Source organism: Marinobacter sp. V34, assembly GCF_055524115.1.
Window position 1 is genome coordinate 1 of sequence record NZ_JBUPZY010000009.1, and the last position, 57,671, is coordinate 57,671.

Consider the following 57,671-nt stretch of genomic DNA (forward strand, 5'->3'; position numbering starts at 1 on the left):
CAATCAGGCTGCCGCCATCACTGGTGTTGCCCGACTCGTCGGTCTGGCGTGCAAGCACATCCCCTTCGGCGTACTCGCCCGTCGGAAGTTCAAAGCCGTTACCCGTACCGTCGGTCCAGGTCGCCCCGCCGTCAGTGGAGTACGACCAGGTGGCATCAGGTTCCAGGCCGCTGACCGCGACCGTGCCGTCGATGGTCACGCCGTCACCGTCTGCGCCGGTGTCGTTTGCAAGCGCCAGCGTCGGCGCATCCGGGGCAACCGTGTCCACGGTCAGGTCGAACGTCATACTGACGGGTGATTCGTCCCCAGCCCCATCCGTCGCTGTGGCCGTGAAACTGTGGCCACCTTCACCCAGGGCAGGCGTTTCAAAGCTCCAGTCGCCCTCGGCATCCGTCACTGTCGTACCAATCGCGTTACCATCCAGGAACACCGTCACCGTACTGCCTGCTTCGGCAGTACCGGTCAATATCGGTGTGGTTTCATCGGTACTCGATCCGCTCAGCAGACTACCCGTCACATCACCGGTATCGTCAGTGACTGAATAAATCGTCGGGATATGCGGAGCAATGGCACTGGCCGGCGCAGATTCGTTACCCGCCCCGTCAGTAACGATGACCTCAACACTTTCGCCTTTGGTCAACGGTTCATCCAGACTGATACTGTATTGACCGTCATCGCCAACGGTGGCACTGCCGAGTTCGTTACCATTACCATCGCTGACAGTGACGACGCTGCCGGGTTCGGCGGTACCGCTAATTTCGTCGCCGGCGTCATTGAAACTGACGCTCGGGCTATCCGGAACGGTCATATCAGGCGCGGTCACTGTGGTTTGGTCATACACGTTGCCGGCCTGATCGATGGCAGTAACCACGATCACTTCGCCGTTGGTTAGAGGCTCGTTCAAGGCGACGCTGTACCTACCGTCCTCACCGACGGCAGCTCTGCCCAACTCGACTCCGTTGACATAAGCGACTGTCACCGTGCTGCCCGGTTCCGCGATACCTCTAACCCGATCACCAGTCTCGCTTACATTGGCCTGGGATACCTCAGGAGCGCCATCGTCTACGGGGTCGCCCGATGAAGAGCCACCAGATGATGATCCAGCAGCCACTGCGCCAGCCACCGCAGCAGCTCCGCCAATTCCTGCTAGCAACCACCAACCAAATCCATCCCCGGCACCTGCACCGGCAACTTCATCAACGTTAATCTCGGCAAAGGAAAACTCAGACCAGGGCGAATCGTACTGCCCCCACCAAAAAATACCGCTGGAGTCTTCGAGAACCAGTTCGTTCCGCTGGTCTTCATCCGGAGCAAAAAAGCCTTCAATAACAATAGATTCCCCTGACGTCAGGGTGACTAGAAGGTCATCTGCCTGGGCGTCAATGGACGCAATTTTTTCAGGGCCAACCGAAAGCGTTATTACACTGTTAGTCGGGTTGTCCAAAGCATCGAGCTTCACTTCTGAGCTCTGACCCGTTCCCTTACTGGTCACCATCACTGTTGTCAGATCAAGCATATCCACCCCCCACTAACAAACCCGAAAAAGCACAATTAACCGCTTCGTTGCACCTACATGTTCCTCACGCTATTCATAAGGCTCTGCCGTCGACTCGCCGCTCGAAAACTTCAATATCAACGCGACGATTCGGTTGAAGACAACTTTTCAGCTTTTCCACTTGATCGGTCTGGCAGGTCACGACAGGCTCTGCCTCGCCGCGCCCCTCAGCTATCATTGAGCCGATACTCAGGCCGGATTGCGCCAACTGACGGCGCACCGCCTCAGCCCTGAGTTCAGATAGATCCAAATTGGAGTCGAAAGAGCCGATCCGGTCCGTGTGTCCGATCAACGTGACCATCGGGTTCTGGTATGAGGCCTGCAGGTTTTCGGCTACTTCTCGCAAACGCTCCTTGCCCTGAGAGGTCAATTCCGACTCACCGAAACTAAAGAGAATATCTGCAGACAGCGTTACAACCTGAACCTTAGGTTCCGGTTCGGGCTCCGCCTCTGCCGGTGGAGGGACAATCAATGTCTGAGCCAGGTTCTCACAAGTGTGCCGGCGCCAATGGGTTGACGAGACCTTGTCGTTCGGCCCGAAAACAATTTTGTACTGGCAGACCAGTTGACTGGCACCGTCTGCAATGGGGAAGTTGACGTTATAGTTCCAGTGGGAACGATCGCCATGGGAGGCTCGGCTGAATGGTTGTCCTAACAACGCCTCTACTTTACTGTCAGGCATTCCAGAGGAGATATTCCAGAGATTCAGGACACTGTAGTCACGCCCGATACGTAGCGACTTCGCCCCTAGCTCGGTGGGCTGGACGTTTTCGTCGGGGAAAGGTAATTCCGTGGAATTCACTGACAACGAGAATATCGCCACAATGCTCACGATTAATCTCGAAACAGGCATAAATCTAGTGGGGCTCATCCGTGCCTCCTTGCCGCCCAGCTTCCTTAAGAAGCATAAACATCAGCTCATCGATCCATGGCGCTTCATTGATCTGCATGACATACGCCGTGAAACGGAGCAAACAACATTACAAAATTAAAAACGATTCACTAGAATCAAGCTAGCAGGTAAACACGATTTCTACCAAATCAGGGTTTACGTCAAACCAGGCTTGCATGGTTCAGTTCAGTCTATTACCCGCTCGGCAGAGCCTGTCTCTAATTTCCCGGAAAAATACTCGCGAGCCCCTGTATCAAGTCCTCCGCCGGCCTATTAATATAGCGCCACTTTATACGTCTGAAAGATACTAAGGCCCTCTAAACATGGATTTTCAGGTCCCCAACACCCTCGCCGAGCAGATTGCCAACTACCTGGCTGAACGCATCATGACCGGGCAGATAAAACCGGGTGAGCGTTTGCAGGAAGCGACCACAGCAAACGAGCTGAAGGTTAGCCGGGCCTCGGTGAAAGAGGCCCTGTATACCCTTGAGCGTTGGCACCTGATCGAGATCACCCCACGCAAGGGCGCTTCCGTCACCAAACTGGACGCAGACCATGCGTCGGAGCTGTACGACGTGTACATGCACCTGCTGATTATGCTGGCACGGCGTTTGTGTGAGCGTTGGCGGGAAGAGGACAAAACCGCGTTATTGTCGGCGGTTGGGCATGTCACTGAACAGATGCAGCACAAAGATGCCAATATCACAGGCATTGTGGAAGCAAGCTTTGAAGTGATGGATGTTTGCTGTCAGGTCGTGGGCAACCCCTACCTCACTGAGGCGCTGACCAACTTCAAACCCGCTGTCAGCCGTGCCTATTATCTAAGCGCGGATCGTTACCGGCAGGACCTGGACCGCACGGGACTATTCTTCACCAACCTGACGAAAGCTATCTTGACGAGGGATGCCGATAAATCCGAGGCCCTTGTGGCAGAGTTCGGCGCCCACCAGAAGGAACTGATCCAGCAGGCGCTGGCCTGATTGAGTCTGTGACTCAACTCACAGACACCTTTCCTTATCCGCCCTATCGTAACAGTTTGTAACAATAACAATCGGGGCCACCATGACACGTCGAAATGCCCGCAAGCGCCTGAGACCATTTAAACCTGCCCTGCGCAGGTTCTTTACCCTGAGCCTGACCGCCAGCCTGTCGTTACCAGTAATGGCCGACTTCCGTCCGCTGGACGACAGTACCCTGGGCAACGTCACCGGCCAGACCGGCGTGACCATCGAGATGGAAACCAAGATTGAGATGGACCGCCTGAGCTGGACCGATGAAGGCTCGCTGAACGTCAATGGTATCCGCCTGTCCGGTCAGAACGACACCGTGCTGGACAACCTCAAGCTGACGCTGGACATTGCCGGCCAGGATGAGGTTCTTGAACACGGTTTCTCTGAGATCGCACGCCGAGCCGACGCCGGCCTTCTGGACACGTCGAATCCGGATGTAGCAGATGCCCTCGCCCGCTATGCCGTCGGTGGCAGCTACGGCAAACAGTTCGACAGCGGTGACCTGGTGATTCACCTTGGTGCCACAGATTACGGCGACCCAACCAGCCTGGACGATTACCTGCAAGCCGTGGATTTCGAACTGGCCGTAGACAGTGTTGAAGCCACCGGTTCCGGCGGCACTGCCAGCCTGTTCTCCAATGTTATGTTGCAGGGTTATATCGGCCCCACCGATCTGGTGATTCGCAATCAAGGCAGTAACACCCGCACGCTGGCCAATGGCAACGTAGTGTCTGGCTCGGAACTGCAACTGGATACCCATTTCGAAATCACCGATGGTAGCCTGAACTGGGACGCCGCCGACGTGATCCTGCTGTTCAACTTTGCCGCCGTTGGCATTGAAGGGCTGCAGATCCACAACCGCCGGGGCGATGACACCCTGGGCCACTTTGGGATGGCGAGTGCTACCGCGAAACTCTCCCGGGGCACCAGTGCCGCCTCAGGCAAGGAAGGCCTTTCCATTCACGAAGTGGACTTCCGGGCCGACATCGATATGCCGGTGTTCAAAGTCGGTGGCACCAGTATCGGTTCCGTACAGTTCACGGATTTTGCCATTAAAAACACCACCATGATGGTGTATGGCCACTAGTAAGACACTGGACAAGCCCCCCGCCACCAACAGTAAACTGCCCGTCTCTTAACGGCGGGCAGTCCATGACCAACATCCCGGATCAAGATTATCAGCAGCGCGCGTCCTGGCGCAGGCTCACGGTTTTCAGCCTGATCTTTATTGCCATGACAGCGGCCGGGCTTTACGCGGTGTACGACCAGTTTGCCGGGCGCAGCGTAACCTTCGATGATCGACTGGTCTCGCCTCAGGCGCTTATTTCCATCATTGCCCTGTTGGCGGTCTACTATGCGGCCGACGGGCTACGGCTGCACTTCACCCTTCGGGCGCTGGGGCACCGTTTGCCCTTCCCGGCGATTTTCCGGCTGGTGTTCATTAACCTGTTCTTCTCCAACGTGACCCCCATGGCCACCGGGGGTGGCTTTGCACAGATCTGGTATCTCCAGCGGCACGGTGTACCCGTGGGCCGCGCCACGGCGGCCACCACCATCCGCACTGTGATCGCTGTAATCTTTATCTTTTCCCTCACCCCGGTGTTCCTGCTCACGCTCAGCGCTTTGGACAATCAACCCCTGGTCGGTGAACTGGGGCCGGTACTCGCCGTACTGATCCTCCTTTACCTTGGGTTCTTCATGGTGGTGCTGTTCCGCACCCGGTGGCTGATTGCACCATTGGGCCGGCTTTTGAGCTCACTGCACCGGTTTCATCTAATCGGTGACCGCAGGCATCAGCGCTGGCAGTTCAAAGCCAAGCGGGAGATGCTGCGTTTTTCTCACAGTTTCGGCGACTACCTCAGGGGCCCCAAACAGTTCGTCGCGCTATCAGTACTGTTTACCTTTGTGTTCCTGCTCAGCCTGTTCAGTTTTCCGGCGTTGCTGATCTCGGCGCTGGATTACGAGGTAGACTACCTGGTAAGCACGGGTCTGCTGGTGGTCACCACCTTTGTGATGTACTTTTCACCCACACCCGGTGCGTCTGGCATTTCGGAAGGAGTGTTCGGCAGTTTCTTCCGGGACATACTCACGGCCAACCACCTGGTACTGGTGACCATCAGCTGGCGATTCATCACCATCTACCTCGGCATGCTGGCAGGCCTGGTGATACTTCAGCGGGAACTGGTGAGAAACAGGAAGCAATCCCCATGACACGCCGCCACCCGTTAAAAGTGCTGTTCTACATCAGCCTGACGATTGTTGTGCTGCTGATTGGGTACAAGGCCTACCTGAACCTGTTCGAGCCGGATTTCGAGGCCCTACATACGGAACAGGTCGCCCGCATTCACGACATGCTCTCTGATGACGGTGGTTTCAGTTTTGCGGTTGTGGGCAATATCAACAATTCCGTGGGCGTGTTCGAGGAACGAATGATCCCGGCCCTCAATCAGTCCGGCGTGGATTTTATGGTGTCCGCCGGCAATGCGGTGAGTGGCGGCGGTGAAGACAAATACCGGGCCATCCAGGGCTCACTGACTCACCTGGACATTCCCTACCTGCTGACCTTTGGTGAAAACGAGTACGAGAACTTCGGCAGCTACCGGTTTTACGACCACTTCGGCCCTCACTTCTTCAGCATCAAGGCAGGCGGCGCCCGGCTGATCTTCCTCGACAGCACCAGCAAGACGCCCTGGCGGTGGCAGATTCGCTGGTTGAACGACTTGCTCAGCCAGGAACCCAACCGCCTGCGGTTCCTGTTTATAGGGCACCCATTGTTGCACCCGGACCAGGAGGCGCCGTTCGAGCAGGACGACGATTTCCTGCACCCCCCTGAATTCCGCACCGCCCTGCTGGACGCCATCGACCGGCACGATGTGGACATGGTGTTTTCAGCGAACCTGTCGCTGTATGCGGATCAGGTGCAAGGCGACACGCGCTTCATCACCACCGGCGGAGCCGGCGGCCTGGTGCTTAACAACGACACCAGCTTCTACCACTATGTGCGGGTGGATGTGAGCGACGATGGCCAGATCAGCCATTCCCTGGAGCGACTTGAAGCCAGGCAGCACCCCGTGCTGAGCACCCTGGAATCCCTGTGGTTCTTTATCTACTCGCTGTTCTATGTGGGCTACATCAACTTCATTCTGCTGGTGGCAGTTTTCGTACTGATCAGCACCAAGCTTTACACCGCTATTTTCGTGGCGAAAGACTACTATCCGGACTACGACCTGGACCCCCAGCCCTGGCTGTCGAAACCCTTGCGGGTGGCCATGTTCACCAACAACTACCTGCCGTTTATTGGCGGCGTGCCCATCTCCATCGCACGCCTGCGCAAAGGCCTGGAAACCTTGGGGGACTTCACCCTCATCGTTTGCCCACGCTATCGCGACCAGCCGCGCGAGGAAACCAACGTGGTGCGGGTGCCTTCCCTGCTGGCTATGGGGGAGAAACGGGAGTTCCGCCTTGCCAACATTTTCCTGGCGCGAATTCGCCGACAGGTGAGAGCGTTCAAACCCGACATCATCCACCTTCACCATCCCATCTGGCTGGGCTCGCTGGGGCTGTTCGTAGCCCGGCTCCTGAAGGTTCCGGCGGTGTACACCTACCACACCCGACTTGAGCACTACGCCCACTTCGTGCCGCTGCCGGGCAATCTGTTCCGCAACCTGATCTCCCACGAGCTGATCAAACGCTTCGCCAACAAATGCGATGGCGTGATCGTGCCTACCTACTCCACCGAGGAGTACCTGCGGATGATCGGCGTGAAAAGCCCCACGTTCGTGCAGCCTACGGGCATTGAGTACCAGAAATTCCAGGAAGTGGACGACGGTGATGTTCGTAAGCTGCAGGACACCCTGGGCATTAAAGATGAGACCGTGTTTATCAGCGTCTCGCGGCTGTCCAACGAGAAAAACATTGATTTCATGATCGACGCCATTGAGGAACTTCGCCGGCGAACAGACCGCCCCTTTAGATTCCTGATGATTGGCGAAGGGCACCAGCATGAGCGACTGCAGCAGCGCATTGATGAACTGGGGCTTCAGGATTGCTTTACGCTCGTTGGCTCCGTACCGCCGGACGACATGGCTACCTGGTATCACCTGGGCGATGCCTTCCTGTTTGCCTCAAAATCCGAAACCCAGGGCATGGTAATCCTGGAAGCCATGGCCGCCGGGTTACCTGTGGTGGCAGTGCGCTCCAGTGGTATTGAAGATGTGGTCCGCCACGGCTACAACGGCTTCAAGACGCCTGAAAAACAGGATCAGTGGTGTGACCACGTGCAACAGTTGCTGGAAGACGACACCCTGCGCCAGGAATTGGCCGAGCACGCACTGGCGTTCGCGGCGGACTATTCCGTCGAGCAGTTTGCCCGTGATATGCGGGAGATCTACGCCCTGACCCTGGCGCGATCGGCCTCCCGCTGAGTGATTCATCTCGCCGCTTTTAACATCGGAGATGATCGGTCTAGACTGGAAAAGCGTACTTTATAGAACCTTTATCGATTCGGAGACTGACAGTGACAGGCATTCCCGTTGGCATCAGCACCTGCCTGCTGGGCAAGGAAGTTCGTCATGATGGCGGCCACAAGCATTCCCGCTTCTGCACCCAGGTGCTTTCCCGCCATTTCGAGTTTCGTTCCATCTGCCCGGAGCTGGAAGCAGGGCTGGGCGTGCCCCGGCCTGCCATTCACCTGCGGGAATATCACGACGGCCTGAAATTGATCGAAACCAAAGGCACAGCGGACCACACCGATGCCATGCAAGGGTTTATCGACCAGGTTATACCGACCCTGTCAGATCTTCGGGGCTACATCCTGATGGCCAAATCCCCAAGCTGTGGCATGGAGCGCATCAAGGTGCACAATGAAGACGGCAATGTCACCCGCAGGGATGGTCGGGGACTGTTTGCCGAGGCACTGATTCGTCACTACCCGCTGATGCCAGTGGAAGAAGAGGGCCGCCTGAACGACGACATGCTGCGGGAGAACTTTGTAGAGCGAGTGTTTGCCTACGACGACTGGATGCAGAACGTGGCCGGCGACAACCTCACCGCCCGTGCCCTGATCGAGTTTCACACCCGCCACAAGTTCCAGCTACTGGCCCATTCCGAGAGGATCTATCGGCAGTTGGGGCCGATGCTCGGCGACCTGAAATCAGAGCCGTTGAAAGACATTGCCGACCGATACATCGCGTCGTTCATGGAAGCAATGACCCAACGGGTCAGCCGGGGTTCCCACGTGAACGCCATGCAGCATCTGATGGGCTATCTGCGAGATTCCATGGCAGACGAAGACCGGCAGGTATTGATGGAGCAGATAGACGCTTACCACCGCGGTGAAGTGCCCTTGGTGGTGCCCATGACCCTACTGCGGATGGCCCAGCGGCGGGAGCCGGTGGACTACCTCAGCAGCCAGAAGTACCTGACCCCCTACCCGGATGAGCTGGGGCTCAGGAACCGGGTTTAACGCCCGCTCAGAAACCGTAGAGCAGCGACACCGAAATCTGCGTATCGGTGGCTTCGGAGCCCTCTGGTTCATCAGATACATGCTGAACCAGATAAGCGGCCTTCATCGATAGGTTGCCCACCACGTTCGCCTGTATCGACGTTTCGGACTCGCTAATGGTGTTGTTCTCCGACAGACCGATTTCGGTACTCAGCTTTTGACGGAACAATGCAGTCTCGGACAGAGCGTAGTCGAACTTACCTGCCAGCCGGGCAATGGCCTCTTTTTCCTCCTGATTGCCGTCTGCGTCCGGTTCCTCGAGCCTGTTGAACCGGTAACCGCCACCGACAGACAGGTCAAGAAAAGAGCGTTTGCCACGTTGCCAGACCCGATTACCGTAACCGGTGGTCAGCGAGGACTGGAAGTCATACCCGGAAAAACGGTCGTCTTCATAGGCCCCGCGTACGAACAGGTATTGGCTGCCCTCAAACTTATAATCAGACTGCACTTCAGCGCCGTATTTTTCGGCCGTTGTCGTGTCATCGGTTTCGGAATAGGTTGAACGGAACTCACCGGTATTCCGCCAATCAGTCACCTCATGTTTCAGCGCGAGACGGCCATTGACATTGGTTTCCTCGGTGTTACCGGTGGTAATCAGCACACCGACCTCACCTTCACCTTCCCAGTCATCTGACTCGGCGCCAACGACCATCGGCGATACCGTCAGGCTAACGATCGCCAGGGTTGCTCTGAACTGCATGGAATCTCCTTGTTTCCTATCAGGATTTGGCGCGGTGCTCCCCCATGGCACTCTTGCGGGCCTGTTGTTCCCGCTCTGCTTTCTTTAGGGCTTTGCGCTCCGCGATGATGCGAGCCGCTTCGCCGCCCACATGGGTTTCACCCCGCTGTTCTGCCAGTCGCATCTGCCGCTCACGCTCGGCAAAACGAGCTTTCTGCTGCTCGGTCAGCGAGTCGATGCAACGGTGGCAACTCACGCCCTGCTCGTACTCCGGGCGCTGTTTGTCTTCCTCGGTGATCGGCCGGCGGCAGGCGTGACACTGATCGTACTCACCCCGTTCCAGCATGTGGTTCACCGTTACCCGGTCATCGAATACAAAGCACTCTCCTTGCCACAGGCTCTGTGATTCCGGGACTTCCTCCAGATACCTGAGAATGCCACCTTTCAGGTGATACACCTCATCGAAGCCCTGCTCCTTCAGAAACGCCGTGGATTTTTCACAGCGGATGCCGCCGGTGCAGAACATGGCCACCTTTTTGTGCTTCGATGGGTCCAGGTTTTCTTTCACATACTCCGGGAACTCGCGAAACGTATCCGTGGCCGGGTTCCTGGCGTTCTGGAATGTCCCAATCTCAACTTCGTACTGGTTGCGGGTGTCCACTACCAATACGTCCGGATCGGAGATGAGATCATTCCATTCTTTCGGGTCCACATAGGTTCCCACGATCCGTTTCGGGTCGATGCCCTCCACCCCCATGGTGACGATCTCTTTCTTGAGCTTCACCTTGGTTCTCTTGAAGGGCTGCACATCCACAAACGACTCTTTGTAGTCGATGCCCTCGAGCCGTTGATCGGCCCCCAGCCAATCGCGAATGGCATCCACACCCTCACGACTGCCGGCTATGGTGCCGTTAATGCCCTCACGGGCCAGCAGCAATGTGCCATGCACTTCTTTCTCCAACATCAGATCCAGTAGCGGCTGACGGAGGGCTTTGTAATCATTCAGGACTGCGAACTTATAGAGCGCGCATACAATAACATTCTGGCTCATGAGTCTGGTTTCTCCTGCGGGCCGGACCGTAAATCCGGAGCATGGTTTAAGATCGCCAAAAGGCGTGAGGATGCCATTCTAACGAATAGGGACTAGCGAGAGTATTACGGGGAGTTACAGGGAGGTCATTAACAGTGCCCGGTGCCCTCAAAGGCGGCACCGGGACATCGGTTGGTGCTCAGAACAGAACAGCAAAACCCACGGAGACGCCGGAGATCTCCGATTCGGGGAGTTTTTTTCAGGGAAAACCTGGCGCGGGATTATTGCCGGGAATCCGCCAACTCCCGTTCAACCACTGCCGACAGCTGCCCCCACCCGGGGCGAGTCAGGCGGATATTGTCCACCAACACGGTTGGCGTGCTGGTAACGCGAAGCTGCATGGCCACTTGACGGCTCTGCTCGATTTCTTCGACGTGAAGATCCGTGGTCATACACCGGCTGAAACGGCGTTCATCAAGCCCCAGATCCTCTGCGTAGCGGCTAAAGGTATCAACCGGGCTGCTGGAACCGCTCCATTCGGTCTGCATGTTGAACAACTTGTCGTGCATGGCCCAGTAGCCATCCTGGTCACCGGCGCAACGAGCAGCCTGTGCCGCAGGCAGGGCATTGTCGTGTTGCTGGAGTGGCAGATCAAAGTACACGAAGCGCACCTTGCCAGACTCCACGTATTCCTTTTTCAACTGCTGGCTGGCATCTGAAAAACGACCGCAAGCAGGGCACTGGTAATCCGCGAATTCCCGCACCACCACGGGTGCGTCTGCATCACCAACGGAGACGCCGTAGCGGTCCAGTTGCTCAGGAAACGGATCGGCATTGGGGCCGGCAACCGGCAACTCATCCGAGGTAGGGGCCGGGCTCGCCGTCAGGAAAAAGACGCCCACGGCAACAAAGACTAGAACGATGACACTGATGCCGATGTACAACGACTTGCGATCTTTCTTCCTGCTGGGCGGCGGTGCGCCGGTCTCTTTTCTTCTTTTTGCCTCGCCCATGGTAGAGCTCCTTATTGTTTATTCATTCGTGGACGTTTTCATGCGGTAATGAGCACGCTAAGATCCTTATACATTACATAAGTTCCAACAAAAATTAAGGAATTCTCATGGCTTTACCTGAATCCCTGAGGACATCGCTGAGCCTCCCGCTGGTGGCGGCGCCCATGTTCCTGATCTCCGGGCCGGAGATGGCGCTGGCCTGCTGCAAGCAGGGCATCGTTGGTAGCTTCCCGGCCCTGAACCAGCGCACCAGCGAAGGCTTCGAGGAATGGGTGATTCAGATGAACGAAGGCCTGAAAGACTTCCGGGAGACCCATCCGGACCAGACGGCCGCACCTTACGCCGTGAACCTCATCGTTCATGGCACGAACCCGCGCTGGGAGGCCGATCTGGACCTGTGTGTGAAACACCAGGTGCCCATTGTGATCACCTCCCTCGGCGCCGCCACCAAAGTGACTGAAGCGGTGCACAGTTACGGTGGCCTGGTGTTCCACGATGTCACCAATCAAAAACATGCTCGTAAGGCAGCGGAAGCCGGAGTGGATGGCATTATCGCCGTGGCTGCGGGCGCAGGCGGCCACGCGGGGATCATCAACCCGTTTGTACTGATACATGAAATCCGCGAGGTGTTCGATGGTGTTATCCTCCTCGCAGGCGGGCTTTCAAAAGGTGAAGACATACTGGCAGCTCAGGCCATGGGCGCAGATCTTTGCTATCTGGGCACGCGATTCATCAACACCACAGAGTCGCGGGCGGAAGCGGCCTATCAGAACATGATCATTGAGGCGGTATCCGGCGACATTATCCACACACCGGCGGTGTCAGGCATCCCAGCGAATTTTATGCGCCAGAGCCTGGAAGCCGCAGGCTACCCCATGGATAAGCTGAACCAGGCCGGTGAGCTCAACTACGGTGATAAGCTCAAGCCCGTGGACGACGAGGCCAAAGCCTGGAAAACCGTCTGGTCCGCCGGCCAGGGCGTCAGCCAGATCACCGACGTTGTCTCGGTCAGCGATCTGGTCGGGCGAATTGGCGAAGAATACCGGGACGCCCGCGCGCGAATCTGCCAGTAAATCGACCAGCAGCTATTACACCCGGAACTGGGAAGCCTTGCCCTGCAGGGTTTCCAGCATTTCCCCGATATGTCCGCTGGCTTGATCTGAGCGTTCGATGGCGTCAACGGTTTCACCGGAAAGGCGGGCAATGTCAGTGACGCTGACACTCACGTCCCCAGCATTCCTGCCCTGCTCTTCCGCAACTGCCGAAATCTCAAGCGCGCGTTTCTGGAGACTGCCCAGTAACTGGTTGATCTGATCGAAGTGCTCATCGGCGCGTCGGAATTCGGCGGAAGATTCCGCCACCTGTCCCGAGACTTGATCAATGACGGTGACGGCCTGACGGCTGCCCTGCTGCAGACGATCGATAATGCCCTGAATCTCCGTGGTGGATGCCTGAGTTCTACTGGCCAGCGTGCGTACTTCGTCGGCGACGACCGCAAAGCCCCGGCCAGATTCACCAGCCCTCGCCGCTTCAATGGCGGCATTGAGTGCCAGTAGATTGGTCTGTTCGGCAATGGCCCCGATCACGGAAAGCACAGAATCGATTTCCGTACTCTGGTTATTCAGTTCATTGACCGCCGCGACAGCCTGCTCCACGTTGGCCACGACCCGATCCAGACGCCCCCTTACATCGCGGGAAATCGTTGCCGTTGCCTCGCTCTCCGCGTTCACGTTCTGGACGGACCCGGCCATTTCCTGAACGTTATCCGCCACCTCGGCAATACTGCCCGACATTGCAGACATGGTGTTCGACACCTCGGCCACTTCCTGCTGCTGGCGATTAACGGCCGATACCGCATCGCGGCTGATCTGACCTTGCTCTCGTGCTCTCTCTGCGGCCGATTCCGCAGAGGACTTTACGTCTGACACCAACTCCTGAATACGGGCGATGAACTGGTTCATGCCCCGGGCCATTTCCGTCAGCTCGTCTCGGCCCTTGAGGGATACCCGGCGAGTCAGGTCGGCCTCACCATCGGCAATCTGCCAGATGGCTGTACTCAATCTGAGTACTCGGGGAAGAAGGCCCCCGCCGAGCACGGCCGCCACCAGGACAATCAACACAACCACGGAGCCGATGGCGAGGAACGAAAGATTAGAGGAAAGGCTGCCCGCCTCACGATCCAGTGCCTCAACAGTGCTATCAATACGCGACTGGGTGTCCTCACCCATACTGGCAAGCTGTTGCTGCAGGCGCTGGTTAACCTGCTCTGTTTCAACCCCAAGTGTTTGGCGTAAAGCGTCGATGCTGCCCGTAATGGTTGCACCGAACTCTTCCTCAAGGGCGGCGAGATCCTGATTGATGCCTTCAAGAGACAACCCCATCTTGAGCTGTCCGATAGCGGTACCCTGGGGTTTAATGTCGGCAGTTATAATGACCACATTCGGGTCACGGCTTGCCGCGTCAAGGACCTTATTTGCCGCACCACGGCCTTCTCCCTGCTCCATTAAGATGCGCACGCGATCGTCGGTGCGATCCACGTAACGGGTCAGCCTTTCCCCGTACTGATCATAATAGACCGCGAAAAGAACCGATTCCCGGGCATCAGCCAGTTCAATGAGATCCGTCAACCGCGGCACGTCCCGATCCCAGATTAGCGGCGCAGCAACCGCCGCCAGCACCTCCGCCAGGCCCTGAGCCTCTGACATCACCGCCGATCGGACGTTCTCGGCAACCCGCTCCTGTTGGGCTGTTTGCTGGCGCGTCAATTCACCCGCCAACTCCTCCGTGGTCCTCTGCTGCATAAGCTGCAAGCGATTGCGAACGTCTTCGCGAGTGTCACCAAACGATGCACTGACGTCGCGGCTGCTGGCCTCAAGAGCGGAACCGGCGGTATCTACCAGGCTATCCACCTGATTGGAAATCAGCCACTGGCTCAAGGCTACCTGCACCACGCCAGCAATAATCAGAATCAGAAAAACAGGTCGCAGCAAGCGACTGGTTACCAGTGCCTTTAGAAAACGAGGGGTCATACAGGCTCCGTCACGCGAGTGAATCACTCATCTTGGCGACAGGAATTGGCCTGCCAAGCCAAGCTTATTACTGACTATAGAGCAAAACCCCGACCAAGGAGTGGCGTGTTCGTGTACGGATTCTGTAACAACCTCGTGAAATTGTTTGAAATTGAGAATCACGCACCACACTCTCAGCGATCTCTGCCAGACGAAGTTCAGCAGTAATGAGGCAGCTCGTTGTGAACTTTCCCGCCCGATCGGCGTAAGTTACTGGATACACGAATTAAAACAGGTGAAAAAATGTTGGGATTTTTGAAGGGCGATCCAAAGAAAAAACTGCAGAAAGAGTACGAGGCAAAATTGCAAAAGGCTCTGCACGCCCAACGCAATGGCGACCTGCGCACCCATGGCACATTAATGGAGGAGGCTGAAAAAATTTACGCGGAGCTTCAGAAGCTTGGCAAGGAGTAAGTTTTTAGCTTGGCGGGTAGGTCGGCTGGCGCCAACCGACCTTCTGGCTATGCTTCGCCTAAAAACTGCCGTATTTGCCGGTTAAGGCGATCGACTTCACGTCGCATATCCTGGACTTCATCGAGGAGTTCCAGAGACATGGCGAGGCCGGGCAGGTTCATTTTCAGATCCCGCTGTAACCGTTGCGCTTTGCGCAGGCGGGCCAGCGCTTCGAGATCAAATTGCCACTGTCGCGCTTCCGGTGACTCTTCCACTGGAGCGATCACACCGTAGCTCACCAGTTTAATAACGAATTCAGCATGGCAATCTCCACGCTCGCAGATCTCCCGCAACGTAAACGTAGCAGTTGGTTCCACCAGTTCGACGCTCAGAATCCGGTCTTTGTCAGCCATCCTTCACCCCCGCTTACACGTGCAGCTTGCTGCGTGGATTGAACTCTTTCTCAGCCTCGGCCAACTGACGATACAGTTCCTCAGCTTCTTCAGAGTGCCGCTCGGGCATTACGATCTGCAGCACCGCAATCTGGTCTCCTGGATGCTTACCGGGCAGGCCCTTGCCCTTGAGTCGCAACTTGCGACCGCTGGAAGAGCCCTTGGGTACTTTCACATTCACCTTTGAACCAATAGTAGGAATCGTAACCGAGGCACCAAGGGCCGCTTCCCAGGGTGCAATGGGAACCGTCACCAGTATATCCCGGCCTTCCACTGTAAAGTGAGGATGCGGCGCGTATTCAACTTCGATAAACAGGTCACCGCTCTCGGCACCGCCCATGCCTGGCGCACCTTGCCCCTTCAGGCGGATGTGCTGCCCTTCTCTCATGCCGGACGGGATTTTCACATTCAGGGTTTTCTGGCGCGGCACTATACGGCCGTCAGTGTCGGTGTCCTGAACCGTGAATGACACCTGTTTCTCACAGCCGTGATACGCTTCTTCCAGAAATAGGGCTATCCTGGCGTGGACGTCCTCACCACGCATTCTCATGGAATGACGCTGGCCACCGAAACCGCTCCCAAAGCCGGCGTCTGCACGACGGCCACCCCCGAAGATTTCCTCGAAGAAGTCGCTGAACTGTGCCGCATCAGCTTCCGTGTAACCACCGCCTCCGAAACCGGAAGCGCTCTGCCATCCGGGAGGTGGCTGGAACGATCCGTCATTACGGGCGCCGTACTTCTTCAGCTCGTCGTATTCGGCCCGCTTTTCCGGATCTTTCAGGACCTCATAGGCCTCGCCGACGTCTTTGAACTTATCGGAGGCGTTCTCTTCCTTGCTGACATCCGGATGGTATTTCCGGGCCAGTTTGCGGTAGGCCTTCTTGATGTCCTCGGGAGAGGCAGACTCGCTCACACCGAGTACGGCGTAATAGTCTTTGAAGTCCATTCTTTCCCTCACGCCTATTCAGAGTAATGGGTGTTTTATGCCCGGCTGTTAACTCTATATTTGATGAGGATGGGAAAATTACAAGGTGGGGGCTTATCGGAATTGATTTATGTCAGTTGTTTTGCTGATATCGAACCCCCCATAGCCAGCAGGCTATGGGGGCCGAGTCTCAGGCTTACTTGACCTTAGGGTCCAGCTCACCAGAGGCATACCGCTCAAACATGCGCTCAAGGTTGACCGGCTTGATTTTGCTGGCGTTGCCGGCAGTGCCGAAGGCTTCATAACGGGCCACGCAAACTTCGGTCATCGCCTGCATGGTCGCCTTGAGGAATTTACGCGGGTCGAATTCGGCCGGGTTCTGGGCCAGGAATCGACGGGTTGCGCCAGTGCTGGCCAGGCGCAGGTCGGTGTCGATGTTGACCTTGCGAACGCCGTGCTTGATGCCCTCCACGATTTCCTCGACGGGCACGCCGTAGGTCTCCGGGATTTCGCCGCCGTATTCGTTGATGATTTTCAGCCACTCCTGGGGTACGGAGCTGGAACCGTGCATGACCAGGTGGGTATCCGGAATGCGCTTGTGGATAGCTTTGATTTGCTCAATCGCCAGGATGTCACCAGTCGGTGGGCGAGTGAACTTGTAGGCGCCGTGGCTGGTGCCGATGGCGATGGCCAGGGCGTCGACGTGGGTTTTCTTGACGAAATCCGCGGCTTCTTCCGGATCAGTCAGCATCTGGCTGTGGTCCAGGGTGCCTTCGGCACCGATACCGTCTTCTTCACCGGCTTGGCCGGTTTCCAGGGAGCCAAGGCAGCCCAGTTCACCTTCGACGGATACGCCGCAGGCGTGAGCCATTTCAACGGTGCGGCGGGTTACGTCGACGTTGTAGTCGTAGTCGGTCGGGGTTTTGCCGTCTTCACCCAGGGAGCCGTCCATCATCACTGAGCTGAAGCCCAGTTGGATGGAGCGTTGGCACACAGATGGGCTGGTGCCGTGGTCCTGGTGCATAACCACCGGAATATGGGGAAACTCTTCAATGGCCGCCAGAATCAGGTGACGCAGGAAGGGAGCACCAGCGTATTTCCGGGCGCCTGCAGAGGCCTGAACAATAACCGGTGAGTCGGTTTTGTCAGCCGCTTCCATGATGGCGCGCATCTGCTCGAGGTTGTTCACGTTATACGCCGGTACACCGTAACCATGCTCGGCGGCGTGGTCCAGCAGTTGCCGCATCGATATCAGGGCCATTGGGGTTGTCTCCTTGGTTTATTAAACAATGTCTTTGGCAGACTTCTCTGGTTTGGAGTCTGCTTCGGAGGGCCTGTAAGCCCCTTCCGGGACACGCTGTGAATACGTCCATGTACGCTCGACAAAAACATCCATGTTTTTGACGGTCCCGGAAGGGGCTTACAGGCCCTCCTCGCGATTCAAACTTGTGCTATTCGCCGCGCTTTTCCAGCACAGCGACAGCTGGCAGCGTTTTACCTTCCACGAATTCCAGGAAAGCACCACCACCGGTGGAAATGTACGAGATTTTGTCACTCACACCGTACTTGTCAACGGCGGCGACGGTATCACCACCACCGGCCAGGGAGAAGGCATCGCTTTCGGCGATGGCTTTCGCCAGGGACTGGGTGCCGTTGCTGAACTGGTCGAATTCGAATACGCCGACTGGGCCGTTCCAGAGAATGGTTTTGGCATTTTTCAGCAGCTCGGCAAACTGGCCGGCAGTTTCCGGACCAACGTCGAGGATCATGTCGTCGTCGCTGACGTCGGATATGTTCTTGGTGGTGGCGGTCGCGGTTTCCGCGAATTCGCTGGCAACCACAACATCCACCGGCAACGGGATTTCAACGCGGGAGGCAATTTCGCGTGCGGTGTCGATCAAGTCATGCTCGCACAGGGATTTGCCGACCGGGTGACCGGCTGCCGCGAGGAAGGTGTTGGCGATACCGCCACCGACGATGATGGAGTCGCAGACGTTTTCCAGGGCGTTGAGTACGTCCAGCTTGGTGGACACCTTGGAGCCGCCAACAATGGCAACCACGGGCTTGGCCGGGTTATCCAGGGCCTTACCAAGAGCTTCCAGTTCTGCCGCCAGCAGCGGGCCTGCGCAGGCTTCCGGGGCGAAGCGCGCGACGCCATGGGTAGAGGCCTGGGCGCGGTGGGCGGTGCCGAAGGCGTCCATCACGTAGACGTCGCACAGGGCGGCGTACTTCTTGGAGAGCTCTTCGTCGTCTTTCTTCTCTCCTTTATTGAAGCGGACGTTTTCAAACAGAACAACTTCGCCATCGGCCACGTCAACGCCTTCCAGGTAGTCGGTGATCAGGCGGACGTCCTGGCCCAGCACCTTGCTGAGGTGGTCAGCCACCGGCTTCATGGAGGAGGCTTCGTCATAGACACCTTCTTCCGGGCGGCCGAGGTGGGACATCAGCATGACCTTTGCGCCTGCGTCCTTTGCGGCCTTGATGGTCGGCAGCGAGGCACGGATGCGGGCGTCACTGGAGACTTCGCCGTTCTTTACCGGTACGTTGAGGTCTTCACGAATCAGTACCCGCTTACCGGCGAGATCCAGATCGGTCATTCTCTTGATAGTCATCGTTGTTCATCCCCTGATCAAAAAATGTGTCAGTGGCTGGAGAGCCAGTGTTTACTAACGTCCAGCATCCGATTTGCGAACCCCCACTCGTTATCGAACCAGCACAGCACCTTCACCATGGTGCCGCCGGTTACGCGCGTCTGGCCTCCGTCCACGATGCCGGAGTGGGCGTCGTGATTGAAATCGGAGCTGGCCAGAAGCTCATCGGTGTAGCCCAGAATGTGTTTCAGCGGGCCGTGGGCGGCGTTTTTTAATAGGTTGTTCACCGCCTCCACCGAGGTGTTTTCACGAACATTCACCACCATGTCGATAGCCGAGACATTCATGGTGGGCACGCGCATGGCCACAGAGCTGAACTTGCCTTCCATGTTGGGAAGCAGGCGTTCAATCCCCTTTGCCAATCCGGTGTCCACAGGCACGATGTTATGCAGAGCGCTGCGGGTGCGGCGCAGGTCCTGATGGTGGTAGGCATCGATCACCGGCTGGTCATTCATCGCGGCGTGGATCGTGGTGGTGCTGCCCTGCTCCACGCCCAGGGCGTCGTCGAGTACCTGTATAACAGGCACCAGACAGTTAGTGGTGCAGGATGCCGCCGCCACAATACTGTCCTCTGCGGTCAGCTGATCGTGGTTGATGCCGTAAACCACGGTGCGATCCACATCGGACTCAGCTGGCTGCGAAAACAGCAAGCGCTCAGCACCCGCCTTCAGGTGTTGCTCGGCCGTCGCACGGTCGGTGAAAGCACCGGAGCACTCCAGCACCAGATCAATGCCCAGATCGTCCCAGGGCAGTTCCGACGCTTCGGCGCAACGAACGACACGAATACGGTCACCATTCACCAGCAGGGAATCGCCCTCAACGGTTATCTCACCCTGAAACCGACCATGGGTGGAGTCGTAGCGGGTGAGATGGGCAATGGTATCGATATCCGCCAGTTCGTTGATCGCGACCACCTGAAGGTGATCGCGAAAACGATTTTCGTAAAGTGCACGCAAGACGCACTGGCCGATACGGCCGTATCCATTAATAGCGATGCGATACGGTGCAGCGGTACTCATCAGGCTTCCAGCAGCTCCCCGGCCACAGCGACGATATTGTCTACCGTAAAGCCGAATTCCTTGAATAGCTCACCGGCAGGCGCAGACTCACCGAAGGTGCTCATGCCCACCACGCGGCCGTCCAGGCCAACGTACTTGTACCAGTAGTCCTCAATGGCAGCCTCAACAGCGACGCGGTTGGTGACTTCAAGCGGCAAGACAGCCTGCTTATAGGCAGCGCTTTGGGCATCGAAGGTGTCGGTGGACGGCATGGACACCACACGGACGTTATTGCCCTTCTGGCGCAGCGCTTCGGCTGCGTCCTGAGCCAGTCCCACTTCACCACCAGTGGCGATGAGGATCAGGTCCGGCGTGCCTTCGCTGTCTGACAGGATGTAACCACCCTTGGCGATGTTGGCCAGTTGCTCGGCATCACGCTGCTGGTGCGGCAGTCCCTGACGGGAGAAGACCAGCGCAGTCGGGCCATCGACACGCTCCAGGGCAGCTTTCCAGGCGACCGCTGACTCAACGGCATCCGCCGGACGCCAGGTGCTCATATTAGGCGTGGTGCGCAGGCTCGCCAACTGCTCGATGGGCTGATGCGTAGGACCATCTTCGCCCAGACCAATGGAGTCGTGGGTGAACACATAGATGGAGCGCTGTTTCATCAACGCGGCCATGCGCACGGCGTTACGGCAGTACTCCATAAAGATCAGGAAGGTAGCGCCGTAAGGTACGAAGCCGCCATGCAGGGCGACGCCGTTCATGATGGCTGCCATGCCGAATTCGCGAACACCGTAGTAAACGTAGTTGCCGCTGGCGTCTTCTTTGGTCAGTGGCTTACTGCCATTCCAGATGGTGAGGTTGGAGCCCGCCAGGTCGGCAGAGCCACCCAGCAGTTCCGGCAGCATCGGGCCATAGGCGTTCAGGGTGTTCTGGGACGCCTTGCGGCTGGCAACAGTTTCGCCTTTGTCCTGGCACTCCTGAATATACGCCTGGGCCTTCTCGGAGAAGTCCGCCGGCAGTTCTCCGGCCATACGACGCTTGAACTCAGCGGCCAGTTCCGGTTCCGCCTTTTCGTAGGCGGCAAATGCCTGCTCCCACTCGGTCTGTGCGGCAGCGCCTTTTTCACGGGCATTCCAGGCACCGTATACTTCCGACGGGATCTCGAAAGCACCGTGGTTCCAACCCAGCTTCTCGCGGGTCAGTGCAATTTCGTCCTCACCCAGCGCAGCGCCGTGACAGGCTTCGGTGCCCTGCTTGTTGGGGGAACCAAAACCAATAATGGTCTTGCAGCAAATCAGCGTGGGCTGTGTTGTGTTGGCCCGTCCAGCTTCAATCGCAGCGCGAACGGCCTCCGGATTATGGCCGTCAACCGCCGGAATCACCTGCCAGCCGTAAGACTCGAAGCGCTTGGGCGTGTCGTCGGTGAACCAGCCGTCCACTTCACCGTCGATGGAAATGCCATTGTCGTCGTAGAACATGATCAGCTTACCGAGGCCAAGTGTACCGGCCAGGGAAGACACCTCGTGGGAAATGCCTTCCATCAGGCAGCCATCGCCCAGGAAGGCATAGGTGTAGTGATCAACAACGTTGTGGCCGGGGCGATTGAACTGTTCCGCGAGAGCCTTCTCAGCCAGTGCAAAACCGACCGCATTCGCGACACCCTGCCCGAGCGGCCCGGTGGTGGTTTCAACGCCCGGCGTGTAGCCGTACTCCGGGTGACCCGGAGTTTTGGAGTGAAGCTGGCGGAAGTTCTTGATGTCGTCGATGGAAACGTCATAGCCGCTCAGGTGCAGCAGGGAATACTGCAGCATGGAGCCATGGCCGTTGGACAGCACAAACCGGTCACGGTTAGCCCACTGGGGGTTGGCCGGGTTGTGGCTGAGGAAATCATTCCAGAGGACCTCGGCGATGTCCGCCATACCCATGGGTGCGCCCGGGTGGCCGGATTTGGCTTTCTGAACCGCATCCATGCTCAGCGCGCGAATGGCGTTGGCGAGATCTGTGCGAGACGGCATTGACGTTTTCTCCAGTTTTGGTCGGCAAAAGGCGATCGGTTAAAAAGAAGGCGCGTATTTTCGCCGATTAGTGACCACCGGGGCAAATCGGCGACGCTCTTTTTAAGGATGTTTTACGGATGTTTCCAACGCCGGAATTATCGCTCTGAAATTTTGGCTGACTTTTCAAACAGATCTGAGCCTATATCAATTTATTTTGATATAGATATTGATTACCCGGAAAGACATGCCTACACTTCTTTCTCATGACATCCATGACCACACCTGCAACTGACCTGTCCTCCGTGGACGCACTGGCACCGATCTTCAAAGCGAGCGGCGACCCGTTGCGTCTGGAGATCCTTCGCGTGTTGCGCCGGGACACCTTTGGCGTACTGGAGCTGAGCCAACTCTTCGAAATGCGCCAGTCGGGCATGAGCCATCATCTGAAGGTCATGCATAAGGCCGGGCTGCTGGAGCCCCAACGAGAGGGGAATGCCATTTTCTACCGGCGCCCTCTGAATCTCGAAAGTGACAAGCTGACGGACCAGGCCATACGCCAGGTATTCCAGAGCGTGGACCGTATTCCGCTGCCAGAGCACCTGCAGGAGAAAATCAAAGCCATCCGCAATCAGCGCGCGGACCAGTCCCAGGCCTTCTTCTCCCGTTACGCCGAGAAATTTCGGGAGCAACAAGAACTCATCGCCGCGTTCGACCTTTACGCCGAACCGGTGGCAAACCTGATTCGTAATCGTTCCGAGCGCCATGACTGGAAAACAGCCCTGGAAATCGGCCCCGGCGAGGGCGCATTCCTGCCGGTGCTCTCGAAAATCTGTAAGCACGTGGTGGCACTGGACAACTCCCGCGACATGTTGGCCAAGGCCACCCGTACCTGCATCGAAGAACGTCTGAACAATGTCGATCTGATTGAAGGTGTCACCGACAACCTTTTGGCTCGTGGTGACGATTTTGATCTGGTTGTGGCCAACATGGTTCTGCACCACGTACCCAGCCCTGCGGACATTTTTCTGGATGCCTCCGCGCTGATGAACACTGGCGGATGCCTGTTCATCAGCGACCTGTGCAGCCATGACCAGGACTGGGCCAAGGAAGCCTGCGGTGATCTCTGGCTGGGGTTCGAGCCGGAAGAGCTTACCAGCTGGGCCACTGACGCCGGTCTGGTCGCTGGCGAGTCACTGTTCATCGGGCTGAGGAACGGTTTTCAGGTGCAGGTGAGAGAGTTCTGGAAAACCGCAGAGTCCACATAGGACAGAAACCAAAACTGTATCAACTTTTTTTGATATAGAATTATGCAGACTCTGAAAACTGATTTACGATACCTACATCCAAATAGCCGGCACCAAGCCAAAATCTACGACCGGCGCGAATTAGCAACGCTCACAGAGGAGCAACCCTATGTCTGACTACAGCGTCTTTACTTCCGAATCGGTCTCAGAAGGCCACCCTGACAAATTGGCAGACCAGATTTCCGATGCCGTCCTCGATGCCATCCTGGTTGACGATCCCCACGCACGGGTTGCCTGTGAAACTATGGTAAAAACCGGGGTGGCTATCGTCGGTGGTGAAATCACTACCAGCGCCTGGGTGGATCTGGAGGACCTGGTACGCGGCGTAATCAAAGACATCGGCTACACCTCCTCTACCGTGGGTTACGACGGTGACACCTGCGGCATCATCAACATCATTGGCAAGCAGTCCGTGGACATCGCCCAGGGCGTTGACCGCAAAAAACCGGAAGACCAGGGTGCCGGCGACCAGGGCCTGATGTTCGGTTACGCCAGCAACGAAACCGACGTGCTGATGCCAGCCCCGATCACCTTCTCGCACCGCCTGGTGCAGCGCCAGGCCGAAGCCCGAAAAAGCGGCCTGCTGCCATGGCTGCGCCCCGATGCGAAAAGCCAGGTCACCTGCCGCTATGAAAACGGCAAGGTCACCGGGATCGACGCCATTGTTCTGTCCACCCAGCACGACGAAGATGTTTCCCAGGCTGACCTGAAAGAAGCCGTTATGGAACTGATCGTCAAACACGCTCTGCCAACCGAGTTGTTGCATAAAGACACCCAGTTCCACATCAACCCGACCGGCAAATTCGTGATCGGCGGCCCGGTTGGCGACTGTGGCCTGACTGGCCGCAAGATCATCGTCGATACCTACGGCGGCATGGCACGCCACGGCGGCGGTGCTTTCTCCGGCAAAGACCCCTCCAAGGTGGACCGTTCTGCGGCTTATGCGGGCCGTTATGTGGCCAAGAACATTGTGGCTGCCGGCCTGGCGGAGAAGTGTGAGATCCAGGTGTCCTACGCCATCGGTGTGGCGCAACCAACATCAATCTCTCTGAACACGTTCGGCACTGGCAAGATCAGCGACGACAAGATCATCAAGCTGGTCCGCGAGCACTTCGACCTGCGCCCTTACGCGATCACCAACATGCTGGACCTGCTGCACCCGATGTATCGGGCCACCGCGGCCTACGGCCACTTCGGTCGCGAGCCGGTTGAGATGACGGTGGGCGGCAAGACGTTTACCGCCTTCCCTTGGGAAAAGACTGATCGGGCGGCACTTTTGAAAGACGCCGCTGGTATCTGATTTGAAGATTGGTCGTATACAGACGGCCATCACCACTATTTTAATGACGGGAGAACACCATGAGCACTCCGGCAGAAAAACTGAATCAATCCGATGACTACAAAGTTCGCGATATCTCACTCGCGGGCTGGGGCCGTAAGGAAATCAACATCGCCGAAGGCGAAATGCCCGCCCTGATGGCCCTGCGTGAAAAGTACAAAACCGAGCAGCCTTTGAAAGGCGCCAACATCATGGGCTGCATCCACATGACCATCCAGACCGCCGTGCTGATTGAAACGCTGGTTGAGTTGGGCGCCACGGTACGCTGGTCATCGTGCAACATCTTCTCCACTCAGGATCAGGCCGCCGCCGCTATTGCCGAGAGCGGCGTCCCCGTTTTTGCCTGGAAAGGTGAGACCGACGAAGAATATGACTGGTGCCTGGAACGCACCGTTGGTGCCGACGTTGAAGGCTGGGAACCCAATATGATCCTGGACGACGGCGGCGATCTGACGGCCCTGCTGCACGAGAAGTACCCGGAAATCCTGGCCAACTGCCACGGCGTGACCGAGGAAACCACCACCGGCGTACATCGCCTGCAGGAAATGCTGCGGGACGGCAAGCTGAAGGTGCCGGCCATCAACGTGAACGATGCCGTAACCAAGTCAAAGAACGACAACAAGTACGGTTGTCGCCACAGCCTGAACGATGCCATCAAGCGCGCCACCGACCATCTGCTGTCTGGCAAGAAAGCCCTGGTCATCGGCTACGGCGATGTGGGTAAAGGCTCGGCCGCCTCCCTGCGCCAGGAAGGCATGATCGTGAAGGTCACTGAAGCCGACCCGATTTGCGCCATGCAGGCCTGCATGGATGGGTTCGAGGTGGTGTCGCCGTACCTCGATGGCGTCAACACCGGCACCGAAGCGGGCGTGGACAAAGCGTTGCTTAAGAACACCGACCTGCTGGTCACCACCACCGGCAACATGAACGTGTGTGATGCCAACATGCTCAAGGCAGTCAAGAGTGGCGCAGTCGTTTGCAACATCGGCCACTTCGACAATGAAATCGACACGGCCTACATGCGCAAGAACTGGGAGTGGGACGAGGTCAAACCGCAGGTGCATGTGGTGTATCGCGACAAGGCGGTCAACGACCACCTGATCCTGCTGTCCGAAGGCCGCCTGGTAAACCTGGGCAACGCCACCGGTCACCCGTCGCGGATCATGGACGGTTCCTTCGCCAACCAGGTGCTGGCACAAATGTATCTGTTTGAGCGCAAGTTTGCCGACCTTCCGGAAGAGGCCCGCGAAAAAGGCATCTACGTTCAGGTTCTGCCGAAACACCTGGACGAGGAAGTGGCCAGAGCTATGGTGGAAGGTTTTGGTGGCGTGATCACCAAAATGACCCCCGAGCAGGCGAAGTATATTGGTGTACCGGTCGAAGGCCCGTACAAGCCGGAAAGTTACAAGTACTGATCAGGTAGCAGCATGGAAACCCAGAAACAGTTCAAACGCCGCTTCAGCTTCGAGTTTTTCCCACCCAAGACCGACAAGGGCTGGGACAAGCTGCAGGGGGTTCGCAACACGCTGGCCGAGGTTGATCCGGATTTCTTCTCGGTCACCTTCGGCGCTGGCGGCTCCACCCGGGACCGCACCGTGCAGACGGTGCTGGATCTCCACAAACGGGGCGTGTCCACCGCTCCGCACCTGTCCTGCGTGGGCGCCACTCGCGACAGCATTGCGGAACTGCTGGATGTCTACCGCGATAACGGTATCAACCGCATCGTCGCCCTGCGGGGCGACATGCCGTCAGGCATGGGCGCCGCCGGTGAACTGCGTTACGCCAATGAGCTTGTTAGCTTCATCCGCGAGTACAGCGGCGATACGTTCAATATTGAAGTAGCGGCCTACCCGGAGTTCCATCCCCAGGCCCGCACCGCAGAAGACGACCTGAAGAACTTCGCCCGCAAGGTCGAAGCCGGCGCTAACAGCGCCATCACCCAGTACTTCTTCAACGCAGACAGCTACTTCTACTTCATCGACCGGCTGGAAAAGATGGGCGTCACCATTCCGGCGGTGCCGGGCATTATGCCCATCGTCAATTTCTCCAACCTGACCCGCTTCTCGGATATGTGCGGCGCGGAAATCCCCCGCTGGATTCGCAAGCAGCTTGAGGCCTACGGCGACGACAGCGACAGCATCCGCAAGTTCGGTGAAGAGGTGGTAACAGAGATGTGTGCAAAACTGCTCTCCCAGGGGGCTCCCGGGTTGCACTTCTACACGCTTAACCAGGCGGAGCCGAGCCTGAGCATCTGGAAGAATCTGGGCATTGGCGAGCGGGAGAAAATCGCGTTTTAGGTTTTCGCCTCTCCCCACCGCTCTCTCCACTCAGCCCTTCAGTGGAGAGAGCTCCCCTCCCCCTCCAACCATTTGATTTCCTGCATTTCTCCGCCTGATGGTCTAAAGTGTAGTGGTTGCAGTTTCATAAACCGCCCCCGGAAAGAACCGGCTTGATCAGCCTGCATTTCCGGAGCACTCCACCATGTGCGCGGGCAACAAAAGTAAAACAGGAGATTGTATGAGCACCAAATGGCTTAAAACGGTTGGCGCAACACTGGCACTTACCGTTGCCGCAGGTACCACCAGCGCAGAGACCCTGCGCGTCGTCACCGACCCCAGCTTCGTGCCGTTCGAAATGATGGACCAGGAAACCGGCGAGATGATCGGCTTCGACATGGAAATCATTCGCGAAGTGGCGGACCGTGCCGGCTTTGAGATCGACCTGAACACCATGGACTTCAACGGCATCATCCCTGCCCTGCAGACGGGCAACGTGGACATTGCCATCGCCGGGATTACCATCACCGAAGAGCGTGAGGAAATTGTTGACTTCTCCGACCCGTATTACGATTCCGGCCTGAGAATCATGGTCGGCCAGAGCAACGACAAGGTGGATGAGATTTCAGATCTGGAAGGCGTAAAGATCGGCACCAAAATTGGCAGTACCAGCTACGACTACCTGATGAAAACGCTGGACGAGAATGACGGTGTTACCCCGTACCCAGGCAGCTCCGATATGTACATGGCCCTGATGTCAGGCGCCGTTGACGCCGTTTTCTACGACGCGCCCAACGTTGGCTACTTCGCCAGCACCCGCGGTAAAGGCAAGGTCAAAACCGTTGGCAAACTTTACGAAGGCCAGCAATATGGCATCGCGTTGAAGAACGGCAGCGAGTGGGTGGATGACGTCAACGAAGCCTTGGCATCGATCAAGGAAGACGGCACCTACAAGAAAATCTACGAGAAGTGGTTCGGCCCGATGCCGGAAGACATGTAAAACTGAAAACCACAGCCGGGGGGCACAACACCCCGGCTGGTAACTCCCCATCCAACGGAGACATCCACTGTGGAATTCCAGTTTCAGTTCGACTGGCAGGCAGCCATCAACGCCATTCCATACCTGCTCAAAGGTATCCCCTATACCTTGCTGATTTCCTTTGGCGGCCTCGCCATCGGTTTTTTGCTGGGTATCATCTTTGGTCTGTTGAGCATCAACAAGAAGTGGTTTTTACGCTGGCCAGCCACGGCCTATATCGAAATTTTTCGCGGCACCCCGATTCTCGTGCAGGTGCTGTTCATCTTCTACGGTCTGCCCGACCTGGTGGGCGGCCCCATTGACCCGCTGACCGCTGGCATCGCAGCCATTGCCCTGAACTCCGGTGCTTATATTTCCGAAGTGGTCCGCGGCGGCGTACAGTCCATCGACAAGGGTCAGACAGAAGCCGGCCTGTCTCTCGGCTTGTCCCGATCCCAGACCTTCTGGTCGGTTGTCTGGCCACAGGCCTTCCGCCGCATGATTCCGCCGCTGGGCAATCAGGCGATTGTGAGCATCAAGGACACCTCTCTGTTCTCGGTGATCGGTGTAGGTGAGCTGGTTCGTCAGGGCCAGGTGTATATCGCCAATACCTTTACGGCCTTCGAGGTCTACTTCGTGGTGGCGATCATGTACCTCGCGATTACCCTCTCCCTCTCACTCGTGCTCCGCCTTGTAGAGCGGCGCGGACTGGCTTCTGTCTGAAGGATAGGTACCCATGACACAGATCGTGCAAATGCAGGGCATGAACAAGTACTTCGGTACCCTGCATGTCCTCAAGGAAATTGACCTGACCGTTGAAGCCGGTGAAGTGGTGGTGGTTATCGGAGCCAGTGGCTCCGGCAAATCCACCCTCATACGCTGCGTCAACGGCCTGGAAGAATTCGAGTCCGGCAAACTGGTGGTGGACGGCAATGAACTGGCGCCCAAGAGCGGCAACCCGAAATCACTGGCCGAGATCCGAAAAGAAGTCGGCATGGTGTTCCAGCAGTTCAACCTGTTCCCACACCTGACCGTTAAGAAGAACATCATGCTAGCACCCCGCAAGGTTAAGGACGCCCCCGAAACCGTCGCCAACGCCACAGCAGAGCGCCTGTTGAACCGCGTAGGCATCGGTAGCCAGGCCGACAAATTCCCCAGCCAACTCTCCGGCGGCCAACAGCAGCGCGTGGCCATCGCACGCGCCCTGGCCATGGAACCGCGGCTGATGCTGTTCGACGAACCTACGTCTGCGCTGGACCCGGAGATGATCGGCGAAGTGCTGGACGTGATGCGGGAGCTGGCCAAGGAAGGAATGACGATGATGGTGGTCACCCACGAAATGGGCTTCGCCCGGGAAGTGGCCGACCGCGTGATCTACATCCACGAAGGCCAGATTGTCGAGGAAGGCAAACCGGCGGATGTGTTCGACAACCCGCAGAATGAACGCACCCAGGCGTTCCTGAGCCGGGTATTGGCGCACTGAGGCCTCACCTAGCCCCCGAAACCGGGGGCTTCAATCCCTTACACCTATTAATCCCATTCGCCATACCAGTAGCAACCTACCCATAACCTCTCCTGAACTCCCTCAAATAACCCTCTAAAAAAATTACACTTTTTAACAATTCAAAGTGCAACTTTTCTAGGTTTATTAACGTTTATTAAGTCTAATGTTTGGCGTTCGTAAAATGATCAACGGAGCTGTGAGCGAGGATCGTTTTCTACTGTCGGTAGGCCTTCGCTGAAGTGCTTTATACAAAAAAATTGGGGGGAATTCCCATGTTATCAAACCAGGGACGCCGCTTTCCGGCGATCATTTTCAGGCTTCTGCTTTGCTTGCTCGCTTTCCAGGTGAGCGCCCAGGCGATTGCCGGTGAAACCTATTTCACCGATACTGACAATGAGGACAATGCAGGCTCGGGCTCTGCCGATGGCGACATGGATGTTCGTCTGAGAAACACCAGTGGCATTTACCCCATCGAATTCAATATTGATGTCACGGGCGCGCTGCCAAGCACAAGCGCTATCCTGACTATCAACGCCAACGATGTCGATGAAGAGGCGGGAGAAATCGACACCGTTTTCCTGAATGGCGTAGAACTCGGGATGCTGTCCGGCGAGAACGATGTCGACAACACCACGCGATTCTCAATTGACCCGAGTCTTATCCAGTCCGGCAACAACCTAGTTAGAATCGAAATCAGTGATGGGTGGGCGCTTACCGTCTACTGGGGCCAATTGCTGATCGACGGTGGTTCGGAAGAAGATGCCGACACCACCGCGTTCAGTATCAGCAATTACGGCATTGCAGGCTCCACAGTCACCATGGACGTTGATGCTGAGATCGACATCAACACCACCGGCAACTACCGCGTGGAGCTGAACGTTATTGGTCCGGACGGCAACAACATTGGTGTTCTGTCCGAAGACTTTTCCGCAACGGCCGGCGAGACCCTGACCAAATCCTACAGCCCGGAATATCAGATCGACGAGCAAAGTGGCACCTACACCATCGAAGCGCTGCTGTTCTATGACGATGGGGGCTTCCCCGTTCAGCAGGACTTCAATTCTGTCAGTTTTACGCACGTACAGAACCAGGGCCCCGTTCTACCCGGCACTGCCGACGACTCAACCCTCTCCGCCAATCCTGTTTCCATTGTCGCGGACGGAGTAACCACGTCCACAGTCACACTCCAGGCCAGGGACGTTGCAGGGAACAACACGTCGTTCAGCGGTCAGACCGTCACCTTCTCAACCACCCTCGGTACTCTTGGCGCCGTTACCGACAATGGTGACGGTACCTACTCGGCCACCCTGACATCCGGCACAACCGCCGGCGATGCAACGGTCACCGGCACCATTGACGGTGAAACCGTCGTTGACAACGCCACCGTGACCTTCACGCCAGGCCCGGCATCGGCGGCCAACACCACGCTGACGGCTGCGCCACTGTCAATTACCGCCGATGGTGTAACGACTTCTACCGTGACCGTCCAGGCAGTCGATGCCAATGGCAACGCCCTCACCTCTGGTGGCGATACCGTGGTGCTGTCGACAACGGCAGGCTCTTTGGGCAATGTAACCGATAACGGCGACGGCACTTATTCTGCGACGCTAACATCGTCAACAACCGCCGAAACCGCAACGATTACCGGCACACTGAATGGCACCGACATAACCGACAACGCCAGCGTGGAATTTGTGCCAGGTGACGCCTCGGCAGCAACCTCCACCATCACCGCTACACCGTCCTCCATTACCGCAGACGGTGCTTCCAACACCACCATTACCGTGCAAGCCAAAGACGCCAACGGTAACAACCTGACTACCGGTGGTGACACGATTGCTCTGAGTTCGAACGCCGGCACATTGTCTAACTTTGCCGACAATGGCGATGGCACGTACACGGCACTGCTGACCTCTTCAACTGCCAAAGGTACGGCAACGGTCAGTGGCACACTGAACGCGGCTTCGATCACCGATAGCGCCAGTGTCACCTTTGTTGCGGGGCCAGCCACAGCCGCCAACACGACCATTACGGCCTCGCCATCACCCATTACGGCGGACGGCACCACAACCTCTACTGTGACGGTTCAGGCTGTTGACGCGAACGGGAACAGCCTTGACTCAGGTGGAAATGCGGTTGTCCTCACCACCTCTTCAGGCAGTCTTGGCCTGGTAACCGACAACGGCGACGGTACCTACACGGCAACATTGACCTCGTCTACCGAGGCCGGAACGGCGCTGGTGAGTGGTACTCTCGATGCCTCGCAGATCAGTGATACGGCCAGCGTGGAGTTTGTACCCGGTGATGCCAATGGCAGCCAGAGCACGATCACTGTTTCTTTGCCAACACTGGTCGCGGACAGCAACACCCAGAGTGCTTTAACGGTTCAGGCCGTCGATGAAAACGGCAATACCCTGACCACTGGCGGTGACACCGTTACCCTGAGCGCGACGCTTGGCACCGTTGGCAACGTGACCGATAACGGCGACGGCAGCTACAGCGCGACGTTTACCTCCGGCAACACCACCGGCAGCTCCAACATCACCGGCACGATCAACGGCGTAGCGATCGGCAACACCGGCATGATCACTCTGGTTGAACGGCCGACAGTAGATAGCCTGCTGACCAATGACAGCACGCCCGAACTGACAGGTACTGCCATGGTCTTTTCCGGTGCGTCACTGACTGTGAACGTTAACGCCAGAACCTACACCGAAGGCGATGGCAATCTTGCTCTGACTGGCAACAACTGGACACTTGTCATTCCAGGTAACGCTGCGCTGAGTGACGGGCAGTACGAGGTGGTGACAACCGTTACCGACTCCGCTGGCCAGCAAAGCTCAGACATAAGCACCGACGAATTGACCGTCGACGTTACGTTACCAACCATATCGCTGGCCAACTCCGAAGGCCCGGACAGCACCACAACACCTGCCTACACGGTAGCTGGCAGCTGTAGCGCCGTGGATGACACCCTTGACCTAGATATCAGTGATGCCAGCACAACCCTTTCCCGAGCAGGCATTGCCTGTGCCGATGACGGCAATGGTGGGGGCTCTTTCTCAGTGGTCTTTGATACAACCGAACTCGACGATGGCCCGATTTCCATTAGTGCGGTCATTCGTGACACGGCAACCAATCAGGCCACTGACCAGGTGAACCTTGTAAAAGACGTCTGCTCACCGGACAACACCGTCTCTCGCTGTGACGAAGACGAAGACGGAGTACCGGATGGCTTTGAAATCGCGGCCGGTACAGATCCCTCGATCGTCGACTCCGACGGCGACGGCATTCCGGATGCGGAAGAGTTCGGTGGTGATCTGTCGAACCCCCGTGACAGTGATGGCGACGGCGTTATCGATGCGCTTGATACCGACAGCGACAACGACGGTATTTCCGACGCCGAAGAACTGGGTGGAGACGCCGACAACCCGCGTGACACAGACGGCGACGGCCAGCCGGACTATCGCGACACCGACAGCGACAACGACCGGGTGCCCGATGTGGTGGAAACCCTCAACGGTCTGACCGATGCCGATGGTGACCTGATCCCGGATTACCTGGATACCGACAGCGACAACGACGGTATTCCCGATGCCCTGGAGAACGGCCTCTCAACCGGTAATGACAGCGATGGCGACGGCATTGACGATGCCTTCGACGTCAACGCCACCGGCGGCACCGACAGCAACAACGACGGTATTGATGATGACATCGTTGCCCTGCTCGACACCGATCTCGACGGCACTGTCGACATGCTCGACATCGACAGTGACAACGACGGCATTCCCGATAGTGTCGAAGCCGACCTGCTGCCGCTGCTCGACAGCGATGGTGACGGCATCCACGATCGCTTTGATGTCACCAACACAGGTGGTACGGACAGCAACAACGATGGCATTGATGATGCCATGACCACCCTGGTGAACACCGATAGCGACCTCGTGCCTGACTATCGTGACCTCGACAGCGACAACGACGGCCTGACCGACGTTCGCGAAGCCGGAGGCACAGACAGCGCACCGGAAGATGGCCTGATCGACGATCCGGCCAACAACCAGGGCACCCTGTTTAGTCCTGCGGACGACGACGCTGACGCGCTGCCGAACTACCGTGACATCGAGAGCTCGAACCCTGCCAACGACGGCAGCGGTCCCTTCGATGTCAGCAATCGCGATGACGCCGCCACCGTCGATGCCGACAATGATGGCCTTGTCGATGACGCGGCCGACCAGGATGGCGATGGCATAGTCGATGCCGTTGACCAGAACGCATCCGGTTTCGGAGCCCAGGTACTGCCGACGGTAGAAACCCTGCTCACCAATGACAGCACGCCGACACTGAACGGAACCCTGCAGAGCTTCACTGGCTCTCAGTTTGACGTGACTGTTAACGGGCAAACCTATGTGGACAGCAACCCAGCCCTTGTGATTGATGGCAATACCTGGACATTGACCATACCTGCAGGCGCTGCGTTGGCAGACGGTCAGTACGACGTCACTGCCACCATCCGTGACGCCCAGGATCAGGCCGCCAGCGACACCACGTCAGGTGAGCTCATTGTCGATCTACAGGCGCCTACGGTCACACTTGACGCACTGGCAAATGCAGACGGTAACAACACCACGGCTTACACCCTGTCAGGGCAGTGCACGGAGATCGCCGACATGATCGGGATTCTGATCAGTGATCGGGACGGTCGTTCGGTTTCAGACAGCACGCTCCAATGTCAGGATGACGGCAACGGCAATGGTCGCTTCAGCAGCACCCTGGACCTGTCAAACCTGCAGGATGGATCTCTGGACGTACAGGTCATTGCGATGGATCTGGCGGGCAACGAAACTGAGACCGATGGCAGTTTCACCAAGAACGCCTGTCAGCCGGATGCCAATAGCTCACTGTGTGACGTGGATCGTGACGGTGTGCCGGACGGCTATGAGGCCGACAACGGGCTGTCCACAACATCCGATGACTCCGACGGCGACGGCATTCCGGATGCGGAAGAGTTCGGTGGTGATCTGTCGAACCCCCGTGACAGTGATGGCGACGGCGTTATCGATGCGCTTGATACCGACAGCGACAACGACGGTATTTCCGACGCCGAGGAACTGGGTGGAGACGCCGACAACCCGCGTGACACAGACGGCGACGGCCAGCCGGACTATCGCGACACCGACAGCGACAACGACCGGGTGCCCGATGTGGTGGAAACCCTCAATGGCCTGAACGATGCCGATGGTGACCTGATCCCGGATTACCGGGATACCGACAGCGACAACGACGGTATTCCCGATGCCCTGGAGAACGGCCTCTCAACCGGCGATGACAGCGATGGCGACGGCATTGACGATGCCTTCGACGTCAACGCCACCGGCGGCACCGACAGCAACAACGACGGTATTGATGATGACATCGTTGCCCTGCTCGACACCGATCTCGACGGCACTGTCGACATGCTCGACATCGACAGTGACAACGACGGCATTCCCGATAGTGTCGAAACCGACCTGCTGCCGCTGCTCGACAGCGATGGCGACGGCATTCATGATCGCTTTGATGTCACCAACACAGGTGGTACGGACAGCAACAATGATGGCATTGATGATGCCCTGACCACCCTGGTGAACACCGATAGCGACCTCGTGCCTGACTATCGTGACCTCGACAGCGACAACGACGGCCTGACCGACGTTCGCGAAGCCGGAGGCGCAGACAGCGCGCCGGAAGATGGCCTGATCGACGATCCGGCCAACAACCAGGGCACCCTGTTTAGTCCTGCGGACGACGACGCTGACGCGGTGCCGAACTACCGTGACATCGAGAGCTCGAACCCTGCCAACGACGGCAGCGGTCCCTTCGATGTCAGTAATCGCGATGACGCCGCCACCGTCGATGCTGACAATGATGGACTGATCGACGATACGGCCGACCGGGATGGTGACGGCATCGTCGATGCCGTTGACGAAAGTGACTTCGGATTCGGTTCTCTGGAAGACTACGATCTGGATGGCATCAACAACCGCGCTGACCTGGACGACGACAACGACGGCATTCCTGACGTCGCGGAAGGTAGCGGTCTCGTCGATACCGACGGCGACAACCTGCCAGACAGTCTTGATCCGGACAGCGATAACGACGGCATCAGCGATGTACTTGAAGCCAATCGGGGGCGGCTGGACGCAGACTCAGACACCTACGTCGACCAGTTCCTCGACGCCGATCTTAATGGTCTCGATGATCGTATAGCGGCGAATTCCCTGCCCATCGATTCAGATTCCGATGGCACTGCGGACTTCCGGGATCTCGATTCGGACAACGACGGCATTGTTGACCTGGTGGAAGCGGCTGACAAGGGCGTCGATATCCGTCAGGTCGACAGCAACGGCGATGGCATGGTGGATCTACTGGGAATCAACGGCAACACTTCCCGCCGCTGGTCCCCCACTGATTTTGACGGGGACGGGCGTGAAGACTATCGTGACATTGATTCCGATGGAGATGGCTACAACGATGATCTTGAAGGACGCGACTTCGATGGTGACGGGCAGATTGACCGCCTTGACAATGGCGGCGAACTGGAAACAGCCGTCAGGGGAGCCGGGGGTGTCGGTATCTGGATGTTGATCGCACTGTTGGCGCTCGTACTGGTACGCCGCGCTGGATACAAACACGCACGTCCGCTGCTGGTAGCAGCAGTGGCCCTCGGTCTGCCTGGACTTTCCCAGGCAGACGCAGGTCTGTGCGGATACCAGCTGTCTGCAAACCATGAAATCGTTATGGATGACGATGGTGAGGACGACGTGCAGTTCTCGGGTTGTTTTTATGGCAACCTAGGGCTGGGGGTTACCCATATAGACCCGGAAGGCGAAAGCAACGGCTGGCGCACCAACGACGACTCTGATTGGGGTTGGAAGGTTGCTGTTGGTCATCACTTTGCGCCCCACTGGTTCTGGGAGCTAGCATACAGCGATCTTGGTGAGGCCGGTCTTGGCAACCGAAACCCTGCCCTGGAGCAAGTGACTCCTGACGCCCATATCGACTATCAGGTTCCGTCGCTCATGGCAGGTTACTGGATTCGGGAGCCCGGCCACCGCTTCAACGCCTTCGTTAAGGCGGGTGCGTCACTGATTCAGAACAGCGCCAGCGACAGCAGAATCGGCTATGACGAGCAGTCAACATTGCAGTTGGCACTGGGTGTTGGCGTACAGTACCGACCGCTGGAATCAGCCTGGTTCATTCGAGCCGAACTGGACAGTTTTGACCGGGACGCTCGCTATCTGGGCCTGCAGATTGGTCGCTATTTTGGCGGACCTGATCGCCAATAACGCTTACCGCAACTTCACAACAACTGGCGGGTGATCCTATACTCCTTCTCAATCTTGGTATGGGAATCATCCGCCAGAAACCTCGCAATCTTCTTGCCCAGTAACGGCACTTCGCACCACACGTTCAACGTGACGTAATTGATGCAGGCCTGATCCGTGCCTTGCAGTCGCATATTGCCTTTGATCTTCGCGGGCACGCCTTCAATTCTTACCCGGAACTCGCAATGCCATTCGCCGTCGTCCTTGCGGAACCAGTGCTCTTCCTGGCGAACGCGGTTCCACTCCTTGTGGAAACTGGCGAGGATGCCCGGCACCTCGGTTGAGGCCATCATTTCCCGCTCCACCACCACTTTCGCGGACAAGTCGTCACGGGTCAGCTCCGGTATGCACACATTGCGCGAACCCAGCCGCTGGTTCTTTTCCTGAATATGGGCTTCGTCGAAAAACGCCCCCAGCACCCGGTCCAGGCCAGCATCGTATGAATGTCTCAATTCCAGTTCCATAAAGGCCTCCGTATAAGAATGGCCTGATTGTGCGTGGTGAGTTTCATTCACACATTGGCCCGCCGGTCACCGGCGGATGGCATAGTGGTCAGCAGGCGCTGTTAACTGTAATATTCGCACTGGTTAACAGCCGACCTTTTTATTGGAACCTGACAGAACCCCACCGTCTGACGGAGATTTATCATGCGCAATGCTGACCTCGTCGCCCGCGGCCTCAAATCCGTATGGCATCCCTGCACCCAGATGAAAGACCACGAAGGCACCTTGCCCATGGTGCCGATCAAACGGGGCGAAGGGGTCTGGCTGGAGGACTTCGAGAGCAACCGCTACATCGACGCCGTGAGCTCCTGGTGGGTCAACCTGTTTGGCCACGCTAACCCCAGAATCAACGCTGCCATTCAGGAGCAGATTGGTCAGTTGGAGCATGTGATTCTGGCGGGATTCACCCACGAGCCGGTGGTTAGCCTTTCCGAACGGCTTATCGAAGTGACACCTGAAGGCCTCAACAAGTGCTTCTACGCAGACAATGGTTCTTCTGCAATTGAAGCCGCACTCAAGATGAGCTTCCATTACTGGAAGAACCATGGAAAGCCGGGCAAGAAGAACTTCGTCAACCTGAGCAACAGCTACCACGGCGAAACCCTGGGCGCACTGGCACTGGGTGACGTAGCTCTCTACAAGGACACCTATCAGCCGCTGCTGATGGAAGTCATGACGGCGCCCTCCCCGGATGCGTTCAACAAGGAGCCGGGCGAAACGGACGAGGAATACGCGTTGCGGCAGTTCGAAGCCATGGACGCGCTGTTGGCGGAAAAACACGATGAGATCTGCGCCGTGGTGGTGGAGCCCCTGATCCAGTGCGCCGGCGGCATGCGCATGCATCATCCGATTTATCACACCAAACTGCGCGAAGCCTGTGACCGCTACGGCGTGCACCTGATTGCTGACGAAATTGCCGTGGGCTTCGGCCGTACCGGCACCCTGTTCGCCTGCGAGCAATCCGGCATCACTCCGGATTTCATGTGTCTCTCTAAAGGCCTGACCGCCGGCTACCTGCCACTGTCGGTGGTATTGACCACGGACACTGTGTACAACGCTTTCTACGACGACTACGAAACCCTGAAAGCCTTCCTGCACAGCCACAGCTACACCGGAAACCCAATCGGTTGCGCCGTGGCCCTGGCCACCCTGGACATCTTCCGCGACGACAACGTCATCGAAAATAACAAGCGACTGAGCACCTGCATGGCAGAGTCCGTCGCGCACCTGGCGGACCACCCCAACGTCGGCGACATCCGCCAGCATGGCATGACCCTGGCGGTGGAAATGGTAAAAAACAAAGCCACCAAAGAAGCGTTTCCCTGGCAGGAACGGCGTGGCATCCGTGTTTACCAGCATGCCCTCACCCGCCAATCGCTGTTGCGCCCACTGGGTAACGTGGTCTACTTTATGCCCCCTTACGTGATCACCGAAGAACAGATCCACCACCTGGCCCAGGTGGCCACAGAAGGCATCGAAATCGCCGTACGAGACTGACAATAAACCATGCGTACCCCCCGCATTTACACCAACTCGCCTCTGAGCGAGGGCGCCGCGGCCGACCTGGACGACAACGCAGCACAGCACGTCGGTCGTGTGCTGCGCATGCAGCCCGGGCAGGACTTGCTGCTATTCAACGGAGACGGCAACGACTACCCCGCCACCATCACTGGTGCCGGGAAGAAACACGTATCGGTCGAGGTAGGAACACCATCCGCCAATGCCACAGAATCCCATCTGGAGGTCGTACTCGGGCAAACCCTGTCGAAAGGCGACCGCATGGACTACGCCATTCAGAAAGCCGTGGAAATGGGCGTTACCCGCATCGTACCGCTGACCACCGAACGCTGCGACGTCAAACTCAAAGGCGACCGTGAAGACAAACGCCTGCGCCACTGGCAATCTGTTGCCATCAGCGCTGCCGAACAGTGTGGCCGCGCCCGGGTACCGGATATACTGCCGGTGATGACACTGTCGGAATGGTTTGAAAACTCGGGTGACTGCGATTTGCGCCTGGTCCTCCATCACCGCACTGAACAGTCCCTGGACACTCTCGCCAAACCGACGCGAGTCGCCCTGATGATCGGCCCCGAAGGCGGCCTCAGCCCGGACGAAATTACCGCCGCCGAAACCGCCGGCTTCCTCCCCGTCGCCCTCGGCCCCCGCGTTCTACGAACCGAAACCGCCCCGGTTGCCGCCATGGCGCTCTGTCAGTGGTTGTGGGGTGATATCGGAAGCCCATAGCACCCGACCGTGCCGCCGTCTCAGGCTGGCAGGCAAGTCATTGACAGAAGCCGCGCCTGACAACATTATCCCTGTCGGACATAAGAGTGAGATGACCGTTGAAGGCGCCTCCGTGGTTTGGGCTACCTTACGGGGAGGGTTCTCCAAAACTGTGCGGAGCCATGGATGGCGGAGCCCAAGCGCCACAAGGATGTGCCGCAGGAGCGTGTTTTGGAGAACCCTCCCCGTAAGGTAGCGGGCACCAAATCACCAACAACCAAAGAACGCGAGCACCAGATGACAAGCCTGCTAAGCACCCCAGAATTCTGGCAATACCTCAGTATCCCGGTCATTGCCGCCCTGATTGGCTGGACCACCAACTGGCTGGCCATCAAAATGACCTTCTACCCGCTGGAATTCGTCGGCAAGCCCCCGTTATTGGGCTGGCAGGGCATCATCCCCTCAAAGGCCCGAAAAATGGCCGCCATCAGCGTCGACGCCACCATCTCCAAGATTGGCACCGTGCGGGAAATTTTCCAGCAGATCGATCCCCAGGTACTGGCAGCTCACATCCTCTACACCGTCGAACCCCGAACCGAAGAATACGTCGACGAACTGATGCTCAAGGAATATCCCACCTTCTGGGAAAACCTGCCCTCGTCCGCCAGGAACATGGTCTACGAACGGGTACGCAAGTCCACCCCGCAACTGGTGGACAACCTGGTGGGTGACGTTTCCGACAACATCGAAGACCTGCTCGACATCAAAAGCATGGTCATCGAACGCCTGGCCAAGGACAAACGCCTGCTGAACCGGATCTTCATCGAGTGCGGGGAAGTGGAATTTCGCTTTATCATCAACTCCGGCTTCTACTTTGGCTTCCTGTTCGGCCTGGTTCAGATGACCGTATGGTATTTCTACCAAAGCTGGTGGGTACTGCCTTTCTTCGGCCTGATGGTGGGCTGGGCCACCAACTGGATTGCGCTAAACGTGATCTTCCGGCCCCTGCACGAAAAGAAAATCGGCCCTGTCCGTTTTCAGGGCTTGTTTCTTAAGCGCCAGCAGCAAGTCGCCGAATCCTTCTGCCACATCGTCACCCATGAAATCCTTACCGTCGGCAACATCATCAACGCCATACTGGAAGGCCCGAAGGGCGACCGGGCCCGCAACATGGTCAAAAAGCACATGAAACCCCTGGTGGACGAAACCGCCGGCATGGGCAAAGCCCTGACACAGATGGCGTTTGGCCCAACGGGCTTCGCAACCCTCAAAAATCAGGTAGGCCAAAAGGCCATCGACATTTCGAAAACCTCTTTCAACAACCCCGTGTTCGAAACCGACCGGGCAAGGGCCGTGGAAAGCATCATGGTTGAACGCATGATTGCCCTCTCGTCCGAGGAATTCCAGGACCTTCTGCGGCCCTGCTTCCAGGAGGACGAAATCAAACTGATACTGGTGGGCGCCTTCCTGGGCTTCGCCGCCGGTATCTGCCAATTGGTGTTCGTCTTCGGAGGCTCTGTTTTTTGAGGCTCTAGCACCAGAAAGCCTGCTGTTATACTGTGCATAGCCGCCAGCTCATTCTATACTCGTGGTCTACGGGTGTGTATTTCCCGGCGACTATTCTTTTCCCGGAGGCATCGGATGCCAGGCTTTTTCTCCTGGATTTCAGGACGTTTCTCGTCCGACAAACCAACAACCGCAACAGCACCTGAATCCCGCCTGCTCAACCCGGTTGTTTCAACTAACGACAGCCCGGACATAGATCCGGCCCTGATCGATCAGTTGGAAGAGCATCTGTTTTGCTGGCTGCTTGACTCGCCCCCCGCAACGCTGCGCTCAGAAACCGGGCAATGGGATGAGGTTCTGGAAAATTTGCGCTGGCGAATCGCCAATGGTGAACTGGACGAGTTACCGCGCCAACCCATGACCTTGCCGATGCTGATGCGGGCACTCTCCGATGCCAACACAGGCCGAAACCAGCTGACGGAGATTATCCTCAATGACCCCGCACTGACCGACCAATTGCTGCAAATTGCCAACAGCCCTTACTTTCGAACCGGCGACCAGTCCATCGACTCAGTGGACCAGGCGGTCTTTATTCTGGGCATGGACGGTATTCGCAACGTCGTTTCCGCCGCCATCATGCGACCAATGATGGCGGCACGGAACAGTCGGGAAGCGCTCTTTGCACAACGGGTATGGCGCTGGGGGCTTACCTGTGCCCGCAGTGCGGAGCTGATTGCGAAGATCCAGGGCCAGGATACCAGCGTCTATTTCATGGCCGGCCTACTACCAGCGCTGTCCTACATCACGCTACGAAGGGAGTTGCAGCGAGTCTGCAGGACGGAATCTGGACTGGTGGAACCACCCCCCTCGCTGATCCATATCGCCCTTTCCCGCTACCAATGGGCCACCTCGCAATTACTGGCCAATGAGTGGAGCCTGCCGCCTAAATACCACGCCCAGCTTCTGGCGGCGGAACGGCCGGCTCCGAGGCAGCAACACACCCCGCTGAACGATGGCATCATTATCGGTACCCGAGAGGTGTTGCGTCACGCCCACCAGCGCAATATGCCGGAAGAAGACGTTTTGCGAATTACCCACATCTCGAGGGAGCAGTTTACACGGGTGCGCAAAGTGATCCTCGACACCCTGGAGGCGGGTGCAAAAACCCGCGCCTAGGTTTTGTCCCCGTAGCCCCCTTCCTGCTTCAGCAATTCGGCAAAGGACACCGATTCGTGTTCTGGAGGGCGTTCCATCAGATGACGCGGCACGGCATAGGGTAAACGGTCAGCAACCCGATCCTCATCACGACGTATGGCCTCCAGCACGCTGCCAACAGTAATCCTCTCAAGGGACTGGCCCGGGGCCAGGCAATCGCCGTTGCGGCCGGCCAATGTCAGCAGTTGGGCGCGGATCAGCTTGTCGCTGATACCACGGGTCACTTCCCCCGGCACCCTGAGTTGCTGCTCAACCGCTTCCTGCTGCGGTGCCGGCCGGCCCTCGCTGAAGGGTTTCGCCACCAGCCACATCAACGCCAGCCCGGTTTTTTCCAGAAGCTCCGGCGACAACCGTACCTGACGGCGCTTGGCCACCGAGCCCGGGTTCTGGAGATAGAACGCGATGCTGGACCCCAGCAGCAGAATCATCCAGTTAAGGTATACCCAGATCAGCAGGATGATGCCGATGGCGAAGCTGGAATAAATAGCAGCATACTTGGCGGAACCGGCGACAAACGACGCAAACAACATGCCCGCCGCCTGCCAGGATATACCTGCCACCAGGCCACCGATGAACGCATAACGAAGTTTCACCCGGGTGTTGGGAATAAACACGTAGACGAAGGTGAATGCGCCGACCACTAACATGAACGGGGTAAAGCGGGTGGCAAAGACAATCATGGAGCCGAGCGGCTCGATTTCCATCAGTGCCTGCACGAACGCAGACGAAAAAATGGTGGCACTGATACCGATGGCGGACACCATCAACAACGGCCCCACCATGATCACACTGAGATAATTGCTGAAGCGCTGGGTCATTGAGCGCATGTCCGGCACTCGCCAGATCATGTTGAAAGAACGCTCGATTTTCTGCACCAGTGACACCACGGTATAAACCAGCAATGCCAGGCCTACAGAGCCGAGCACACCCACTTTCATATTGTCTACAAAGCCCAGAATCTGCTCGGCAATCTCGACGCCCTGCGGGCCCATGGGCCGAAAGAACTGGAACAGGAACGGCTCCATACGCTGGTGCACGCCCAGCGCCTTGAGCACCGAAAAACTCAGCGCCAGCAACGGCACAATACTGAGCAAGGTGGTATACACCAGGCTCATGGCATGGAGGGTCAGATTGCCACTGACGATGTCCCGTACCAGCGCATAGGCGGTTCGCCCGGTTTTATAAAGCCAGGTCCATGGCCAGTGTTGCGGTGGATTGGGATTGGCGAGAATCCAGGTTTCCGCAGCCTGAAGCCGATCTTTGAATTGGAATGAAGCCACACAACATCCTGTTTGCCAGTGTTTTGTACAGATTATCAGTCAGATACCAAATCACAACAAAGTATGGCGTATTGTGTGGCTTTTACTAGCGGTTTCGGCTCAGTATCGGAACTGGCTGATATTTCCTCTCAGCACTTCGCACAGTGACGCGAGGGAATCGGTCATGCTTCCGGTATCGCGGGCATTGTCTGAAATGTCTTCAATCTGGCGCTTGAGGTTGATCAGGTTTTCGTCGATTTTGCTGACAGCCTCGCTCTGCTCAGCCGCAGCCTGGGCGACCTGTTGGTTGAGCAAACGCATCTCGCCCGCCTTCTCATCGATTAGCCCCAGGCTCTCGCTGCATTGCCGGATACGCTGGACGGTTGTACGGCTCTCCTCCCGTCCGGCCTCCACCGCTTCGACGGCATCACGGGACTGTGCCTGCAACGATGACACGAGATCGTCTATCTGCCTGGTCGAGTTCGCCGTCTGGCTGGCCAGGCCCCGGACTTCGTCGGCCACAATGGCAAACCCCCGGCCCATTTCACCGGCCCTGGCCGCTTCAATGGCAGCGTTCAATGCCAGCAGGTTGGTTTTCTCCGAAATACCCCGGATTACATCCACGACCTGGCCGATAGACTGGCTTTGGCTGGCCAGCCCGGCGATAGTTTCGGCCACGGCTTCCACTCGTGTTTCCAGCCGAGCCATGGCGGCAACGGCTTCATCCGCAGATTGACCGCCACTGTGCGTCAACCCGCCAACTTCATCTGCAAGGCATGCCGCGTGGTTGGCACTCTTCCGGACTTCTTCCGCAGTGGCCGTAACTTCGTTTGCGGCTGTCGCCACCAGACTGGTTTCCTGTTGCTGGCGTCCAACCTGGTCGGCAAGACTCTGACTGCTTTCCCGTCCCTGAGCCGCCATATCCCCCAATTCATTGGTGGAGGCAGCGACATGACCGATCAGGCCGCCAAATCGCGCCAGCATCTGGTCAAAAGCGCGGGTGATCACGCTTAATTCATCGTTCTTGCGATACTCGAGGCTGCCCCGCAGGTCATTGTCGGCCTGTATTTCGCCAATGCGCTGCCCCAACCTGCGCACCGGGCGAAGCAGTGAACGCAGAAACAGCGTGCCCAGCAACAATGCCGAGATAACGAGCGCGCCAGCCATTGTCAGGCTTACCGATCCTGCCCGATCAATTTCGTGTCGAATAGCACCGCCACTTATGGCGACCTGATCACTGGCGCGCCTGACTGTCTCTCCGGCTTCCAACACGCCCCCAGTGAGTACGGCCTCCCGTTGCTGGTAACCGCTGCGGATATCGTTGAGGCTAGCCGTGAGACTAACGGCCTGTTCCCGGGCGGCCTCCGCCATCGAACGACCCATCAGCATCATGGATTTTTCAAAGAACTCGAACATTTTTTCGCCGAGCGTACGGTACTGCTCCACGGTTTCTGTCATTTCCGCGATCTCCGCCTGCAGGCTGCTATCGGCCGCCACCATGGCAGCCAGTTCGTCCACCAACTGTTCGGAGGCAGCCTGAGCCTTATCCAGGGACTCCATATCCGCGTTCAGCGCGGCGTGGAAATACCAATACTGCATCGCACCCATATGTTGCTGGGCGACCGTAACGCGCTCGGACAGCTTGCCCAGCGCCCTTTGCTGGTCAATGAGTTCGGATTGCTCATCAATAGAAACCATTTGGCCGGCGATGCCGCGTGCCTGCTGATCGACACTGTCACCAATGCCGGCTATGCGCTGGTAAACCAGGGCCGATGACGCAACGGACAGGCCAATCAGTAGGGTAAACACCAGGATCACCCGGGAACGGATGGTCAATTCTAATCGGGGGAATGCCATAGCGAGCTCACTCAGTTCGTAACGTAATGCCGGCGTGTCCAGCCCCGCATGTCATCCAGCCTTTCAAGCCGCCCTGCAGCCTCTTTGAGCGTGGACGCTATGGGGTAATCATCGGCCAGCATGCCGTCAAAGCGGATGGTCATCAGATCCCAGAAGCGTTTCATCTCAGGAATGTTGGGCATGATTTCCCCACGACTGGCGGAACGGAAGGTATGATCAATAAAAGGGTCTTCGCTGAGGGTTTTCACCACATCCAGATGGGCCACGGCGCCAAGGGGCTTGTCGTCATTCACGGCATGCAGTCCGGATTCGGTCAGCAGATAGTCCTCCATGAACTGACGGGCCAGTTCGTGGTTGGTGGACACCGCGCTGATCCCAGCGGCCAGTACGCCCACGAAGGGTTTTCCAGGTTCACCGCTGACAGTGGGCACGTCGGCAATGCCCACGTTAATACCAGCGTCCCGTATTTCACTCCAGGCCCAGGGACCGTTAATGATCATCGCAGTCTGACCGGCCTTGAAGCCGTCCATCATGGTGCCGTAATCCGCATCTGCCGACAGCACACCGGAATCCAGCAAGTCTTTTATGCCTGCCACGGCACCAACAGCGCCATCTGTGTCCACACCAACATCGGAGAGGTCGTAAACCTGGTTTTCCAGGCCGAAACTGTACCCACCGGATCCGGCGAACACTGGCCAGGAAAAATACACATTCCTGTAGTCCCAAGAGATGGCCTCAATACCCTGTGCGCTCAGTCGTTGATGCTCAGCTTTCACGCCTTTCAGAGTGGCGGGCGGTGTTGAGACCAAATCCTTGTTGTAGAGCAGACTGACCACTTCCATGGCGATTGGGTAGCCATACACCCGATCGCCCACGGAAACCGCCTGCCAGGCAAAGGGTGCAATAGCCTCACGCACCTGCTCGGACGGCTCGATGGGGCGCAGGTGGCCCTCATTGATCCAGCTTCCAAAACGATCATGGGGCCAGATCACGATATCGGGCGCCTTGGAGGAATAGCCGTAATGGTCGTACTCGGAGGTGAGATCATCTGGCGTCTCCACGGTCACAGGAATGCCGGTTTCGGCTTCGAAGCGCCGGCCAACCTCAGCCAGCCCTTCATACCCCTTGTCGGAGTTGATCCAGATAAGCAGTTCTCCGCGTTCAAAAGAGAACGCCGGCGCGGAAAAGAAAACACAGGAAAGCACAAGAGCCAGGAGAGGTCTGATCATAGTTATCGCCCTGTTGTTATTGTTTGAGCGTTGGTGAAAACGCATGCCCCTATCGGGGGCATTTCACAGGGAGTTTAGGCGGGGAAGAACCACAGCCGCGTCATACGGCTGCGAACTTTTCAGGGGGGAGTGAGGGGGCGTACCCGGGAAAACCGTCAGAAAATCAGACCAACGAAGACAGATTACGCGCCGTAATATCGACGATTCGTTGCCGCGCTTCACGACTCGCCCAGGCCGAATGGGGCGTCACAATCAGGTTGGGAATATCATTTGCCAGCAACGGATTGCCATTGCGGGGCGGCTCCTCCGTCAGCACATCAAAGCCCGCACCGCCAATCGTCCCAGCCCTCAGGGCATCGGCAAGTGCCTGTTCGTCCACCAGGCCACCGCGGCTGGTGTTAATCAATAACGCGTCCTTTTTCATCATTTCCAACTCACGTGCGCCAATCATGTGCCTGGTTTCTTCGGTCAACAGACAGTGCATCGACAACACATCCACTTGCGGTAACAACTCATCCATTGGCATCCGGCGATAACCATCCACCTCACCAGTTGCCTGGCCGGGCCTTGCGCCAAGCACAACATTCATCCCGAATGCCTTCGCACGTTCAACAACGCCCTGCCCCAGATCGCCATAGCCGACGATCCCCAGCGTGCGCCCTTCCAGTTCCATGATCGGATGATCCATCAGGCAGAACATCTGGCTTTGCCCCCAACGCCCGGCCCGTACATCCTTGTCGTAATCCACCAACCGCGTAGCCAGAGCGAGGATGAGGGCCATGGTGTGCTGCGCCACGGTGGAGCGGCCGTAGTTGGTCACGTTCAGTACCGTTACGTCGTGGTCTTTCGCCGCTTCCTTATCGATGTTATTCAGCCCCGTCGCCACTACCGCAATCGTCTTTAGCTCCGGGCAGGCCTCAAAATGCTCGCGCTTCAGCAGCACCTTGTTGACCAGTACCGTATCGAAACCACGGATACGATCCTGTACTTGTTCCTGAGGTGTTTGAGGGTGCTTCACCATCTCACCGGTTACGGCCTCAATCGGCGAGAGATCCACATCATTGCCCAGGGTGTCTGCATCCAGAAATACGGCTTTCATTCATTCATCCTTCATCGTGAGGTGTTCGACGATCCAACAACTCCAAGATTAAGTTAGACTGAATGAAACCTCCAATTGGCGAAAAGGAGAACACCCATGGAACACCAGTTCTGGCACGAACGCTGGGCCAAAAAAGAAATCGGCTTCCACGAAGGCACCGTCAATCAATACCTCCATGACCACTGGCCAGAACTCGCCGGCAATGGCACCGGTGCCGTGTTCGTTCCCCTGTGCGGCAAGGCCCATGACATGTGGTGGCTCCATGACCGCGGCCACGCTGTCATCGGTGTGGAATTGAGCGATGTTGCCTGCAAGGACTTTTTTGAAGAAGGCCAGGAGAAAGCCAGGGTTCATCCGGGTGAGCCCTTCACCAAATTCGCCCACGACGACCTGGAGCTCTGGTGTGGTGACTTTTTCCAGTTGGTGCCGGAAGATCTGAAACACGTCAGATTGGTCTATGACCGCGCCGCCCTGATCGCACTGCCGCCCCACATGCGCCAGGATTATATCGACCACCTGACCGCCGTGATTCCGGATGACACCCGTCTATTTCTGATCACCCTGGACTACGAGACAGACATCAAGGGCCCGCCTTTCAATGTCAGTGATGAAGAAGTACTGAAACTATACTCCGCTGATTACGAGATCGAACATATACTCACCAATACACTGGCAAAAGATCACCCTTTTACCAAGCGTAAAGGGCTTGCTGGCGCGACGGAGAGCGTGTTCCGTCTCAGAAAGCGCTGATACACAATTTAATGAACCTTAACGCTTTTACCGCTGTCCAACTCCCGAAGCTTGAACTAAGCTCACAGTAACCAGACCGACATAAACGCGTCAGCGTAAATCGGTCTGTTACTCCCTACACTTCCATCCATAACCATAATGACCGCCTGGGGCGGCGGCACCATCAGCAACGGGGATACTGTGTGAACTAGAAGCCGTTTTTTCATGGCAAGAAAGCAAGCGAGGGGCCATCTATGAGCATAATGCAGCATTTCAAAGACCGGTATGAAGCAACTCAGGAAGAAGAATACACTCTTGAGGAATACCTGGAGATCTGCAAAAAGGACCCGGCGGCATACGCCACTGCCGCAGAAAGGATGTTAATGGCCATTGGCGAGCCGGAAAATATCGACACCTCCCGTGACTCCCGGCTGTCACGTATCTTTTCCAACAAGGTGATCAAACGTTACCCGGAATTCTCCGAGTTCTATGGCATGGAAGAGGCCGTGGAAAACATTGTCTCCTTCTTCCGCCACGCCGCCCAGGGCCTGGAAGAGAAGAAACAGATCCTTTACCTGCTTGGCCCCGTCGGGGGCGGTAAGTCCTCACTTGCTGAAAAGCTCAAGTCACTGATGCAGAAAGTGCCCTTCTATGCGATCAAGGGCTCACCAGTCAACGAGTCGCCATTAGGCCTGTTCGATCCGGCCGAGGACGCCGGTATTCTGGAAGAGGAATACGGCATCCCGCCCCGCTACCTCAAATCCATTATGTCGCCCTGGGCGGTAAAACGCCTGCACGAATACGGCGGTGACATCAGTCAATTCCGTGTGGTGAAGATGTACCCGTCGGTTCTGGATCAGGTGGGTGTGTCCAAAACCGAGCCGGGTGATGATAACAACCAGGACATCTCCGCGCTGGTGGGCAAAGTCAACATTCGCATGCTGGAGGATTTTTCCCAGGACGACCCGGACGCCTACAGTTTCAGCGGCGGCTTGTGCAAAGCCAATCAGGGCCTGATGGAATTCGTGGAGATGTTCAAGGCGCCTATCAAGGTGCTGCATCCGTTGCTGACCGCCACTCAGGAAGGCAACTACAACACCACCGAAGGCATGGGTTCCGTGCCGTTCGACGGTATTATCCTGGCCCACTCCAACGAGTCCGAGTGGCAGACCTTCCGTAACAACAAGCACAATGAGGCCTTCCTTGATCGGGTGTATATCGTCAAGGTGCCCTATTGCGTACGTGTCACCGAAGAAATTGATATCTATCGCAAGCTGCTGCGTGACAGCTCCCTGTCTGGCGCTCCCTGCGCTCCGGATACCCTGGATATGCTTGCGCAGTTCTCCATCTTATCGCGCGTAAAAGAGCCGGAAAACTCCAGTATCTTCTCCAAGATGCGGGTTTACGACGGTCAGAACATCAAAGATACCGACCCCAAAGCCAAATCGATTCAGGAATACCGGGATTCAGCCGGCGTAAATGAGGGCATGGACGGGCTGTCCACGCGTTTCGCATTCAAGATTCTCTCCAAGGTCTTCAACTTTGACACCACGGAGGTAGCTGCTAACCCGGTTCATCTGCTCTATGTACTGGAAAAACAGATTGAGCAGGAGCAATTCCAGGCCGAAACCCACGACCGCTACCTGCGGTTTATCAAGGAGTTCCTGGCGCCTCACTACGTTGAGTTTATTGGCAAGGAAATCCAGACGGCTTACCTCGAAAGCTACAGCGAATACGGCCAGAACCTGTTCGATCGCTACGTCACCTATGCCGACTTCTGGATTCAGGATCAGGAATACCGTGACCCGGAAACCGGGGAAATTCTCGACCGCTCGTCCATTAACGACGAACTGGAGAAAATCGAGAAGCCGGCCGGCATCAGCAACCCGAAAGACTTCCGCAACGAGGTGGTCAATTTCGTGTTGCGGGCACGGGCGAACAACCAGGGTCGCAACCCGTCCTGGCTCAGCTACGAAAAACTGCGCAGCGTGATCGAGAAGAAAATGTTCTCCAATACCGAGGACCTGCTGCCGGTTATATCCTTCAATCCGAAGGCCAGCCAGGAGGATCAGAACAAGCACAAGCAGTTCGTCGAACGTATGGTCGATCGAGGCTACACGGAGAAACAGGTCCGCCTCCTTGCGGAATGGTACCTGCGGGTTCGTAAGTCTCAATAAGTCAGCCCTCATACGCTGAACTGGAGTGAAACTATGGGTATGACCCACGTAGTCGACCGGCGACTGAACGGCAGAAACAAGAGCGCGGTAAACCGGGAACGTTTCCTGCGCCGCTATCGCCATCACATCAAAAAGGCAGTGGCGGACGCGGTTCACCGGCGCTCCATTACGGATATTGAGCGTGGCGAGAATGTCAGTATTCCCTCCCGGGATACTGACGAACCGATTTTCCATCATGGCCAGGGCGGCAAACGGGAAATGGTCCACCCGGGCAACAAGGAGTTCGTTACCGGTGATACCCTGCCCAAGCCCCCGGGTGGCGGAGGTCAGGGGCAAGGCCAGGGCCAGGCCAGCCCGGACGGCGAAGGCATGGATGAATTTGCTTTCCAGATCACTCAGGAAGAGTTTCTGGACTTCCTGTTTGATGACCTGGAGCTTCCCAACCTGGCCCGCAAGAAGCTGAAGGATACCGAGGCGTTCAAGTATGTCCGCTCCGGATTTTCAACCCAGGGCATCCCCGCCAAGCTGGACGTGGTTCGCTCGCTACGGGGCGCCCACGCCCGCCGACTTGGGCTCGGCGGTGCACGCCGCAAGAAAATCCGCAGAATGGAGGAAGAGCTGGCCGCACTGAAAAGCGCGCCGGAGGACCTGGACCCGGCCTTCAGCCACGAGGACCAGATCAAAGCCCTGGAGGATGAGATTGCTGATCTCAAGGCCAATGTCCGGCGCATCCCGTTCATTGACGAGATTGACCTGCGGTACCGCCAACACGTAAAAAAGCCCCAGCCAGCCACCAGTGCCGTGATGTTCTGCCTGATGGACGTATCCGGGTCGATGACCCAGATGCACAAGGACATCGCCAAACGTTTCTTCATCCTGCTGTATCTGTTCCTGAAGAAGAACTACAAGAAGATTGAAGTGGTCTTCATCCGCCACCACACCAGCGCCAAGGAAGTGGACGAAGAAGAGTTCTTCTATTCACGGGAAACCGGCGGCACGATCGTCTCCAGTGCCCTGAAACTGATGCACAAAATCATTGAGTCCCGGTATTCCCCGGCGGAATGGAACATTTACGCCGCCCAGGCCTCGGACGGCGACAACTGGAACGATGACTCTCCCATCTGCAGCAAGTTGCTGGCCGACAGCGTCCTGCCACTGGTGCAATACTATGCCTATGTGGAAATCACGCCCCAGGATCACCAGATGCTGTGGTACGAATACGAGAAGATCCAGGAGCGATTCCCCCAGAGCTTCGCCCTGCAGCAGATCGCCGACCCAGGCGAAATTTATCCGGTCTTCCGCCAGTTATTCGAGAGGAAAGCCGCATGACTGACATTATCGACAAACCCAACGAGCCGACCGTTCGGGAACCGATTTCCACCAGTTCTGAATGGACCTTTCCGCTGATTGAGAAATACGATGAGGAGATTGCCAAGTGTGCAGCGGAGTTCGGGCTGGACACCTACCCCAACCAAGTGGAAGTGATCAGCGCTGAACAGATGATGGACGCCTACAGTTCTGTCGGCATGCCGGTGGGCTACCACCACTGGTCCTTCGGCAAACAGTTCCTGTCTACCTCGAAAGGTTATCAGCGGGGGCAGATGGGGCTTGCCTATGAGATTGTGATCAACTCCGATCCCTGCATTGCTTATCTGATGGAGGAGAACACCCTGCCCATGCAGGCGTTGGTAATTGCCCACGCTTCCTATGGCCACAACTCGTTCTTCAAGGGCAACTACCTGTTCCGCACCTGGACCGATGCCAGCGCCATCATTGATTATCTGGTCTTCGCCCGGAACTACGTGGCCGAGTGCGAAGAACGCTATGGCCTGGACGCGGTGGAAGAAATTCTGGATTCCTGCCACGCCCTCATGAATTACGGCGTTGACCGCTACAAGCGCCCTGCGCCAATCTCCGCCGCAGAAGAACTGCGCCGGCAAAAGGAGCGTGAGGAATACCAGCAGCGCCGACTCAACGATCTCTGGCGCACCATCCCAAGAATGGGCGAAGACGACGACCCAGTGAGTCGCAAGAAGCGCTACCCCGAAGAACCCCAGGAAAACATCCTCTACTTCATCGAGAAGAACGCGCCACTGCTGGAAACCTGGCAGCGAGAAATCATCCGTATCGTTCGCAAGCTGGGTCAATACTTCTACCCCCAACGCCAGACCCAGGTCATGAACGAAGGCTGGGCCACTTTCTGGCATTACACCCTGCTGCACCGAATGTACGACAAAGGCCTGGTGAACGACGGTTTTATGATGGAGTTCCTGCAAAGTCATACGGCGGTCGTGTACCAGCCACCTTTTGACAGCCCATGGTATTCTGGCATCAACCCCTACACTCTGGGTTTTTCGATGTTCACCGACCTGCGTCGGATCTGCGAGAACCCCACCGACGAAGACCGCGAATGGTTTCCGGACTTTGCAGGTTCCGATTGGCTGGAAACCCTGCATTTCGCCATGAAGAATTTCAAGGACGAGAGCTTTATCCAGCAGTTTCTGTCCCCAAAAATGATGAGGGATCTGAAGCTTTTTGCCATTCAAAACGATGACGAGGAAGACGTCTACCGGATCACCGCCATCCACGATGACCCCGGCTATCGCAGCCTTCGGGAAAAGCTGGCACGGCAATACAACCTGAGCTACCGCGAACCCAACATCCAGGTCTGGAACGTGGATGTCAGAGGGGATCGCTCACTGACCCTGCGGCACATTCCGGTGGACCGGGTTCCACTGGGTGACGATACCGACGAGGTTCTTCGCCACGTGCATCGATTGTGGGGCTTTGATGTGCACCTGGAAAGCGTCGATAACGGTGTGGTCATGGAAGAATCCCACTGCCCGGATCGGGAGCCGGATGACGCGGATTGAACGCAACGACTGATCATCAAAACGCCCACTCCAGCCCGGCATAGAAGGTTCTGCCGGGCGCGGGCTCATAGTATCCACGGTCTTCGATAGGCCTGTCCGCGTTGGCGTTGATACGGATATTGCTGAAATAGTCTTCATCCAGAAGATTGCGGATACCGCCGTAGACTCTGAACCTCTGGCCGCCCACGCGAACGGCATCACCGGCCCGAATCCCCAGCAGCCAGTAATCGTTCACCTTGGTCTGGTTGCTGTTCTCGGCGTACAGGTCACCAACATATTGCCATTCCAGCGCAGCAAACCGCTGTCCGTCACCGCGCCATTCCACTTCCGTGACCCATTGTTCCTGCGGCAACCCCGGCAGGCGATTGCCATCAGCGTCATTACCCTGTTCGTCGGTAAAGTCCTTGAGCGTGTAATCCGCCAGGGTCACGGCACTGGTTATCCGCCAAGTGTAAGAAATGTCCCACTGTAGGCCAAGCTCGGCCCCGTTCCGCTGTGTGCGACCGGCGTTTTCGTAGAAGGTTCGGTTGTTGATCTCGTAGGGCAGGATTTCGTCGTCCACCCGGATGGAGAACAGCGCCAGGTCATAACGGATCCCCTGCCCCAGGCTGCCGCGTATACCGACTTCCCGGTTAAGCGCCTGCTGGGGCTCGATGTCTGGATTGAAGCCCCCACTGCCATCGGGGTTGGCAAATTCCGTGAAGGTGGGCGCTTCAAAGGCTGTGCCCACCGTTGCGTAGAATTGCTGGCGGGGCGCCAATCGATAGCTGACACCGGCAAAGCCACTGAATTCCCGATAGGTACGGCTGCCGGAGTCATCTCCATCGCTGGCCCTGTGGTCATCCACCGACAACCGCAGGCGGTCAAACCGGGTGTCCAGCGACAAGTTAAGGCGCTCGGTGAATGCCAGGTCACCCTGGGCAAACACTGCTGCAGTCGTGGCGTTCTGGGTTTCGTCCTGGGTTTGTCCGGTGACATCACCGTTAAACGACACCGAATAGCGCCGGCGCTCATCAACCTGCCGATGGAGGTCGACGCCCACCACCCAGGTCAGTGGCAGGCCCGCCACGTCGCTGCCCTGCTGATAATCCGTGCTGACCCCATAAAACTGCCGGTCATAGGCAATCAGGCTGGGCCCGGGAAACGGCAATTGCTGGGCAAAATCACGACGCGTGAAAAAGGTGCTGACGGTCAGGTCTCCGGGGCCTATTTCGGCAGTTTCATACAGCAATCCCAACGTCTGCTGGTCAACGTCCTGGCCAGCGTCAAGCCGTTCGGCATTGGCTGTCGCCTGACGGCGATCCTGTTCCACCTGGCTTGCCGTCAGACCGGCAGGGTCTTCCGCTTTCGGCGTGTGCAGAGCATTGAGGGTGGCCGTTAAACGCTGCCCTGCTCCCCAATCGTGGGACACACGCCCATTGAAAAGACCTTTCTCAACCTGGCTCTGGTCGCGGTAGCCGTTGTAGTTGAGCCAGGACAGCGTTGCAATGCCACTGGTAGCACCCTCACTTCCGTTGGCCTGAAACGTGGTCTTGTAGTAATCATTACTCCCCACATCCTGACGCAGGCGTGCGCCCGGCGGCCGTTCGTCTCCACGGGCGGTGGTAATGTCGATCACCCCGCCCGAGGCGTTACCGTACTGAACCGACGACGGCCCGCGAATCACTTCAATACGCTGCGCCGAGTCCAGGTCCACCGCGTCAATCTGAGACTGCCCATCGGGCAACGTGTATGGGATACCGTCCACCTGAATGCGAATGCCGCGAATGCCGAATGGCGCCCTCGCACCAAAACCACGGGTGGACAGCCGCAGATTCTGGGCGAAATTGTAACGGTTCTGGAAGAACAGCCCGGGGACGGTATCCAGCGACTCGTCCAGTTGGAGCCTCTGCTGCCCCTCCTGGATATCCGGTGCGTCAGTCACGGAAACCGCAGCAGGGGTTTCGTAGAGATCTCTCTCAAGACGGGGCGAGGTCACCGTGATGACGTTGTCTTGCGACTCCACACTTTGCTGCGCATTGGCGGTGCCCCCTGTGCCAGCGAATATCAGCGCTGAAAAGACCGCAATCAACTTCCTGGGAACAACCACCTTACCTCCTGCTGCCGGGTTAAATGCCGAGTAAATCCACCAACCAGGGCACAATCAATGCCGTCGAAAACGCCGACAGCGCCATGGCCAACCCCGAAAAAGCGCCCATCTGGGAGCTGACCTGAAACGCCCGCGCCGTGCCGATACCATGGGCCGCAACGCCCATGGCAATACCTTTCACACTGTCGTCGGTGATGCGCATCCATTCAAACAGTTTGGTACCGAGAACGGCACCGACGATGCCGGTAGCCACCACCAGAACGGCGGTCAGTGAAGGGATGCCACCAATGGTTTCGGAAATACCCATGGCAACCGGCGCCGTGGCGGATTTGGGCGCCAGGGACATCTGGATTTCCGCGGAACCGCCAAGCAGCCAGGCAAGCCCGATGGAACTGCCCGCTGCAATCACCACACCACACACCAGGGAAATGGATACCGGCAGCCAGAGTTGGCGCAACCGGGAAAACTGCTGGTAAAGGGGCACCGCCAGCGCCACCGTGGCAGGCCCCAACAGAAAGTGAACGAACTGCCCGCCTTCGAAGTACTCCTCGTAGGAGGTACCAGTGAGCATCAACAGGGCAATCAGCATTGCCACTGAGGTAACCACCGGATTGGCCAGGGGGCTGGAGTTGGACTTGAGATAGAGCCGGTAGGCAAGGCCATAGGCCACCAGCGTGATGGTCAGTCCAAGCAACGGCGACGTCGAAAGATAAACCCAGATATCACGAATGGCCGGCTCATTCATCCTGCTGCCCTCCCGCATTTTCGGGTCGGGCAAACCATCGCGAGGTTACCTGCATAATGCCGGCGGTGGCGACCATGGTGATAATAGTGGAGAGAAAAAGAGCCAGCGTGATCGGCAGCCACTCATCCGCAATCCGGCCAAAATGACTCATCATGCCAACACCGGCCGGCACGAACAGTAGCGACAGATGGCTGAGCAAGGCGCTGGAAGCGTTCTCCAGTGGTTCCGGCGTTTTGCCTCGTATCATCAGGGTCAGAAACAGCATCACCATGCCGAGCACAGGCCCTGGAATGGGCACCCCGAGAAGACGCACGGTGATTTCCCCAACCAACTGATACACCAGCAGTAGGGTTATTCCGTTGAGAAAGTTCATGACTGCAGCTCCCGACAGAAAAACGGCCCAAGTCAGGAGCATAGCCATTAACCGTCCATGTGCCTAGCCGGCCTTGGTCTCGGGAAGCGGCTGGGTGATCGTCGTGGCGGGAATAATCTTTCTGCTGTAGGCCGCCAGCAGAAACCCGATCGGAAACATCAGCACACCGTATACGGCTGCCGGAATGGACATGGTACTGGACTCCAGCAACGTCAGCGTCACCAGCAGGGCAATAGTGCTGTTCTTGATACCGAGCTCCACCGCAACCGCAATGGATTCGCGCTGGGTCAGACCAACAGCGCGACCTGCCAGAAGCCCCAGGAAAATACCGGCTATGTTCAACAGGAGCGTTGCCGGACCGGCCTGTTTCAGCAGGTCCCAGATCTGGTCACGCACCCCCCAGACCAGACCTACTACCAGTAGCGCCAGGACCACGCCCCCGAACACGCTGACGGCGCTTTCCGCCCGCCGGGAAAGCTCAGGCGCCCGGGTACGAAAAACCATTCCAATCGCCACCGGGAACAGGACGATGCCCACCAGCATACCCACCGTTCTTCCCACTGGCAGCGTGATGGACTCCTCCGTTCCAGCGTATAGCTGAAGCGCATAGTTGGTGAACAAAGGCAGTGTAATGATGGTTATAAGACTGGCCGTGACCGTCAGCACAATCGACAGGGCAATGTTCCCCCGCGACAGCAACACAAACAGATTAGAAGTGGTGCCGCCCGGGCAGGCCGCAATGATCACCAGGCCCACGGCAATCGCCGATGAGAGATTCAGCAAGGAGGCAATGGCAAAGGCCACCAGGGGCATGAGC

44 protein-coding genes (1 of these 44 running past the window's edge) are annotated in these 57,671 nt (G+C 57.3%); 23 read left to right on the forward strand and 21 right to left on the reverse strand.

All coding sequences use genetic code 11. The features are described from left to right. Both AC0B60_RS14830 and AC0B60_RS14835 read right to left on the reverse strand, forming a co-directional pair. Positions 1–1,516 (reverse strand): Ig-like domain-containing protein (locus AC0B60_RS14830; RefSeq protein WP_465086615.1); only part of this gene is annotated, 1,516 nt, incomplete at its 3' end. A 73-nt stretch (positions 1,517–1,589) separates the two neighbouring features. Further along, positions 1,590–2,426 (reverse strand): OmpA family protein, encoded by an 837-nt coding sequence (locus tag AC0B60_RS14835; RefSeq protein WP_465086616.1) that lies wholly within the window; start codon positions 2,424–2,426, stop codon positions 1,590–1,592. Between the two features lie 344 nt (positions 2,427–2,770). On the opposite strand from AC0B60_RS14835, the gene AC0B60_RS14840 reads away from it, so the two are divergent. The 5 genes from AC0B60_RS14840 to AC0B60_RS14860 all read left to right on the forward strand — a co-directional run bounded on the left by AC0B60_RS14840 (position 2,771) and on the right by AC0B60_RS14860 (position 8,921). Continuing rightward, a complete protein-coding gene (locus AC0B60_RS14840; RefSeq protein ID WP_465086617.1) occupies positions 2,771–3,427 on the forward strand; it encodes a GntR family transcriptional regulator in 657 nt (218 codons plus the stop codon). Positions 3,428–3,509: 82 nt separating this feature from the next. After that, the gene (locus tag AC0B60_RS14845) at positions 3,510–4,544 is read left to right on the forward strand and encodes a DUF6160 family protein (protein WP_465086618.1); all 1,035 of its coding nucleotides are present in this window, start codon (positions 3,510–3,512) and stop codon (positions 4,542–4,544) included. A gap of 65 nt (positions 4,545–4,609) precedes the next feature. After that, positions 4,610–5,668 (forward strand): lysylphosphatidylglycerol synthase transmembrane domain-containing protein, encoded by a 1,059-nt coding sequence (locus AC0B60_RS14850; protein WP_465086619.1) that lies wholly within the window; start codon positions 4,610–4,612, stop codon positions 5,666–5,668. Beyond that, positions 5,665–7,881: a glycosyltransferase gene (locus AC0B60_RS14855; RefSeq protein WP_465086620.1), complete on the forward strand. Its 2,217-nt coding sequence runs from the start codon at positions 5,665–5,667 to the stop codon at positions 7,879–7,881. The genes AC0B60_RS14850 and AC0B60_RS14855 overlap by 4 nt, the downstream gene beginning before the upstream one ends. A gap of 92 nt (positions 7,882–7,973) precedes the next feature. Next, entirely contained in the window at positions 7,974–8,921 is a 948-nt protein-coding gene (locus AC0B60_RS14860) for a YbgA family protein (RefSeq protein WP_465086622.1), read from the forward strand. Positions 8,922–8,928: 7 nt separating this feature from the next. On the opposite strand, the gene AC0B60_RS14865 is transcribed toward AC0B60_RS14860, so the two are convergent. From AC0B60_RS14865 to AC0B60_RS14875, 3 genes are all read right to left on the reverse strand, one after another. Then, entirely contained in the window at positions 8,929–9,660 is a 732-nt protein-coding gene (locus AC0B60_RS14865) for a DUF481 domain-containing protein (protein WP_465086624.1), read from the reverse strand. Between the two features lie 19 nt (positions 9,661–9,679). Next, positions 9,680–10,690, reverse strand: a complete 1,011-nt coding sequence (trhO, locus tag AC0B60_RS14870; protein WP_465086625.1) for an oxygen-dependent tRNA uridine(34) hydroxylase TrhO — start codon at positions 10,688–10,690, stop codon at positions 9,680–9,682. 260 nt (positions 10,691–10,950) lie between these two features. Beyond that, positions 10,951–11,682, reverse strand: a complete 732-nt coding sequence (locus tag AC0B60_RS14875) for a DsbA family protein (protein WP_465086626.1) — start codon at positions 11,680–11,682, stop codon at positions 10,951–10,953. 107 nt (positions 11,683–11,789) lie between these two features. Here AC0B60_RS14875 and AC0B60_RS14880 point away from each other — a divergent pair, with 107 nt between their 5' ends. Continuing rightward, complete coding sequence (locus tag AC0B60_RS14880) at positions 11,790–12,755, forward strand: NAD(P)H-dependent flavin oxidoreductase (protein ID WP_465086627.1); 966 nt, start codon at positions 11,790–11,792, stop codon at positions 12,753–12,755. A gap of 15 nt (positions 12,756–12,770) precedes the next feature. Here AC0B60_RS14880 and AC0B60_RS14885 read toward each other — a convergent pair whose 3' ends face one another. Then, complete coding sequence (locus AC0B60_RS14885; protein WP_465086628.1) at positions 12,771–14,711, reverse strand: methyl-accepting chemotaxis protein; 1,941 nt, start codon at positions 14,709–14,711, stop codon at positions 12,771–12,773. 282 nt (positions 14,712–14,993) lie between these two features. Here AC0B60_RS14885 and AC0B60_RS14890 point away from each other — a divergent pair, with 282 nt between their 5' ends. Beyond that, on the forward strand, positions 14,994–15,164 hold the full coding sequence (locus AC0B60_RS14890) for a DUF6435 family protein (protein ID WP_465086630.1): 171 nt from the start codon (positions 14,994–14,996) through the stop codon (positions 15,162–15,164). A 47-nt stretch (positions 15,165–15,211) separates the two neighbouring features. Here AC0B60_RS14890 and AC0B60_RS14895 read toward each other — a convergent pair whose 3' ends face one another. The 6 genes from AC0B60_RS14895 to tkt all read right to left on the reverse strand — a co-directional run bounded on the left by AC0B60_RS14895 (position 15,212) and on the right by tkt (position 22,190). Further along, complete coding sequence (locus AC0B60_RS14895; protein WP_465086631.1) at positions 15,212–15,556, reverse strand: chaperone modulator CbpM; 345 nt, start codon at positions 15,554–15,556, stop codon at positions 15,212–15,214. A gap of 13 nt (positions 15,557–15,569) precedes the next feature. Then, positions 15,570–16,541, reverse strand: a complete 972-nt coding sequence (locus AC0B60_RS14900) for a DnaJ C-terminal domain-containing protein (RefSeq protein ID WP_465086634.1) — start codon at positions 16,539–16,541, stop codon at positions 15,570–15,572. Between the two features lie 175 nt (positions 16,542–16,716). Beyond that, a complete protein-coding gene (fba, locus tag AC0B60_RS14905) occupies positions 16,717–17,781 on the reverse strand; it encodes a class II fructose-bisphosphate aldolase (RefSeq protein WP_465086635.1) in 1,065 nt (354 codons plus the stop codon). Positions 17,782–17,971: 190 nt separating this feature from the next. Continuing rightward, positions 17,972–19,132 carry a phosphoglycerate kinase gene (locus AC0B60_RS14910; protein ID WP_465086636.1) on the reverse strand — a complete coding sequence of 387 codons (1,161 nt, stop codon included), beginning with the start codon at positions 19,130–19,132 and terminating at the stop codon, positions 17,972–17,974. A gap of 29 nt (positions 19,133–19,161) precedes the next feature. Further along, positions 19,162–20,190: a type I glyceraldehyde-3-phosphate dehydrogenase gene (gap, locus tag AC0B60_RS14915; protein WP_465086637.1), complete on the reverse strand. Its 1,029-nt coding sequence runs from the start codon at positions 20,188–20,190 to the stop codon at positions 19,162–19,164. Continuing rightward, entirely contained in the window at positions 20,190–22,190 is a 2,001-nt protein-coding gene (tkt, locus tag AC0B60_RS14920) for a transketolase (protein ID WP_465086638.1), read from the reverse strand. Before tkt ends, gap begins: the two co-directional genes overlap by 1 nt. A 245-nt stretch (positions 22,191–22,435) precedes the next feature. On the opposite strand from tkt, the gene AC0B60_RS14925 reads away from it, so the two are divergent. The 8 genes from AC0B60_RS14925 to AC0B60_RS14960 all read left to right on the forward strand — a co-directional run bounded on the left by AC0B60_RS14925 (position 22,436) and on the right by AC0B60_RS14960 (position 36,938). After that, a complete protein-coding gene (locus AC0B60_RS14925; protein ID WP_465086639.1) occupies positions 22,436–23,437 on the forward strand; it encodes a metalloregulator ArsR/SmtB family transcription factor in 1,002 nt (333 codons plus the stop codon). 148 nt (positions 23,438–23,585) lie between these two features. After that, the gene (gene metK / locus AC0B60_RS14930) at positions 23,586–24,776 is read left to right on the forward strand and encodes a methionine adenosyltransferase (RefSeq protein ID WP_465086640.1); all 1,191 of its coding nucleotides are present in this window, start codon (positions 23,586–23,588) and stop codon (positions 24,774–24,776) included. Positions 24,777–24,835: 59 nt separating this feature from the next. After that, positions 24,836–26,230, forward strand: a complete 1,395-nt coding sequence (gene ahcY / locus AC0B60_RS14935; RefSeq protein ID WP_465086642.1) for an adenosylhomocysteinase — start codon at positions 24,836–24,838, stop codon at positions 26,228–26,230. 12 nt (positions 26,231–26,242) lie between these two features. After that, a complete protein-coding gene (gene metF / locus AC0B60_RS14940) occupies positions 26,243–27,112 on the forward strand; it encodes a methylenetetrahydrofolate reductase [NAD(P)H] (RefSeq protein ID WP_465086643.1) in 870 nt (289 codons plus the stop codon). Between the two features lie 220 nt (positions 27,113–27,332). Next, positions 27,333–28,091 carry a transporter substrate-binding domain-containing protein gene (locus AC0B60_RS14945; RefSeq protein ID WP_465086645.1) on the forward strand — a complete coding sequence of 253 codons (759 nt, stop codon included), beginning with the start codon at positions 27,333–27,335 and terminating at the stop codon, positions 28,089–28,091. A gap of 69 nt (positions 28,092–28,160) precedes the next feature. After that, positions 28,161–28,832, forward strand: coding sequence for an amino acid ABC transporter permease (locus tag AC0B60_RS14950; protein WP_465086647.1), 672 nt, complete (start codon positions 28,161–28,163; stop codon positions 28,830–28,832). 13 nt (positions 28,833–28,845) lie between these two features. Beyond that, complete coding sequence (locus AC0B60_RS14955; protein WP_465086649.1) at positions 28,846–29,592, forward strand: amino acid ABC transporter ATP-binding protein; 747 nt, start codon at positions 28,846–28,848, stop codon at positions 29,590–29,592. A 293-nt stretch (positions 29,593–29,885) separates the two neighbouring features. Continuing rightward, positions 29,886–36,938 (forward strand): invasin domain 3-containing protein, encoded by a 7,053-nt coding sequence (locus tag AC0B60_RS14960; RefSeq protein WP_465086651.1) that lies wholly within the window; start codon positions 29,886–29,888, stop codon positions 36,936–36,938. Positions 36,939–36,952: 14 nt separating this feature from the next. On the opposite strand, the gene AC0B60_RS14965 is transcribed toward AC0B60_RS14960, so the two are convergent. After that, positions 36,953–37,441: a DUF2505 domain-containing protein gene (locus AC0B60_RS14965; RefSeq protein ID WP_465086652.1), complete on the reverse strand. Its 489-nt coding sequence runs from the start codon at positions 37,439–37,441 to the stop codon at positions 36,953–36,955. 183 nt (positions 37,442–37,624) lie between these two features. Between AC0B60_RS14965 and AC0B60_RS14970 the strand changes: the two genes are divergently transcribed. From AC0B60_RS14970 to AC0B60_RS14985, 4 genes are all read left to right on the forward strand, one after another. Further along, complete coding sequence (locus tag AC0B60_RS14970; RefSeq protein ID WP_465086653.1) at positions 37,625–38,977, forward strand: adenosylmethionine--8-amino-7-oxononanoate transaminase; 1,353 nt, start codon at positions 37,625–37,627, stop codon at positions 38,975–38,977. Between the two features lie 9 nt (positions 38,978–38,986). Further along, on the forward strand, positions 38,987–39,724 hold the full coding sequence (locus tag AC0B60_RS14975; RefSeq protein ID WP_465086654.1) for a 16S rRNA (uracil(1498)-N(3))-methyltransferase: 738 nt from the start codon (positions 38,987–38,989) through the stop codon (positions 39,722–39,724). Between the two features lie 276 nt (positions 39,725–40,000). Beyond that, positions 40,001–41,230, forward strand: a complete 1,230-nt coding sequence (locus AC0B60_RS14980; RefSeq protein WP_465086837.1) for a DUF445 domain-containing protein — start codon at positions 40,001–40,003, stop codon at positions 41,228–41,230. Between the two features lie 114 nt (positions 41,231–41,344). Beyond that, positions 41,345–42,385 (forward strand): HDOD domain-containing protein, encoded by a 1,041-nt coding sequence (locus AC0B60_RS14985; protein ID WP_465086655.1) that lies wholly within the window; start codon positions 41,345–41,347, stop codon positions 42,383–42,385. Here AC0B60_RS14985 and AC0B60_RS14990 read toward each other — a convergent pair. The 4 genes from AC0B60_RS14990 to AC0B60_RS15005 form a co-directional block, all read right to left on the reverse strand. After that, a complete protein-coding gene (locus AC0B60_RS14990; protein WP_465086657.1) occupies positions 42,382–43,704 on the reverse strand; it encodes a YihY/virulence factor BrkB family protein in 1,323 nt (440 codons plus the stop codon). The two genes, AC0B60_RS14985 and AC0B60_RS14990, sit on opposite strands and share 4 nt — an antisense overlap. A 99-nt stretch (positions 43,705–43,803) precedes the next feature. Then, positions 43,804–45,540 carry a methyl-accepting chemotaxis protein gene (locus AC0B60_RS14995; RefSeq protein ID WP_465086658.1) on the reverse strand — a complete coding sequence of 579 codons (1,737 nt, stop codon included), beginning with the start codon at positions 45,538–45,540 and terminating at the stop codon, positions 43,804–43,806. A gap of 11 nt (positions 45,541–45,551) precedes the next feature. Then, complete coding sequence (gene malE, locus AC0B60_RS15000) at positions 45,552–46,769, reverse strand: maltose/maltodextrin ABC transporter substrate-binding protein MalE (protein ID WP_465086659.1); 1,218 nt, start codon at positions 46,767–46,769, stop codon at positions 45,552–45,554. Between the two features lie 163 nt (positions 46,770–46,932). Beyond that, positions 46,933–47,868 (reverse strand): D-2-hydroxyacid dehydrogenase, encoded by a 936-nt coding sequence (locus tag AC0B60_RS15005; RefSeq protein WP_465086660.1) that lies wholly within the window; start codon positions 47,866–47,868, stop codon positions 46,933–46,935. Positions 47,869–47,964: 96 nt separating this feature from the next. Between AC0B60_RS15005 and tmpT the strand changes: the two genes are divergently transcribed. The 4 genes from tmpT (at position 47,965) to AC0B60_RS15025 (ending at position 53,647) form a co-directional block, all read left to right on the forward strand. Continuing rightward, positions 47,965–48,618: a thiopurine S-methyltransferase gene (gene tmpT, locus AC0B60_RS15010; protein ID WP_465086661.1), complete on the forward strand. Its 654-nt coding sequence runs from the start codon at positions 47,965–47,967 to the stop codon at positions 48,616–48,618. Positions 48,619–48,851: 233 nt separating this feature from the next. Further along, positions 48,852–50,774 (forward strand): PrkA family serine protein kinase, encoded by a 1,923-nt coding sequence (locus tag AC0B60_RS15015; protein WP_465086662.1) that lies wholly within the window; start codon positions 48,852–48,854, stop codon positions 50,772–50,774. Between the two features lie 39 nt (positions 50,775–50,813). Continuing rightward, positions 50,814–52,103, forward strand: a complete 1,290-nt coding sequence (locus tag AC0B60_RS15020) for a YeaH/YhbH family protein (protein ID WP_465086838.1) — start codon at positions 50,814–50,816, stop codon at positions 52,101–52,103. Continuing rightward, positions 52,100–53,647 carry a SpoVR family protein gene (locus AC0B60_RS15025; protein ID WP_465086664.1) on the forward strand — a complete coding sequence of 516 codons (1,548 nt, stop codon included), beginning with the start codon at positions 52,100–52,102 and terminating at the stop codon, positions 53,645–53,647. Before AC0B60_RS15020 ends, AC0B60_RS15025 begins: the two co-directional genes overlap by 4 nt. Before the next feature lie 16 nt (positions 53,648–53,663). Here the strand turns inward: AC0B60_RS15025 and AC0B60_RS15030 are convergent, their stop codons facing one another. From AC0B60_RS15030 to AC0B60_RS15045, 4 genes are all read right to left on the reverse strand, one after another. Beyond that, positions 53,664–55,736 carry a TonB-dependent receptor family protein gene (locus AC0B60_RS15030; protein WP_465086665.1) on the reverse strand — a complete coding sequence of 691 codons (2,073 nt, stop codon included), beginning with the start codon at positions 55,734–55,736 and terminating at the stop codon, positions 53,664–53,666. Positions 55,737–55,755: 19 nt separating this feature from the next. After that, entirely contained in the window at positions 55,756–56,481 is a 726-nt protein-coding gene (locus AC0B60_RS15035) for an LrgB family protein (protein ID WP_465086666.1), read from the reverse strand. Next, entirely contained in the window at positions 56,474–56,854 is a 381-nt protein-coding gene (locus AC0B60_RS15040) for a CidA/LrgA family protein (RefSeq protein ID WP_465086667.1), read from the reverse strand. Before AC0B60_RS15040 ends, AC0B60_RS15035 begins: the two co-directional genes overlap by 8 nt. Positions 56,855–56,917: 63 nt before the next feature. Further along, on the reverse strand, positions 56,918–57,671 hold the 3' portion of the coding sequence (locus AC0B60_RS15045) for a bile acid:sodium symporter family protein (RefSeq protein WP_465086668.1). 149 nt of this gene lie beyond the right edge of the window; only the last 754 of its 903 coding nucleotides appear in the window; the start codon falls outside the window, past its right edge; the stop codon is at positions 56,918–56,920.

Excerpts from the sequence above, each read along its gene's own strand:
- AC0B60_RS14835 (WP_465086616.1), bottom strand. The coding sequence starts at position 2,426 with ATGAGCCCCACTAGATTTATGCCTGTTTCGAGATTAATCGTGAGCATT.
- AC0B60_RS14840 (WP_465086617.1), top strand. The coding sequence starts at position 2,771 with ATGGATTTTCAGGTCCCCAACACCCTCGCCGAGCAGATTGCCAACTAC.
- AC0B60_RS14845 (WP_465086618.1), top strand. The coding sequence starts at position 3,510 with ATGACACGTCGAAATGCCCGCAAGCGCCTGAGACCATTTAAACCTGCC.
- AC0B60_RS14850 (WP_465086619.1), top strand. The coding sequence starts at position 4,610 with ATGACCAACATCCCGGATCAAGATTATCAGCAGCGCGCGTCCTGGCGC.
- AC0B60_RS14855 (WP_465086620.1), top strand. The coding sequence starts at position 5,665 with ATGACACGCCGCCACCCGTTAAAAGTGCTGTTCTACATCAGCCTGACG.
- AC0B60_RS14865 (WP_465086624.1), bottom strand. The coding sequence starts at position 9,660 with ATGCAGTTCAGAGCAACCCTGGCGATCGTTAGCCTGACGGTATCGCCG.
- trhO (WP_465086625.1), bottom strand. The coding sequence starts at position 10,690 with ATGAGCCAGAATGTTATTGTATGCGCGCTCTATAAGTTCGCAGTCCTG.
- AC0B60_RS14875 (WP_465086626.1), bottom strand. The coding sequence starts at position 11,682 with ATGGGCGAGGCAAAAAGAAGAAAAGAGACCGGCGCACCGCCGCCCAGC.
- AC0B60_RS14880 (WP_465086627.1), top strand. The coding sequence starts at position 11,790 with ATGGCTTTACCTGAATCCCTGAGGACATCGCTGAGCCTCCCGCTGGTG.
- AC0B60_RS14885 (WP_465086628.1), bottom strand. The coding sequence starts at position 14,711 with ATGACCCCTCGTTTTCTAAAGGCACTGGTAACCAGTCGCTTGCTGCGA.
- AC0B60_RS14890 (WP_465086630.1), top strand. The coding sequence starts at position 14,994 with ATGTTGGGATTTTTGAAGGGCGATCCAAAGAAAAAACTGCAGAAAGAG.
- AC0B60_RS14895 (WP_465086631.1), bottom strand. The coding sequence starts at position 15,556 with ATGGCTGACAAAGACCGGATTCTGAGCGTCGAACTGGTGGAACCAACT.
- AC0B60_RS14900 (WP_465086634.1), bottom strand. The coding sequence starts at position 16,541 with ATGGACTTCAAAGACTATTACGCCGTACTCGGTGTGAGCGAGTCTGCC.
- fba (WP_465086635.1), bottom strand. The coding sequence starts at position 17,781 with ATGGCCCTGATATCGATGCGGCAACTGCTGGACCACGCCGCCGAGCAT.
- AC0B60_RS14910 (WP_465086636.1), bottom strand. The coding sequence starts at position 19,132 with ATGACTATCAAGAGAATGACCGATCTGGATCTCGCCGGTAAGCGGGTA.
- gap (WP_465086637.1), bottom strand. The coding sequence starts at position 20,190 with ATGAGTACCGCTGCACCGTATCGCATCGCTATTAATGGATACGGCCGT.
- tkt (WP_465086638.1), bottom strand. The coding sequence starts at position 22,190 with ATGCCGTCTCGCACAGATCTCGCCAACGCCATTCGCGCGCTGAGCATG.
- AC0B60_RS14925 (WP_465086639.1), top strand. The coding sequence starts at position 22,436 with ATGACATCCATGACCACACCTGCAACTGACCTGTCCTCCGTGGACGCA.
- metK (WP_465086640.1), top strand. The coding sequence starts at position 23,586 with ATGTCTGACTACAGCGTCTTTACTTCCGAATCGGTCTCAGAAGGCCAC.
- ahcY (WP_465086642.1), top strand. The coding sequence starts at position 24,836 with ATGAGCACTCCGGCAGAAAAACTGAATCAATCCGATGACTACAAAGTT.
- metF (WP_465086643.1), top strand. The coding sequence starts at position 26,243 with ATGGAAACCCAGAAACAGTTCAAACGCCGCTTCAGCTTCGAGTTTTTC.
- AC0B60_RS14945 (WP_465086645.1), top strand. The coding sequence starts at position 27,333 with ATGAGCACCAAATGGCTTAAAACGGTTGGCGCAACACTGGCACTTACC.
- AC0B60_RS14955 (WP_465086649.1), top strand. The coding sequence starts at position 28,846 with ATGACACAGATCGTGCAAATGCAGGGCATGAACAAGTACTTCGGTACC.
- AC0B60_RS14960 (WP_465086651.1), top strand. The coding sequence starts at position 29,886 with ATGTTATCAAACCAGGGACGCCGCTTTCCGGCGATCATTTTCAGGCTT.
- AC0B60_RS14965 (WP_465086652.1), bottom strand. The coding sequence starts at position 37,441 with ATGGAACTGGAATTGAGACATTCATACGATGCTGGCCTGGACCGGGTG.
- AC0B60_RS14970 (WP_465086653.1), top strand. The coding sequence starts at position 37,625 with ATGCGCAATGCTGACCTCGTCGCCCGCGGCCTCAAATCCGTATGGCAT.
- AC0B60_RS14975 (WP_465086654.1), top strand. The coding sequence starts at position 38,987 with ATGCGTACCCCCCGCATTTACACCAACTCGCCTCTGAGCGAGGGCGCC.
- AC0B60_RS14980 (WP_465086837.1), top strand. The coding sequence starts at position 40,001 with ATGACAAGCCTGCTAAGCACCCCAGAATTCTGGCAATACCTCAGTATC.
- AC0B60_RS14985 (WP_465086655.1), top strand. The coding sequence starts at position 41,345 with ATGCCAGGCTTTTTCTCCTGGATTTCAGGACGTTTCTCGTCCGACAAA.
- AC0B60_RS14995 (WP_465086658.1), bottom strand. The coding sequence starts at position 45,540 with ATGGCATTCCCCCGATTAGAATTGACCATCCGTTCCCGGGTGATCCTG.
- malE (WP_465086659.1), bottom strand. The coding sequence starts at position 46,769 with ATGATCAGACCTCTCCTGGCTCTTGTGCTTTCCTGTGTTTTCTTTTCC.
- AC0B60_RS15005 (WP_465086660.1), bottom strand. The coding sequence starts at position 47,868 with ATGAAAGCCGTATTTCTGGATGCAGACACCCTGGGCAATGATGTGGAT.
- tmpT (WP_465086661.1), top strand. The coding sequence starts at position 47,965 with ATGGAACACCAGTTCTGGCACGAACGCTGGGCCAAAAAAGAAATCGGC.
- AC0B60_RS15015 (WP_465086662.1), top strand. The coding sequence starts at position 48,852 with ATGAGCATAATGCAGCATTTCAAAGACCGGTATGAAGCAACTCAGGAA.
- AC0B60_RS15020 (WP_465086838.1), top strand. The coding sequence starts at position 50,814 with ATGACCCACGTAGTCGACCGGCGACTGAACGGCAGAAACAAGAGCGCG.
- AC0B60_RS15025 (WP_465086664.1), top strand. The coding sequence starts at position 52,100 with ATGACTGACATTATCGACAAACCCAACGAGCCGACCGTTCGGGAACCG.
- AC0B60_RS15035 (WP_465086666.1), bottom strand. The coding sequence starts at position 56,481 with ATGAATGAGCCGGCCATTCGTGATATCTGGGTTTATCTTTCGACGTCG.
- AC0B60_RS15040 (WP_465086667.1), bottom strand. The coding sequence starts at position 56,854 with ATGAACTTTCTCAACGGAATAACCCTACTGCTGGTGTATCAGTTGGTT.